The organism is Atopomonas sediminilitoris, assembly GCF_022601735.1.
Taxonomy (GTDB): domain Bacteria; phylum Pseudomonadota; class Gammaproteobacteria; order Pseudomonadales; family Pseudomonadaceae; genus Atopomonas; species Atopomonas sediminilitoris.
The window spans coordinates 251,003-307,312 of sequence record NZ_JAKUMM010000006.1; the positions used below are offsets into that span (position 1 = coordinate 251,003).

The 56,310-nt window shown below is 59.0% G+C and carries 57 protein-coding genes and 3 tRNA genes (2 of these 60 only partly in view); 23 read left to right on the forward strand and 37 right to left on the reverse strand.

Features of this window, described 5'->3' with window-relative positions:
* Both secA and MKI83_RS11250 read right to left on the reverse strand, forming a co-directional pair.
* Positions 1-141, reverse strand: the 5' portion of a protein-coding gene (secA, locus tag MKI83_RS11245; protein WP_241586043.1) for a preprotein translocase subunit SecA. It extends 2,595 nt beyond the left edge of the window; the window shows 141 of its 2,736 coding nt (coding positions 1-141); its start codon is at positions 139-141; the stop codon falls past the left edge of the window.
* 125 nt (positions 142-266) lie between these two features.
* A complete protein-coding gene (locus tag MKI83_RS11250) occupies positions 267-1,199 on the reverse strand; it encodes a M23 family metallopeptidase (protein WP_241586045.1) in 933 nt (310 codons plus the stop codon).
* 87 nt (positions 1,200-1,286) lie between these two features.
* Here MKI83_RS11250 and MKI83_RS11255 point away from each other — a divergent pair, with 87 nt between their 5' ends.
* Positions 1,287-1,757 (forward strand): DciA family protein, encoded by a 471-nt coding sequence (locus MKI83_RS11255; RefSeq protein WP_241586048.1) that lies wholly within the window; start codon positions 1,287-1,289, stop codon positions 1,755-1,757.
* Positions 1,758-1,782: 25 nt separating this feature from the next.
* Here the strand turns inward: MKI83_RS11255 and MKI83_RS11260 are convergent, their stop codons facing one another.
* Genes MKI83_RS11260 through MKI83_RS11270 form a run of 3 tightly spaced genes read right to left on the reverse strand, consistent with a single transcriptional unit; the run spans position 1,783 to position 3,941 of the window.
* Entirely contained in the window at positions 1,783-2,106 is a 324-nt protein-coding gene (locus MKI83_RS11260; protein WP_241586050.1) for an RnfH family protein, read from the reverse strand.
* Positions 2,099-2,530: a type II toxin-antitoxin system RatA family toxin gene (locus tag MKI83_RS11265; protein WP_241586052.1), complete on the reverse strand. Its 432-nt coding sequence runs from the start codon at positions 2,528-2,530 to the stop codon at positions 2,099-2,101. The genes MKI83_RS11260 and MKI83_RS11265 overlap by 8 nt, the downstream gene beginning before the upstream one ends.
* A gap of 10 nt (positions 2,531-2,540) precedes the next feature.
* Entirely contained in the window at positions 2,541-3,941 is a 1,401-nt protein-coding gene (locus tag MKI83_RS11270; RefSeq protein ID WP_241586054.1) for a sodium-dependent transporter, read from the reverse strand.
* Between the two features lie 121 nt (positions 3,942-4,062).
* On the opposite strand from MKI83_RS11270, the gene smpB reads away from it, so the two are divergent.
* Positions 4,063-4,530, forward strand: coding sequence for an SsrA-binding protein SmpB (smpB, locus tag MKI83_RS11275; RefSeq protein WP_241586056.1), 468 nt, complete (start codon positions 4,063-4,065; stop codon positions 4,528-4,530).
* Between the two features lie 93 nt (positions 4,531-4,623).
* Here the strand turns inward: smpB and MKI83_RS11280 are convergent, their stop codons facing one another.
* Positions 4,624-5,367: a UTRA domain-containing protein gene (locus MKI83_RS11280; protein WP_241586058.1), complete on the reverse strand. Its 744-nt coding sequence runs from the start codon at positions 5,365-5,367 to the stop codon at positions 4,624-4,626.
* A 205-nt stretch (positions 5,368-5,572) separates the two neighbouring features.
* Here MKI83_RS11280 and MKI83_RS11285 point away from each other — a divergent pair, with 205 nt between their 5' ends.
* The 10 genes from MKI83_RS11285 to MKI83_RS11330 all read left to right on the forward strand — a co-directional run bounded on the left by MKI83_RS11285 (position 5,573) and on the right by MKI83_RS11330 (position 16,233).
* Positions 5,573-6,640, forward strand: a complete 1,068-nt coding sequence (locus tag MKI83_RS11285; protein ID WP_241586060.1) for an ABC transporter substrate-binding protein — start codon at positions 5,573-5,575, stop codon at positions 6,638-6,640.
* Positions 6,641-6,649: 9 nt separating this feature from the next.
* Entirely contained in the window at positions 6,650-7,504 is an 855-nt protein-coding gene (locus MKI83_RS11290; protein ID WP_241586062.1) for an alkaline phosphatase family protein, read from the forward strand.
* 101 nt (positions 7,505-7,605) lie between these two features.
* A complete protein-coding gene (locus MKI83_RS11295) occupies positions 7,606-8,388 on the forward strand; it encodes an ABC transporter permease (RefSeq protein WP_241586285.1) in 783 nt (260 codons plus the stop codon).
* On the forward strand, positions 8,375-9,193 hold the full coding sequence (locus MKI83_RS11300) for an ABC transporter permease (RefSeq protein ID WP_241586064.1): 819 nt from the start codon (positions 8,375-8,377) through the stop codon (positions 9,191-9,193). The genes MKI83_RS11295 and MKI83_RS11300 overlap by 14 nt, the downstream gene beginning before the upstream one ends.
* Positions 9,193-10,209, forward strand: a complete 1,017-nt coding sequence (locus tag MKI83_RS11305; protein WP_241586066.1) for an ABC transporter ATP-binding protein — start codon at positions 9,193-9,195, stop codon at positions 10,207-10,209. The genes MKI83_RS11300 and MKI83_RS11305 overlap by 1 nt, the downstream gene beginning before the upstream one ends.
* Positions 10,210-10,286: 77 nt before the next feature.
* The gene (locus MKI83_RS11310) at positions 10,287-10,913 is read left to right on the forward strand and encodes a hypothetical protein (RefSeq protein WP_241586068.1); all 627 of its coding nucleotides are present in this window, start codon (positions 10,287-10,289) and stop codon (positions 10,911-10,913) included.
* Between the two features lie 331 nt (positions 10,914-11,244).
* On the forward strand, positions 11,245-12,144 hold the full coding sequence (locus MKI83_RS11315) for a bile acid:sodium symporter family protein (protein ID WP_241586070.1): 900 nt from the start codon (positions 11,245-11,247) through the stop codon (positions 12,142-12,144).
* 114 nt (positions 12,145-12,258) lie between these two features.
* A complete protein-coding gene (locus MKI83_RS11320) occupies positions 12,259-13,209 on the forward strand; it encodes an NAD-dependent epimerase/dehydratase family protein (RefSeq protein ID WP_241586072.1) in 951 nt (316 codons plus the stop codon).
* Positions 13,202-14,992 carry a virginiamycin B lyase family protein gene (locus tag MKI83_RS11325; protein ID WP_241586074.1) on the forward strand — a complete coding sequence of 597 codons (1,791 nt, stop codon included), beginning with the start codon at positions 13,202-13,204 and terminating at the stop codon, positions 14,990-14,992. Before MKI83_RS11320 ends, MKI83_RS11325 begins: the two co-directional genes overlap by 8 nt.
* 5 nt (positions 14,993-14,997) lie before the next feature.
* Positions 14,998-16,233 carry an MFS transporter gene (locus MKI83_RS11330; RefSeq protein WP_241586076.1) on the forward strand — a complete coding sequence of 412 codons (1,236 nt, stop codon included), beginning with the start codon at positions 14,998-15,000 and terminating at the stop codon, positions 16,231-16,233.
* Here MKI83_RS11330 and MKI83_RS11335 read toward each other — a convergent pair.
* Positions 16,201-17,220: an AraC family transcriptional regulator gene (locus MKI83_RS11335; protein ID WP_241586077.1), complete on the reverse strand. Its 1,020-nt coding sequence runs from the start codon at positions 17,218-17,220 to the stop codon at positions 16,201-16,203. The genes MKI83_RS11330 and MKI83_RS11335 overlap by 33 nt on opposite strands.
* Positions 17,221-17,282: 62 nt before the next feature.
* A complete protein-coding gene (locus MKI83_RS11340; protein WP_241586079.1) occupies positions 17,283-18,044 on the reverse strand; it encodes an FCD domain-containing protein in 762 nt (253 codons plus the stop codon).
* A gap of 362 nt (positions 18,045-18,406) precedes the next feature.
* Between MKI83_RS11340 and MKI83_RS11345 the strand changes: the two genes are divergently transcribed.
* Genes MKI83_RS11345 through MKI83_RS11355 form a run of 3 tightly spaced genes read left to right on the forward strand, consistent with a single transcriptional unit; the run spans position 18,407 to position 24,176 of the window.
* Positions 18,407-20,101, forward strand: a complete 1,695-nt coding sequence (locus MKI83_RS11345; RefSeq protein ID WP_241586087.1) for an L-lactate permease — start codon at positions 18,407-18,409, stop codon at positions 20,099-20,101.
* A 60-nt stretch (positions 20,102-20,161) separates the two neighbouring features.
* On the forward strand, positions 20,162-21,304 hold the full coding sequence (gene lldD, locus MKI83_RS11350; protein ID WP_241586096.1) for an FMN-dependent L-lactate dehydrogenase LldD: 1,143 nt from the start codon (positions 20,162-20,164) through the stop codon (positions 21,302-21,304).
* 58 nt (positions 21,305-21,362) lie between these two features.
* Positions 21,363-24,176, forward strand: coding sequence for an FAD-binding and (Fe-S)-binding domain-containing protein (locus MKI83_RS11355; protein WP_241586098.1), 2,814 nt, complete (start codon positions 21,363-21,365; stop codon positions 24,174-24,176).
* A gap of 251 nt (positions 24,177-24,427) precedes the next feature.
* Here MKI83_RS11355 and MKI83_RS11360 read toward each other — a convergent pair.
* The 3 genes from MKI83_RS11360 to MKI83_RS11370 all read right to left on the reverse strand — a co-directional run bounded on the left by MKI83_RS11360 (position 24,428) and on the right by MKI83_RS11370 (position 24,668).
* Positions 24,428-24,503 (reverse strand) — tRNA-Lys (locus tag MKI83_RS11360).
* Between the two features lie 5 nt (positions 24,504-24,508).
* Positions 24,509-24,585 (reverse strand) — tRNA-Pro (locus MKI83_RS11365).
* A gap of 7 nt (positions 24,586-24,592) precedes the next feature.
* Positions 24,593-24,668, reverse strand: a tRNA-Asn gene (locus MKI83_RS11370).
* A 194-nt stretch (positions 24,669-24,862) separates the two neighbouring features.
* Between MKI83_RS11370 and MKI83_RS11375 the strand changes: the two genes are divergently transcribed.
* Positions 24,863-27,313 (forward strand): DUF1631 domain-containing protein, encoded by a 2,451-nt coding sequence (locus MKI83_RS11375; protein WP_241586100.1) that lies wholly within the window; start codon positions 24,863-24,865, stop codon positions 27,311-27,313.
* Between the two features lie 32 nt (positions 27,314-27,345).
* A complete protein-coding gene (locus MKI83_RS11380) occupies positions 27,346-27,672 on the forward strand; it encodes a PilZ domain-containing protein (RefSeq protein ID WP_241586102.1) in 327 nt (108 codons plus the stop codon).
* 63 nt (positions 27,673-27,735) lie between these two features.
* Here the strand turns inward: MKI83_RS11380 and clpB are convergent, their stop codons facing one another.
* The 3 genes from clpB to rluD form a co-directional block, all read right to left on the reverse strand.
* Positions 27,736-30,309, reverse strand: a complete 2,574-nt coding sequence (gene clpB, locus MKI83_RS11385; RefSeq protein ID WP_241586104.1) for an ATP-dependent chaperone ClpB — start codon at positions 30,307-30,309, stop codon at positions 27,736-27,738.
* A gap of 168 nt (positions 30,310-30,477) precedes the next feature.
* On the reverse strand, positions 30,478-31,218 hold the full coding sequence (gene pgeF, locus MKI83_RS11390) for a peptidoglycan editing factor PgeF (protein WP_241586106.1): 741 nt from the start codon (positions 31,216-31,218) through the stop codon (positions 30,478-30,480).
* 3 nt (positions 31,219-31,221) lie between these two features.
* Positions 31,222-32,184 (reverse strand): 23S rRNA pseudouridine(1911/1915/1917) synthase RluD, encoded by a 963-nt coding sequence (gene rluD / locus MKI83_RS11395; RefSeq protein WP_241586108.1) that lies wholly within the window; start codon positions 32,182-32,184, stop codon positions 31,222-31,224.
* Positions 32,185-32,324: 140 nt separating this feature from the next.
* Between rluD and MKI83_RS11400 the strand changes: the two genes are divergently transcribed.
* Positions 32,325-33,311 carry an outer membrane protein assembly factor BamD gene (locus tag MKI83_RS11400; protein ID WP_241586110.1) on the forward strand — a complete coding sequence of 329 codons (987 nt, stop codon included), beginning with the start codon at positions 32,325-32,327 and terminating at the stop codon, positions 33,309-33,311.
* Between the two features lie 95 nt (positions 33,312-33,406).
* Here MKI83_RS11400 and MKI83_RS11405 read toward each other — a convergent pair whose 3' ends face one another.
* Complete coding sequence (locus tag MKI83_RS11405) at positions 33,407-35,038, reverse strand: NAD+ synthase (protein ID WP_241586112.1); 1,632 nt, start codon at positions 35,036-35,038, stop codon at positions 33,407-33,409.
* Between the two features lie 125 nt (positions 35,039-35,163).
* Between MKI83_RS11405 and MKI83_RS11410 the strand changes: the two genes are divergently transcribed.
* From MKI83_RS11410 to MKI83_RS11430, 5 genes are all read left to right on the forward strand, one after another.
* On the forward strand, positions 35,164-35,397 hold the full coding sequence (locus MKI83_RS11410; protein WP_272493053.1) for a PP0621 family protein: 234 nt from the start codon (positions 35,164-35,166) through the stop codon (positions 35,395-35,397).
* The gene (locus tag MKI83_RS11415) at positions 35,387-36,985 is read left to right on the forward strand and encodes a sensor histidine kinase (RefSeq protein WP_241586114.1); all 1,599 of its coding nucleotides are present in this window, start codon (positions 35,387-35,389) and stop codon (positions 36,983-36,985) included. The genes MKI83_RS11410 and MKI83_RS11415 overlap by 11 nt, the downstream gene beginning before the upstream one ends.
* Before the next feature lie 2 nt (positions 36,986-36,987).
* Entirely contained in the window at positions 36,988-38,337 is a 1,350-nt protein-coding gene (locus MKI83_RS11420) for a sigma-54-dependent transcriptional regulator (RefSeq protein WP_241586116.1), read from the forward strand.
* 135 nt (positions 38,338-38,472) lie between these two features.
* Positions 38,473-39,483 (forward strand): hypothetical protein, encoded by a 1,011-nt coding sequence (locus MKI83_RS11425; protein ID WP_241586125.1) that lies wholly within the window; start codon positions 38,473-38,475, stop codon positions 39,481-39,483.
* Positions 39,480-39,911, forward strand: a complete 432-nt coding sequence (locus MKI83_RS11430; protein ID WP_241586127.1) for a hypothetical protein — start codon at positions 39,480-39,482, stop codon at positions 39,909-39,911. Before MKI83_RS11425 ends, MKI83_RS11430 begins: the two co-directional genes overlap by 4 nt.
* Before the next feature lie 931 nt (positions 39,912-40,842).
* On the opposite strand, the gene MKI83_RS11435 is transcribed toward MKI83_RS11430, so the two are convergent.
* The 22 genes from MKI83_RS11435 to rplF form a co-directional block, all read right to left on the reverse strand.
* Positions 40,843-41,097 (reverse strand): hypothetical protein, encoded by a 255-nt coding sequence (locus MKI83_RS11435; RefSeq protein WP_241586128.1) that lies wholly within the window; start codon positions 41,095-41,097, stop codon positions 40,843-40,845.
* Positions 41,098-41,334: 237 nt separating this feature from the next.
* A complete protein-coding gene (locus MKI83_RS11440) occupies positions 41,335-42,450 on the reverse strand; it encodes a dihydrolipoamide acetyltransferase family protein (protein ID WP_241586130.1) in 1,116 nt (371 codons plus the stop codon).
* 10 nt (positions 42,451-42,460) lie between these two features.
* Positions 42,461-43,456 carry an alpha-ketoacid dehydrogenase subunit beta gene (locus MKI83_RS11445; RefSeq protein ID WP_241586132.1) on the reverse strand — a complete coding sequence of 332 codons (996 nt, stop codon included), beginning with the start codon at positions 43,454-43,456 and terminating at the stop codon, positions 42,461-42,463.
* Between the two features lie 2 nt (positions 43,457-43,458).
* Positions 43,459-44,547 (reverse strand): pyruvate dehydrogenase (acetyl-transferring) E1 component subunit alpha, encoded by a 1,089-nt coding sequence (gene pdhA / locus MKI83_RS11450; protein ID WP_241586134.1) that lies wholly within the window; start codon positions 44,545-44,547, stop codon positions 43,459-43,461.
* A 152-nt stretch (positions 44,548-44,699) separates the two neighbouring features.
* On the reverse strand, positions 44,700-45,722 hold the full coding sequence (locus MKI83_RS11455; protein WP_241586143.1) for a Leu/Phe/Val dehydrogenase: 1,023 nt from the start codon (positions 45,720-45,722) through the stop codon (positions 44,700-44,702).
* 125 nt (positions 45,723-45,847) lie between these two features.
* Positions 45,848-46,642 (reverse strand): hypothetical protein, encoded by a 795-nt coding sequence (locus MKI83_RS11460; RefSeq protein ID WP_241586145.1) that lies wholly within the window; start codon positions 46,640-46,642, stop codon positions 45,848-45,850.
* Between the two features lie 92 nt (positions 46,643-46,734).
* Positions 46,735-47,517 carry a crotonase/enoyl-CoA hydratase family protein gene (locus tag MKI83_RS11465; RefSeq protein WP_241586147.1) on the reverse strand — a complete coding sequence of 261 codons (783 nt, stop codon included), beginning with the start codon at positions 47,515-47,517 and terminating at the stop codon, positions 46,735-46,737.
* A 106-nt stretch (positions 47,518-47,623) separates the two neighbouring features.
* Positions 47,624-48,529, reverse strand: coding sequence for an SDR family oxidoreductase (locus MKI83_RS11470; RefSeq protein WP_241586149.1), 906 nt, complete (start codon positions 48,527-48,529; stop codon positions 47,624-47,626).
* Positions 48,530-48,716: 187 nt separating this feature from the next.
* Positions 48,717-49,385 (reverse strand): YiaD family glycine zipper/OmpA-like lipoprotein, encoded by a 669-nt coding sequence (locus tag MKI83_RS11475; RefSeq protein WP_241586151.1) that lies wholly within the window; start codon positions 49,383-49,385, stop codon positions 48,717-48,719.
* A gap of 62 nt (positions 49,386-49,447) precedes the next feature.
* Positions 49,448-50,089 carry an MBL fold metallo-hydrolase gene (locus MKI83_RS11480; protein ID WP_241586161.1) on the reverse strand — a complete coding sequence of 214 codons (642 nt, stop codon included), beginning with the start codon at positions 50,087-50,089 and terminating at the stop codon, positions 49,448-49,450.
* A gap of 129 nt (positions 50,090-50,218) precedes the next feature.
* Positions 50,219-50,608: a 50S ribosomal protein L17 gene (rplQ, locus tag MKI83_RS11485; protein WP_241586163.1), complete on the reverse strand. Its 390-nt coding sequence runs from the start codon at positions 50,606-50,608 to the stop codon at positions 50,219-50,221.
* A gap of 43 nt (positions 50,609-50,651) precedes the next feature.
* The gene (locus MKI83_RS11490) at positions 50,652-51,653 is read right to left on the reverse strand and encodes a DNA-directed RNA polymerase subunit alpha (protein ID WP_241586165.1); all 1,002 of its coding nucleotides are present in this window, start codon (positions 51,651-51,653) and stop codon (positions 50,652-50,654) included.
* A 21-nt stretch (positions 51,654-51,674) separates the two neighbouring features.
* Positions 51,675-52,295 carry a 30S ribosomal protein S4 gene (rpsD, locus tag MKI83_RS11495; RefSeq protein ID WP_241586175.1) on the reverse strand — a complete coding sequence of 207 codons (621 nt, stop codon included), beginning with the start codon at positions 52,293-52,295 and terminating at the stop codon, positions 51,675-51,677.
* Between the two features lie 15 nt (positions 52,296-52,310).
* A complete protein-coding gene (gene rpsK / locus MKI83_RS11500; RefSeq protein WP_241586178.1) occupies positions 52,311-52,700 on the reverse strand; it encodes a 30S ribosomal protein S11 in 390 nt (129 codons plus the stop codon).
* Positions 52,701-52,728: 28 nt separating this feature from the next.
* Positions 52,729-53,085, reverse strand: a complete 357-nt coding sequence (rpsM, locus tag MKI83_RS11505) for a 30S ribosomal protein S13 (RefSeq protein WP_241586180.1) — start codon at positions 53,083-53,085, stop codon at positions 52,729-52,731.
* 129 nt (positions 53,086-53,214) lie between these two features.
* Positions 53,215-53,331: a 50S ribosomal protein L36 gene (gene rpmJ, locus MKI83_RS11510; protein ID WP_071872892.1), complete on the reverse strand. Its 117-nt coding sequence runs from the start codon at positions 53,329-53,331 to the stop codon at positions 53,215-53,217.
* 26 nt (positions 53,332-53,357) lie between these two features.
* Entirely contained in the window at positions 53,358-54,683 is a 1,326-nt protein-coding gene (secY, locus tag MKI83_RS11515; protein WP_241586189.1) for a preprotein translocase subunit SecY, read from the reverse strand.
* Positions 54,684-55,118 (reverse strand): 50S ribosomal protein L15, encoded by a 435-nt coding sequence (rplO, locus tag MKI83_RS11520; RefSeq protein WP_241586199.1) that lies wholly within the window; start codon positions 55,116-55,118, stop codon positions 54,684-54,686. It abuts the gene before it with no gap.
* A gap of 3 nt (positions 55,119-55,121) precedes the next feature.
* A complete protein-coding gene (rpmD, locus tag MKI83_RS11525) occupies positions 55,122-55,304 on the reverse strand; it encodes a 50S ribosomal protein L30 (RefSeq protein WP_241586201.1) in 183 nt (60 codons plus the stop codon).
* A gap of 2 nt (positions 55,305-55,306) precedes the next feature.
* Positions 55,307-55,807, reverse strand: coding sequence for a 30S ribosomal protein S5 (gene rpsE / locus MKI83_RS11530; protein ID WP_241586211.1), 501 nt, complete (start codon positions 55,805-55,807; stop codon positions 55,307-55,309).
* A 10-nt stretch (positions 55,808-55,817) separates the two neighbouring features.
* Complete coding sequence (rplR, locus tag MKI83_RS11535) at positions 55,818-56,165, reverse strand: 50S ribosomal protein L18 (RefSeq protein WP_241586213.1); 348 nt, start codon at positions 56,163-56,165, stop codon at positions 55,818-55,820.
* 11 nt (positions 56,166-56,176) lie between these two features.
* Positions 56,177-56,310: the final stretch of a 50S ribosomal protein L6 gene (gene rplF, locus MKI83_RS11540; RefSeq protein ID WP_241586215.1), read on the reverse strand. Its footprint extends 400 nt past the window's final position; the window shows 134 of its 534 coding nt (coding positions 401-534); its start codon lies beyond the right edge, outside the window; the stop codon is at positions 56,177-56,179.

Genomic DNA, 56,310 nt, shown 5'->3' on the forward strand with positions numbered 1-56,310 from the left:
GCTTTTGGCACGCAGCGCGGCGTCATCCAAGGCAATCAACTGCTCTTCCATCGCGTTGATCACTTTGACTTGGCGCGACATGCGCTTGAGTTCACGGTCGTTTTTAGTACCGAAGACTTTTCTCAGCAGAGGGGCAAACATGACGTATAAGGCTTTCCACAGATTGGAGGGAAAGGGCGCGTCCGCGCGCCCAGCCGAAGCCACAAGGCTTGAATGAGGCAGGCATTCTAACCGGAACCTGCGCGTTCGTCAGGCCGGTTATCGAATCAGGGATTGAGCGAGCTGCGTGCAATGAAACTGGATGGGTTAACCAAGCGGCCATTTTTGAACACTTCAAAATGGACATGATTACCCGTAGAGCGACCGGTGCTGCCGACATGCGCAATCTGCTGACCCGACTGCACCAGATCACCCACTTTGACCGTATTGCTGCGGTTGTGCGCGTAACGCGTCACGTAGCCATCGGCATGGGTTAACTCAACCGTGTTGCCATAAGCCGGACGACGCCCAGACCAGGTAACCACGCCCGCAGCCACTGCCACCACGTCGGTACCGGCACGCGCGGCAAAGTCCACACCTTTATGCATGCTGGAGCGCCCCGTCACCGGATCAACCCGGCGCCCAAACGGCGACGAGATATAACCGGTGCTCACCGGACGACCGGCCAAGGTGCTGGCTTCGGTAATGCTGCGCTCGGCCATCAAGGACTCAAGCAAATCGAGCTGCATTTCGCGTTCGCCGAGGCGGTTTTCCAGCTCGCTCAAGGTTTCCATAAAGCTTGGCGGCGCGTAGGCCGGCAGGTTTTCCAACTCTTCGGCCGGGCCACCTTGGGCTACGTCCAAAGCAAAATCGAATTCTGTGCTGTCCAGCTCGGCAATATCGACCAAGCGCTCACCGAGGGCATCCACACGCATCATGCGCGCTTGCAGGCGCCCCATGTGGACGGCCAAGGCATCCAGCTGACGCTGCGCATCCGCACGCGCTTCACGCACGTTTTCGCGCTGAAATTGCAATGCCATCGCGACATCTAAGCCATCGCCGCCAACGGCTTGGCTGTTTTGCCACTGCGCCAGCAACAAACCGCTGGTTAAACCCAGTGCCAACACTAATTTACTGGCCAGTAAGGCCGATACGCCCAGCCAACGCCCACTGATATGGGTGGAGTTGCTGCCACGACGACTAAGAATGATGACCTGCATGCATTCAACCTCGTTGTGTCTTACGCCGCGCGGCTAGCGTCTTCTGCTAGCATGCCGCGTAAGTACTTCGTCACAAGGCTTCCTGCCATGGGATTCCGTCCGCTGGATGCAAAAGGGCTCAAACACCTGCTAAAACAGGGTGCCCTGCAATCAATGATCAAACAGGCTGCCCAAGTTGAGCATTACCAAGCTCGACTGGAGCAATGCTTGCAGCCAGCAGCGCGCCCGTTTTGCCACGTGGGCAACCTACACAACGGCCGATTGTTGATCGTGGTCGACAACAGCCATTGGGCGACGCGTCTACGCTTTCAGGAACAGCGACTGCTGCGCCAGCTACAAGCGACAAAAGAATTCGCAACCTTAACCAAAATTCTGATCAAGGTACATCCTCGATCCGCTCAGGTGGCACGCGTATCACATTCTGCCCGCCGCACCCCGGCAGCCGCCGAAGCCTTGCATGAGGCCGCCGACGTCATCAGCGATCCCAAGCTAAAGGCGGCGCTAGAGCGCTTGGCCAGCCGTCACGAACCCAGCAAAAACGACAACGCCCCCGACTAAGCGAGGGCGCCGTGCTCGTTGCTGACTAGGCTTTATTTTTCTCGGCGGCCTTTTCTTGCGCCAGTTTGGCCGCACGTTGCTTACGCACCTCTTTGGGATCGGCGATCAGTGGACGATAAATCTCCACCCGTTCGCCCTCTTCCAAGACGCGCTGCTCGGGCTTAGCCACCGCCTTACCAAAGATGCCCATCGGCGCGCTGTCCACATCCAACTGCGGAAAGAACCGCTGCAGGTTTGCCGCCCGTGCGGCATCCAGCATGCTGGCTCCGTGGGCGATTTTCACCTTGACCAATTCTTGGCGCTCGGGCGTGGCGTAGGCCACTTCGACGCTGATTTCGGACTCAGCCATGCAGTTGTTTCGCTCGCTGACAGAAGGCATCCACCATAGTGTTAGCTGCCTGATTAAACAAAGGCCCCAGTGTGGCTTTAGCCAGCGCGCCGGCGTAGTCGAAAGACAAATCCAAGCTGATTTTGCACGCTTGCTCGCCCAGCGCTTTGAAATGCCACACGCCGTTTAAGCGCGAAAAAGGCCCTTCAACCAAGTTCATTTCGATGCGCTCGCCAGCCACCAACACATTGCGGGTGACAAAGCTTTGGCTGACGCCGCCCTTGGCAATGTCTAAGCGCGCGACCATTTGCTCGGCGCTGTTCTCCAGCACTTGGCTGGCCGAGCACCACGGCAAAAACTCGGGGTAACGCGCAACATCATTCACCAAGTCGTATAACACCTGCGCCGGCAACGGCAGCAGGGCGGAACGCTGAATGCACATCATGGGTTAACCCTCATTTCAGCAACTCAGTGACAAACACCACCAAGATGCCCGCCGGCGCAACCACGCGCAGCAACAGCAGCAGGCCATTTAAGAGTAGCGGATGCTGCACTTCTAGCTCTTCACGCAGCACCGCGCGGCCCAATATCCAACCGGCAAACAACACGAAGATCAAGCCACCCAGCGGCAACATGATGCGACTGGTGAGGTAGTCGACCAGATCAAAAAAGGTCTTACCGCCTTCAACACCCCACGCCCACAGCGCAAAGCCATCGCTGCCGCTGACAAAAAACTTAAGCTCAGCCCACTGGTTAAACGACAGCACGGTGCCGATCCCCAGCACCCAACACACCAGCGCCAGCAGCCAGGTAAAACGCACACGCCCACCGGCATGACGATCGCTGAAGTACGCCACGGCAGGTTCTAGCATTGAGATCGACGAGCTCCAGGCGGCCACGGCCACCAGCACAAAGAACACCACACCCATCACTTGGCCAAAGGCAATATTGCCGAAGGCCACCGGCAAGGTGACAAACATCAGCCCCGGCCCTGCGCCCGGCTCAAGCCCAGCGGCGAACACGATAGGGAATAGCGCCAAGCCGGCGCCCAACGCCACCACCGTATCCAACAAACCAACCGTCAGAATGGTGGCCCCAACGGGCGCACGACGCGGCATGTAAGCACCGAAAGCCATGATCGAGCCGACGCCCACACTCAAGGTGAAAAACGCATGGCCTAACGCGGGCAATAAGCCTTCGCTGACTTTGGCTGGATCAAAATGGAACAGGAACTCCACCCCCTGCATAAAGTGCCCGGTGGTCAGGCTATAGCCGAGCAAAATCAGCAGCAGCAAGAACAACACCGGCATCATCCAGCGCAGCGCCCGCTCAAGGCCGGCCACCACGCCGCGGGTGATAACCCACGCCGTCATCAGCATGAATACGGTATGAAAGAGAATCAGCTTGACTGGGTCGGCGGTCAGCGCGCCAAACGCTGCACCGGCTTGTTCGCCGGAGATGCCGCTAAACGTGCCCTTGCCCATATCGATGATGTAGCTCAGCGACCAACCGGCCACCACGCTGTAAAACGACAAAATCAGCAGACCGCAGACCAAGCCCATCACCGCGCCATAGGCCCAGCGCGAACTGGCGCCTTGCTCGGCGGCCAAATGTTGCAAGCTGACCACAGGACTATGACGACCCCGGCGACCGATAATGGTTTCGGCCAGCATCACCGGCATACCGACCAACGCGATACACAGCAAATACATCAGCACGAACGCGCCGCCGCCGTAAACGCCAGTCATGTAGGGGAATTTCCAGATATTGCCCAAGCCCACGGCCGAGCCAGTCGCCGCCAAAATAAACACCCAACGGCTGGCCCACACTTGCGCCACTGCCTTGTCACCCGCCATGTCATTCTCCAGTCGGAGCAAGAAAACCGCGCATTGTCCAGAAAATGACCATGGCCGACAAGCAAAGCAGGCCGTCATCCGACTAGGCGCAAGCGCATCGCCTGCCTATAATGCGCGCCCTATGGCTAAACAAAAGAAACACCCTACGGGGACCATCGCCCTTAATAAGAAGGCGAAACACGATTACTTCATCGAGCAGACCTTTGAGGCCGGCATCGCCTTGTCTGGCTGGGAAGTCAAAAGCCTGCGCGCCGGCAAAGCACAGCTGGTCGACAGCTATGTCTTGCTGAAAGATGGCGAAGCATGGCTGATGGGGGCGCACTTCACCCCACTGCCGCAAGCCAGCACCCATGTGATTGCCGACCCCATCCGCACGCGCAAGCTGCTGCTGAAAAAGAACGAGCTAGACAAGCTGTTTGGCGCCGTGCAGCAAAAAGGCTACGCCTGCGTGTGCACAGCGCTGTACTGGAAGCAGCACTTGGTGAAGTGCGAAATCGCGCTGGCCAAAGGTAAAAAAGAGTACGACAAGCGCGCGGTCGAAAAAGACCGCGACTGGGCGCGCGAAAAACAGCGCGCCATGCACAAATAAGTCCCCCTCGTGGCTGTGCCCCAAAAAGCGCCCTGTGCTGATCGCAGCAGTGGCGCTTTTTTAGTTTTAGCACGCAGGTTTTAGGTGCCGGTTTTAAGCCTCGATGCACACCTTGATCGCGTCTTGCCGCCAATACTCCAGATCGCAATCAATCCAGCGCCCGTGTTGGTCGGCATTCACCCTTTGCACATACAACGCGGGACTGCCGGCGGCGACTTTCAGCACGCGCGCGGGTAATTCTGGCAGTGCCGCAGGGGTGATTTCAAAGCGCACGCGACCGTACTCAATGTCGTAATAACGCCGGTACAGCTCGGTCAATGAGCGACTTAAGGCCTTATCACCAAAGCGCTCAAAGTGCGGAAAACAAGCCGAGTTTAAGTAGTGCTCAACAAACAACACGCGGCGGCCATCAATGCTGCGCGCGCGGCGAATCATGTACACCGGCGCCAGCGGCTCGATGTCTAACAGAGCAGCAATCGTTGGCGTAGCCGCCATGCTTTCGACGTGCAGCAACCGTGTATGCGGGATGCGCGACTGCTCACGCACCATGCGCTCAAAGTAGCCGCGGGCGGTTGGGTCATAGTGCAGCCGTGGCGGCGCCACAAACCAACCGCGCCGCTCTTCGCGGTACAGCACGCCATCGGCTTCTAACTGCAGCAAGGCTTCACGCAAGGTGATGCGTGTGGTGGCGAACTGCTCACTCAACTGGCGCTCCGCCGGCAAACGGCCATCCTCAGGCAAGCCTTGAGCAATCTGCGCCAACAAGGCTCGACGAATCGACGCCACTTGCGATACCGCCTGTCTCGGCGCAGCGATTCGGTTTTGCACAGCAGTCATGAGCTCTCCCAGCCTTAGCGGCACAACATTAGGATCGGGTGGGGTGTTGCGGCGGCCTGTTATGCCGCAGCGGCATGACAAGCAGATGACAACAAGCCCCTGCAGCACGCGTTACACAACTGCCATCTGGGCGTCACGCCAGTGTCATGGTGGCTTTCTAAGGTGAGCTCACTGTCCTGACCTAGACCAGACACGGAGTCCACCCATGCAACGCGCCAAACGATCGCTATTTAGCTTATCCCTGCTCGGCTTGAGCCTGAGCGCCAACCTCGCCCTAGCCAACACCACCGACCTCAGCGCACTGGAGCAAGCCGCGCGGGCTGAAGGCCAAGTGTCGAGCGTGGGCATGCCTGACTCATGGGCCAACTGGAAAGACACCTGGCAAGACTTAGCCAAGCACTACGGCCTTGAGCACATGGACACCGACATGAGCTCGGCGCAAGAAGTGGCCAAGTTTGCCGCCGAAAAAGAGCAAGCCACGGCGGATATCGGTGATGTTGGCGAAGCCTTCGGCCCGATTGCCGTGCAACAAGGGGTGACCCAGCCTTACAAACCCAGCACCTGGGCCGATATCCCCGCGTGGGCCAAAGACCAAGACGGCCACTGGGCGCTGGCTTACACCGGCACCATTGCCTTTATCGTCAACAAAAAACTGGTCAAGCAGGCGCCAACCTCATGGGCTGACTTGCGCAGCGGCAGCTACAAAGTCAGCGTCGGTGAAGTGGGCGTTGCCTCGCAAGCCAATAACGCGATCTTGGCCGCCGCCTTTGCCACCGGCGGTAACGAAAAAGACCTCAGCCCAGCACTGGATTTGTTCGCCGACTTGGCCAAGCAAAAACGCCTGTCGCTGAACAACCCTGTGGTGGCCAATCTGGAGAAGGGCGAAGTCGAAGTCGGTATTCTGTGGGACTTCAACGCCTTGGGCTATCGCGACCAAATCGATCGCGAGCGCTTTGCCGTGGTGATCCCCAGTGACGGCTCGGTCACCTCGGGCTACACCACCATCATCAACAAGTTCGCCAAGAACCCCAATGCGGCCAAGTTAGCGCGCGAGTACATCTTCAGCGATGCCGGGCAGATCAACTTAGCCCGTGGCTACGCCCGTCCGATTCGCGCCGACAAACTGACCCTGCCCGAGGATGTGGCCGCCAAGCTGCTGCCCAACGCGCAGTACGCCAAAGCCCGTCCGATTCGCGACACGCAAGCGTGGGAGCAAAGCGCCAAGCGCCTGCCGCGTCAATGGCAAGAACACGTCGTTATTCATTTGCAGTAAGGCCTACCCATGCAGCCTGCCCCACACCGGGTGATCTTGATCATCCTTGATGGGCTGGCATGGCCGGTGGCGCAACAAACCTTGGGCTATGTCCAAGGTTTGTGCGCTGCGGGACTAGCCAGCAGCCACCGTCTGCAATGCGAACTCCCTTCGCTGTCGCGGCCGTTGTACGAATGTATCCTCACCGGCAGCACGCCGATCCAAAGCGGCGTCACCCACAACCGCGTGCAACGCCTGTCCAACCAAACCAGCTTGTTTCATTTAGCCCAGAGCGCAGGCTTACGCACCGCCGCGGCGGCCTATCACTGGATCAGCGAGCTGTATAACCGCGCGCCGTTTGAAGCCAAGCGCGACCGCCTGACCATCGATAATCAATTACCGATTCAGTACGGCCTGTTTTATCAGCGCGATGACTACCCCGACGACCACGTGTTTCTGGATGCCGAACAACTGGTGCGCCGTTATCAGCCCGACTTGCTGGTAGTGCACCCGATGAACATCGACGACGCGGGCCATCAGCACGGCCTCAACAGCGCCGCGTATCGCAATTCGGCGCGCCAAGCCGACAGCCTGCTGGCCGATTTTGTGCCGGACTGGCTCGCCGCCGGTTACCAAATTGTGCTGACCAGCGACCACGGCATGAATGACGACGGCAGCCACGGCGGCACACTGACTGAAGAACGCGACGTGCCGCTGTACCTGATTGGTTCGGCCTTCAACCACGCCAGCCAAAGCACCCCACAACAGACCGAACTGTGCGGTTTATGTGCGGACTTGTTAGCCATTAGCCACGACAAACCGCGTTGCCCTGAGCTGCTCGCCGGCACAGTGGCTGAAGCTGGGACTGAGGCGACCGCATGCTAAGCCAACCCATCGCGCTCAACACCGCCTTACGCCGCCAGCCGCGACTCCGGCTTGCGCGCGGCAGCCTCGGCGCCTTGCTCGCCGTGCTGCCGTTCTTCCTCATGTTTGGCTTGTTTCAACTGGCACCGCTGGCGTGGGTCGCGGTCAACAGCCTGCTGGTGGATGGGCAGTGGTCGCTGGGGCACTTCCGTGAGGCCCTAGGCTCGCCCTTTATGCGCCAAGCACTGGGCAACTCGTTATGGGTCTCGGCCCTCTCCAGCGTGCTCGGTTTAATCATCGCAGCCCTCAGCAGCTATGCGCTGTATCGCAGCAGCAGCCGGCTGCGTGAACTCGTACTGGCCTTTGCCAGCATGACCAGCAACTTCTCCGGCGTGCCGCTGGCGTTTGCCTTCATTATTTTGCTGGGGTTCAACGGCAGCTTGAGCTTGCTGCTGCGCCAGTGGGGGCTGGGGGATGATTTCAACCTGTACTCCACCCAAGGGCTGCTGCTGATTTACACCTACTTCCAAATTCCGCTGGGCGTCTTGCTGCTCTACCCCGCCTTCGACGCCTTGCGGGATGACTGGCAAGAGGCGGCCGCGCTACTGGGCGCTTCACCTTGGGTGTTTTGGCGCGACATCGGTTTGCCGGTGCTGTGGCCGGCCATCGCCGGCACTTTATTGATTTTGCTGGCCAACGCCATGGGTGCTTACGCCACCGCGTATGCACTCACCAGCGGCAACCTCAACCTGCTGACCATTCGCATTGCCAGTTTGGTCGCCGGCGATATCTACCTTGAGCCACAACTGGCCAGCGCCTTGGCCATGCTGTTGGTCGGCATGCTGGTGCTTACCGCGGTGGTCAACCAATGCCTGTTGCAGCGGAGCCGCTATGCGCCAGACTAACCAACGTCGTCATCACAGCCATCAGCCGTCCCCACAACACCGCCACTACACCCTGATCGTCTGGGCGTTGGTCGGGCTCTTGGCGCTGCCGCTGTTGGCCACCTTGCTGTACTCCTTAGCCAGCCGCTGGGGCGCCACCATGCTGCCGGACGGTTTAACCCTGCGCTGGTATCTCGAGCTCTGGGGCGAGCCACGGTTTCTCGCCGCCTTTGCTCGCTCCCTGCTGCTGTGCTTTGCCGCGCTGGCGCTGAGCCTAGCGCTGATTTTACCGCTGGCCTTGGTTGCCCACACCCGCTGGCCGTGGCTAGACAAGCTCATGAAGCTGCTGATGTTGCTGCCCTTCGCCGTGCCGCCCGTGGTCGGCTCGGTGGGCTTACTGCAACTGTACGCCGGCGGCCCGCTGCCCTTGGTGGGTACGCCGTGGATCCTCATCGCCTGTTTTTTCACCCTCACGGTACCGTTTATGTACCAAGCCATGGCCACCAGCTTAAAGGCGATTCCGTTGCGGGACTTGCTCGACGCCGCCCATCTGCTCGGCGCCAGCACGCCGCAAGCGTTTATCCAAGTGATCCTGCCTAACCTGCGCAACGGCGTGCTGGTGGCGTTGTTCTTGTCGTTCTCGTTTTTATTTGGCGAGTTCGTGTTCGCCAACTTATTGGTCGGCACCCGCTACGAAACCTTGCAGGTGTATCTGAACAACATGCGCAACCACAGCGGCCACTTCACCAGCGCCTTGGTGATCAGTTATTTCTTCGCCATCTTGCTCCTGACGTGGATGGCCAACCGTTTTAGCCGGAGCGCCTAATGGCCTTTCTCAATATTCAATGCCTGCACAAACGCTACGCCGACCAAACCCTGTTTGCCGGGCTGAATCTCAGCGTTGAACGTGGCCAGCTGGTCAGCCTGCTCGGCCCCAGCGGCTGTGGCAAATCGACCTTGCTGCGCACCATTGCCGGCCTCACCGATATCGACCAAGGCCGCATCGAGCTGGACGGCCACGACATCAGTCGCCTTGCCCCGCAGCAGCGCGGGATTGGCATGGTGTTTCAAAACTACGCGTTATTTCCCAACCTCAGCGTGTTCGCTAACGTCGCCTTTGGCCTAAAGCAACAAAAGCTCGACAAGGCGCTGATCGCGACGCGGGTCAATACCATGCTCGAGCGGGTTGAACTCAGCGCCTTTGCCAAACGCCTGCCGCACCAGCTATCGGGCGGACAACGCCAGCGCGTCGCCTTGGCGCGGGCGTTAGTCATTCAGCCGCGCTTATTGTTATTGGATGAACCGCTGTCGGCGCTGGATGCCCCCATCCGCCGCAGCTTGCGTCAGCAAATCCGCAGCTTGCAGCAAGAGTTGGCGCTGACCACCGTTTTCGTCACCCATGATCAGGAAGAAGCGCTCACCCTGTCTGATCGCGTGGTGCTGATGCACAGCGGCGAAATCATCCAACAAGGCAGCGCCGAGAACGTCTACAGCGCACCGGTGTCGCCGTTTGCCGCCGGTTTTATCGGCCATTACAACCTGCTTGCAGGCGCCGCCGCTGCCAGCGTGCTGGGCAGAAGCACGCTCAGCGCTATCGCCATTCGCCCCGAAGCGATTGAGCTGCTCGATACCCCGCAGGCCGACCCGCGCTGGGGCACACCCTTGGCAGGCCGCATACTGAGCCGCCAACTGCTGGGCAACATCGTGCGCTACCAGGTGCAGTGCGCCGAGGTAACGCTTATCTGCGATTGCTTAAATCGTAGCGCCGCTGACTTACGCGCCTCCGGCAGCGCCGTCTGGCTGGGCGTTCTGCAGGCAGAAGTGCGCACCCTGGCGGCATAATCTTGTACGCTATAGCGCCGCGCGGCGTGCCTGTACCGCCACGCGTGGTACCTCACCTTTTAGCAAGGACATTGCTTATGAACTCACGCCGCACCCTACAAGCAGTCGCCCTGACCGCCAGCGTTAGCCTGCTCAGCGCCTGTGCAACCTCAAGCGTCGATAACACTGCGCCAGAAGGCATCGTCAGCAACACCACTCAAGCCTACGTCAGCGGCGTGCCCGGCGGCGTGACCACCCAGCGCGCGGTGATGCTGGCCAGCGTAGAACAGGTCGACTACCAAGCCCGCACCCTGACCCTGCGCGGCCCAAGCGGTAATGTGCAGACCTTGAAAGTCAGCGAGGCCGCGGAGAATTTCAGCACCATCGTTAAGGGTGATCAGGTCAAAGTCGCCTTCATCGAAGAGCTGGTGGTGCATGTGCGCGACAAGCACAGCGGCGACAGCGACAGCGCCGTGGTGATGCTGGGCAAAGCCGCCACCGGCACCCCCAACGTGATGGCTGCGGTACAGACCCAGCACATTGCCGAAGTGCGCGCCATCGACGAGGCGAACCACACCGCGATTTTGCAGTTTGCCGACGGTAGCCTGCGCAAAGTCGACGTACGCCCCGATGTACCGTTGAGCGACGCCAGCCTAGGCAAAGAAGTGGTGCTGCAAATCACCGAAGCCATGGCCATCTCGGTCGAACACGCCAACCCGCAGTAAGCGCCAGCGATAGCGAGCGTGTCGGCCTGACACGCTCGTGTTCTGTTTCATCCAAATCCGCCTTCGCGCTCATGCTCTTTGCTGCACTCTCTTTGTCGCACTCTCTTTGTTGCGCTCTCTTCGCCGCGCTTTCTGCGCTGCCCTCCCTTTACAGCGCTCTGCGCACAACCCTCTCGCCGCAGCCAGTCTCTTTTCTGATCTCACCTGAGCGGACAAGCGCGACGCAGCTTCGTGTTGGCAGCTTTGGTCATAGTGCTTGTCCGTCTCTGTCATAGCGCAGCGCGGGCCACTGACCTAGTGTGGTGACATGACCCCTCACGCTGACTGAGCCATGCATTACGACACTGATCAACAACTGTGGTTAGGCCTATTACTGGCCGCACTGATGCTCGGCGTAGCCTTAGAGCTGCGCGTGGCGCACTTTCGTTATGTGCTGCGCCGCCCGCTGCCGGTGTTGGCGGGCTTGCTGGCGCAATGTTTGATTCTGCCGTGGGCGACGTGGCTGGCCACCCTCGCGCTGCAGTTGCCGCCCGGCATTGAGCTGGGCTTGCTGCTCGTGGCGTGCTGCCCGGGCGGTAATTTATCCAACGTGATCACCCACTTGGCGCGCGGCAACACGGCGCTGTCGGTGAGTGTCACCAGCCTCTCGAGCTTGGGCGCGATGCTCAGCCTGCCGCTGAACTTTGCCCTGACCAGCGGCATGAACCCCGACACCGCGGCGTTCTTGCAAGGTCAACTCAGCAGCCTGCAGGTCAGCAATGGCGACTTACTCAGCGGCTTGTTGCTGATGCTGGTCTTGCCGCTGCTCTTAGGCATGGCGCTAGGGCATATCGCCCCGCAGTTCACCGCGCGCATTTTGCCCGCCTTTAAGCGCTTCACCTTGCTGGCGTTTGTGCTGTTTTTGCTGCTGGCGATGATCGGCAACCGCCAACTGTTGCTCGCCAGTCTCAGCGGTTTGTTGCTGGTGGTGATTGTGCATAACGCCAGCGCTTTGTTGTTGGGTGCGGCCAGCGCTTGGGCTTTTGGCCTGCCTGCGTATGACCGCCGCGCGCTAACGATTGAGGTCGGCATGCAGAACTCTGGCCTCGCCTTGGGGCTGATCTTCACCCAGTTTGGCGGCCAAGCTGACATGGCGCTGATCGCCGCTCTGTGGGGCACCTGGCACATTGTGTCGGGCTTGTTATTGGTTCTTTGGTGGCGTCGCAGTGCGCCAAAACAGGCGCTGAGTTAATCGCCGCACTGCTCAAAGCTCAACCCAAGCTCAACCCAAGCACCGCACCACAGCGTGCTTGGGCCGTATCCACCTTAACGCAGTGTCGCCACAAGCAGTCTACGGAACATACCCATGCGCATCTTAATCACCGGCGCCGCCGGTTTTATCGGCCGTCAACTGGTCAACGCCATCGCCACTGAGCAACCCGACTGGCACGTCTTAGCCGCCGACTTAACCGCGCCCAAGAGCCAGCATCGCGTGCAAGGCATCGCGCTGGATGTCAGCCAAGCCGAGGCGGTGCACGGCGCCGTGAAAGCCTATGCCCCCGATGCCATTGTGCATTTGGCCTCGGTGGTTACCCCGCCGCCGGGCATGAGCGAAGCCCGTCTGCACGCGATTGATGTGGGGGGCACCCAGCACCTACTCGACGCCGCCGTGGCGCATCACGTTAAGCAGTTCATCGTCACCAGTTCAGGTGCAGCCTACGGCTACAGCGCCGACAATGCCGAATGGTTGGACGAGCACGCACCACTGCGCGGGCATGCGCAATTTGCCTATGCCAAACACAAGCGTGAAGTCGAAGACTTACTCGCCGATTACCGCGCCCAACACCCCGCGCTTAAGCAGCTGATCTTGCGCCCCGGCACCGTGCTGGGGCGCCACGTGAATAACCAGATCACCGACCTGTTTAAGAAGCCGGTGGTGATGGGCATTCACGGCAGCGACAGCCGCTTTGTGTTTATCTGGGATGAGGACGTGGTCAACATCCTGCTGCAAGGGCTGCGCGAGCAAAGCAGCGGCATCTTTAATCTGGCTGGTGACGGTGCCTTGAGCCTACGCGACATCGCCCAATTGCTGCGTAAGCCCTACTTGCCGGTGCCGGCCATACTGGTGCAAGGCTTGCTCGCCCTGCTTAAGCCGCTGCGCCTAAGCCAATACGGCCCCGAGCAGGTGGACTTTCTGCGCTACCGTCCGGTGCTGGCTAATCAGCAATTGAAGCAAGCTTTTGCCTACACCCCACGTTACAGCAGCCGTGAAGCCTTTCTCGCCTTTCTCGACGCGCAAGGAGTAGCCCATGCGTAAACATCTTCTGCTCAGTCTTTGCTCCGCCCTACCCTGGTCTTTAGCCCTGCCGGCTAGCGCGCTGGAGGTGCACGTCAGCGACGCCCAAGGCCAGCCCGTTGCCCAAGCCATGCTGACCCTCAAAGCCGAGCGCCCGCTGCGCGCCGCCGGCGATGACAACGGCTACCCGCGCGCCGGCAGCCGACAGCAAATCAGCCCAGAAATCACCGGCTTTACCGGGGCAGACGGCCGCTTGCAGATCGCCTACCCCGAGGCGCTACCGCTCAACCTGCGCCTGCGCCGCCCAGGCTTTCAAGATCAGCAGCTCAGCGGCGTAGCCAGCGATGCCCAGCTGACACTTACCCTGATCAACGAAACCGACCCCGCCGCCCTTGCCGCGCAGCAACCGGCCCACGCCTGGTTTGCCGCACTGGACTTTGGCGGTGACGAGCAACTTAAACAAACGGCACTGGAGCAGTGTGGCTTTTGCCATCAGCAAGGCAGCTTTTTCATGCGCCGCGAGCGCAGCGAAGAAGAGTGGCAGCAAGTGCTGGAACGCATGATCGGCTATGGCGCCCGCCCAGCCAGCGACCAGCAACAACGCCTGATCGAAGTGTTCGCCCAAGGCTACAAGACCCTGCGTGAGCAGCCAGAAAAAGTCCTGCGCGCCGCCGCGTGGGAGCCGCACTTAAGCCAAGCGCAGGTGCGCGAATGGCCGATTGGCGATGCCTTCTCGCAAATGCACGACTTGCTGTTGCACTCCAGCGGCAAGATTTATGTCGGCGACAACCTGCAAGATCGCCTGTGGGAAATCGACCCCGTCAGCGGTCAAACCGTGGTCTACAAAACCCCGGTCGACGCCGATGACGAGATCGGCGGTCTGTTCAGCGGACGGCTAAAAACCTACCCCAAGCTGGAAACCACCGCCGGCATTCACTCTTTTGCCGAATCGCGCAAAGACGGGCATATCTTCATCACCCCGTCGCTGCAGCAACGTTTGTTCGAGTTCGACCCGGTCAGCAAAACCTTCACCACGCATTATTTTGACGACGGCCTATACCCGCACACCGTGCGCATTGATGACGCCGACAACGTCTGGTTTACCCTCGCGCTGTCGAACCAAGTGGGCCGCTTTGACCGCACCAGCAAAACCTTCACCACCTATGAGCTACCGGCGCGCAGCAATAAAGAGGCCATTGGCTTGTCGCTCAACGGCATTGTGCGCCGCCTGATGAACTGGGGCCTGCCCATGCACTGGCTGCCGGTGGATGAACGCGTCAGCGGCATGCCCTTGCCCTATGGCATCGACATCGCGCCCGATGGCAAGGTGTGGTTTGCCCGTCTGCACGCGGACTCCATCGGCGTGATCGACCCTAAAACCGGCAGCGTGAGCATGATCGATACGCCCTTCCGTGGCCCGCGCCGCTTGCGGGTGGATGCCGTGGGCGATGTGTGGATTGCCGCCTTCCCAGAGGCCAAAATCGTGCGCTATCACCCCGCCGATGGGAGCTTCAGCGATTACCCGTTGCCCAGCGCGCTCAATCAGGTGGAAACCCCCTACTCGTTGAACGTCGACCGCGCCCGCCAGCAGGTTTGGGTCACCGGCACGGCCTCAGACACCTTGCTGCGGCTGGATATCGCCAGCCAGCGCTGGCAAACTTTCCCGCTGCCGCGACGCGTGAGCTTTACCCGCGACGTCGAGATTGCTGACGATGGCCGCGTGTACACCAGCAACGGCGCCTTCCCCAGTTGGCAGATTGAAGACGGCCAACCCACCCTGATCGAACTGACCCCCGGCGACTAAACACCATGCACGCGTACAGCCGTTGGGATTTGCAGCGTTTTTTCATTGCGTGTTTGGCCGGCTTTTTGGCCGGCCACCTGACCAATTACGCGGTGATTCTGTACGCGCAAGACGTGTGGCACAGCGATGCACTGGCCGGCCTTGGCTTTGCCCTGTGCTTTGGTGTGCCACTGCTGCTCGGCTGGCCGGCCGGTGCGTGGTGTGATCAGCACTCGCCGCAACGCGTAGCCCAGTGCGCGCACGCGGCGTTTATCGGTGCGCTATCGCTGTTGGCCGTGGCGCATTACGCGCCACCGGCGTGGGCCAAACTCATCTTCCTGAGCGGCGCCGCGTTAACCGGTGTCGGCTGGGCGCTACTCGCCCCTGCGCGCATGGCGTTGCTCGGCCGCTTGGCCGGCGAGCGCCAAGCCTCGCTGGCGGTGTTATTTAACGCTCTGGTGATGCTCGGCTTCGGCTTAGCGCCATTGCTACTGGCCTTGATGCGCATCGCCGGTGGCTGGCCCTTGGTGCATGCCAGTGGTTTGCTGCTGTTCGCCACGGCGGTGTGTTTACTGCTGGGGCTGAAGGTAAGCCCGCTCGGCGGGCACGGCTCGGTGCTGTCACGCATTCGCGAAGGCCTGCGCTATGCCCGCAGCACGCCCCTGCTGGCGCAGGCGCTACTGAGTGCCATGTTGGTGTACGCGGCGATGGGGCCGCTGCAAGTCATGCTGCCGCGCTTTGCCCAGCAAGTGCTGCAATTAAGCGAACTGCAACGTGGGCTGTTTCTGGCCAGCTTGGCCTTAGCCCTGCTGCTCGGTGGCGCCTTGGCCTTACCGTTGGCGCGTCGTTTTGGTCACGGCCGCAGCTTATTTGCCGCCGGCTTAATCAGCGCCGTGGCGCTGGGGCTATTAAGCCAACAACTGTCTTTGGCTAGCGCGCTGGCGTGTCTGTTTCTCAACGGCATGGGCGCGGGCCTGATGGTCAGCCTGATCGTTGCCCTGTTGCAGCACGAAGGAAGCCCAGCATTGCGCGGGCGCTTACTCAGCATCTACACCATCACCAGCCAAGTAGTACCGGCGGCCGGTGGCTTACTGGCAGGCATGGCGCTAGAAGTTTGGCCGGTGAGCCACGGCTTGGGCGTGTGTGCGCTGTTGTTGCTGGGTGGTTTGTTGCTGGCCTGCTGGCGACAGCCGGCGCTGCGTCGTTATCGTGGCGATGGTGAAAAAGCCTCAGTGGCGCCGGCGGTACTCGCCCGGCGTTAAGCCCGTCCACTGACGAAACGCGCGAAAAAACACACTCGGCTCGGCGTAGCCCAACAGCAAGGCAATCTCACTGGCCGATAACGCCGGCTGTTGTAAATAGCCTAGCGCCAGCTCTCGTCGAGTGTCGGTCAAGAGCTGCTGATAACTGCTGCCGGCTTCGGCCAAACGACGCTGCAAGGTGCGCTCACTCATGCCCAGCGACTGCGCCAACTCACGCCGATCCGGCTCGCCTTGGGTTAATTGACTACTGAGCCACGCCACCACGCGCGCTTGCACACTTTCGCCCGGCAACTGCGCGAGCAAAGCATCGGCATGCTGCCGCAGCACCTGCGCCAACGCGTGATTAGCCTGCGGCAACGGCTGGCGCAGTACCGCATTGCTGAACACCAAAGCATCTTGCGCGGCGGCAAAGCTGACGCCGCCGCTAAACACCGCCTGATAGGCCGCCAACGGCTGACACAGCGGCTCGGCAAACTGCGCCGCCACCGCCACCGGCGCGCCTAGCGCTTGGGTTAGCAACTGCACGATGGCGCAAAACAGCGCCTGCACCCGCGTGCGCGTCGCCATGCTCTGCGGCTGCAACGGCTGATAGGCCAAGCGCCATTGATTGGGCTCTTGCAACAACAGCAAGGTACCGCCCTCACCGGCGAGGCGCTGATAACGCAGCGCCGCCTGCACCGCGCACGCCACCGTATTGCTGCTGAGCAGCAAATAACCCAAACCGCTGAATGGTCCAGGTCCCAAATTTTGCCCAATCGCCAACCCCGGCGTGGCGCTTGGCACGGCCTCGGCCACCACTTGCCAGAGGCGCTGTTGCTGGGCAAAAGGAATACGCCCGTCGGGGTCTTGCAGTGCCTCGGCACTCAGTTCGCACTGGGCTTGCAGATCCGCCGCGCACAAGCCCAAACGCTCAGCGGCGTGCAATACCGCACGCGCCAGCGCAGCACTGACGGACATCTGGTTAAGATCAATCACGGAGGCGGTCATAAGCAAACACTGGCTAACAAGGCCCTCATTAGACCAGCGCCCACTAAGGGCGACAACCCGCCTCAGGGTTTACTGAAGGCATCGCGGCGCGCCGCGCGCTGATGGCGTTTGTGCTGCTCGCTGGCTTGCCCCAACACCGCTTCCACAAAGTGGATATGTTGCTCGGCGCTGGCCTTAGCGGCGTCGGCATCACCGGCCAAAATCGCCGCCAGAATCGCCGCATGTTGCGCGCGCAATTGCTCGCGGGTGTCCGGATCGCGCTGATACAGGCCGCCGATATTGGTCACCACGTTACGTTTGAGCAGATCAAACAGCCCCTTCATGGTGTGCAGGTAGATCAGGTTATGACTGGCCTCGGCGATGGCCAGATGAAAGTGCGCATCGGCGCCGCCCTCTTGCTGACGCGAGTTATTGGCGTAGCTGGCCTCCAGCGCTTGGTGCGCCGCTTGCAACCGTGCGTGATCGTGCTCGGTGGCGCGCCGCGCCGCTTGGTAAGCGCAGGCGCCTTCCAGCACCCAGCGAAACTCCAGCAAATCACGATGCGCCGATGGCTGGCTTTCCAGCAGCGCCAGCAGCGGATCGGTAATGCCTTTGCCCAGAGCGTCCGTGACGTAGTTGCCACCGCCTTGGCGGCTAATCAATAAGCCCCGCGCGACCAGCTTTTGCAGTGCCTCGCGCAAGCTCGGGCGCGACACGCCAAATTGCTCGGCCAAGACCCGCTCCGCAGGCAAACGTTCGCCGGCTTTGAAGGTGCCCTCGGCAATTAAGGTTTCCAGCTGTTCAACGATGTCATCCGACAAACGGCGCGGTTGCAGCGCAGCCATAACCAGTCCCCCAAAGAATCTCGCGATGTGCGGCCCAAAACCCCAAGCCAGCACGCTTTAGCGCGAGCCTAACCAGCCGCCCGGCACAACTCAAGGTCAATAGGTATGACCTGTCATACGACTTAAGTCGAACCGACACGAATTGACACAATTCTTACACAGCCATAAGCTGATCCGGCCCAAAGGTAATTGGTATTACCAATTTACCAAAACAACAAATCTAATCAACGAAGGCGCGCTGCCGCATCAACTGACGCGCCGTAATGGGAGCCGTGTATGAACTTAAGTGCCTTGTTGCTGGTCGCCCTCCTGTGCGCCTGCACCTCAGCCTTCAAGACCCCAGCCCGGCCGGAGGACTCGCAATGACACCCGCAATCGCCGCTTTGCTGGCATTTACCCCGATTCTACTCGCCGGCATTTTGCTGATTGGCCTGCGTTGGCCAGCCAAGCACGCCATGCCCGCCGTCTTCCTTGTCACCGCCGCAATCGCAGCATTGGCGTGGGACATGAGCGTCACCCGTATTCTGGCCTCGAGCCTGCAAGGCCTAGTGATTACCCTCGGCGTGCTGTGGATCATCTTCGGCGCCATCTTGCTGCTCAACACCCTTAAACACTCCGGTGCCATCAGCACCATTCGCGGCGCGTTCGCCAATATCAGCCCCGACCGGCGGATTCAGGCCATCATCATCGCGTGGCTGTTTGGCTGCTTTATTGAAGGCGCCTCAGGCTTTGGCACACCGGCAGCGATTGCTGCGCCGTTGTTGGTGGCGTTGGGTTTCCCCGCGATGGCGGCGGTCATGCTGGGCATGATGGTGCAAAGCACGCCAGTATCCTTCGGCGCGGTGGGCACGCCGATTGTGATTGGCGTCAACACCGGTCTGGATACCGCTGCACTGGGCGCACAACTGACCGAACAAGGCTCAAGCTGGGCCGCCTTCTTGCAACTGATCACCAGCGAAGTGGCGATTATTCATGCCATGGTCGGCAGCATCATGCCGATCCTGATGGTGCTGATGCTGACGCGTTTCTTTGGCAAGGAAAAAAACTGGAAAGCCGGAGTCGCGGCGATTCCCTTTGCTTTGTTTGCCGGTCTCGCCTTCACCCTGCCCTACATGGTCACCGGCGTATTGCTCGGGCCTGAATTCCCCTCGCTGGCTGGCGGTTTGATTGGCTTGGCGATTGTCACCTTGGCCGCCAAGGCTGGCTTTTTAGTGCCCAAGCAAAGCTGGGACTTTGCTGACAGCAAAGACTGGCCGACTGAATGGTTGGGCAGTATCGAGATGAAGCTGGATGACTTAAGCCAAGCGCCAATGAGCACTCTGCGCGCGTGGGCGCCGTATGTGCTGGTGGCGATCTTCTTGGTGATTAGTCGTGTGTTCCCAGAAGTCTCAACGGCACTCAAAGGCGTGGCGCTGAACTTCACCGACCTGCTCGGCGAAACCGGCATCGGCGCGGGTATTCAGCCGCTGTACTTACCCGGCGGCATCTTGGTCGCGGTGGTGTTGATCACCTTCTTCTTGCACGGCATGCGCGTACAACAGTTGGTCAAAGCCGTGGCCGAGTCGAGCCAAGTGCTGCTTGGCGCAGGCTTTGTGCTGCTGTTTACCGTGCCGATGGTGCGCATCATGATCAACTCCGGGGTGAACGCCGCTGACTTACCCAGCATGCCGATCGCCATGGCGCAGTATGTCGCCGATAGCGTTGGCAGCATTTATCCGCTGCTGGCCCCGAGTGTCGGCGCACTGGGCGCCTTCTTGGCCGGCTCCAACACGGTCAGCAACATGATGCTGAGCCAATTCCAGTACGGCGTGGCGCAATCGCTGGGGCTCTCCGGTGCGCTGATCGTGGCGGTACAAGCCATTGGCGCGGCGGCAGGCAACATGGTCGCCATCCATAACGTGGTCGCCGCCTCCGCCACCGTCGGCCTGTTGGGCCGCGAAGGCAGCACGCTGCGCAAAACGGTATGGCCTACTTTGTATTACGTCACCGCCACGGGTGTGATTGCCCTGCTGGCCTTGTATGTTTTTGGTGTCAGTGACCCACTCGTCGGCCACTAATGCCCCAGACGGTGCGCCCTTAGCGGGGCGCGCCCAAGTGAATCGATTGGAAGCCGCGTGATGATTATTTCTGCCTCAACCGACTACCGCGCCGCCGCCCAGCGCAAGCTGCCGCCCTTCTTGTTTCATTACATCGACGGTGGCGCTTACGCCGAACACACGCTCAAGCGCAACGTCAGCGATCTGGCCGACATTGCCCTGCGCCAGCGCGTGCTCAACAACATGGCGCAGCTGAGCTTAGAAACCCAGTTATTCAACGAAACCCTGAGCATGCCGGTGGCCCTGTCGCCGGTCGGCCTGACCGGCATGTACGCGCGCCGTGGCGAAGTACAAGCCGCACGCGCCGCAGCCAGCAAAGGCGTGCCGTTTACCTTATCCACCGTGTCGGTATGCCCGATTGAAGAAGTCGCCCCAGCGATCAGCCGCCCGATGTGGTTTCAGCTGTACGTGCTCAAAGACCGTGGCTTTATGCGCAATGTGCTGGAGCGCGCCAAAGCCGCCGGCGTGACCACCCTGGTGTTCACCGTCGACATGCCGACCCCCGGCGCCCGCTACCGTGACGCGCACTCAGGCATGAGCGGCCCGTACGCGCCGCTGCGCCGTATGCTGCAAGCCATGACCCATCCGCAGTGGGCACTGGATGTCGGCGTACTGGGCAAGCCGCACGACTTGGGCAATATCTCCACCTACCGCGGCTATCCCACGGGGCTGGGGGATTACATCGGCTGGCTGACCGACAACTTCGACCCCTCCATCTCATGGCAAGACCTGCAGTGGATCCGTGACTTCTGGGACGGCCCCATGGTGATCAAGGGCATTCTCGACCCCGACGATGCGCGCGATGCGGTGACCTTTGGCGCCGACGGCATCGTGGTCTCGAACCACGGCGGTCGTCAGCTCGACGGCGTGCTGTCCAGCGCCCGCGCCCTGCCGCCGATTGCCGAGGCAGTCAAAGGCGAGCTGAAAATCCTGGTCGACTCAGGCATCCGCACCGGCTTAGACGTAGTGCGCATGCTCGCCCTCGGCGCCGATTGCTGCATGCTTGGCCGCGCCTTTGTCTATGCCCTCGCCGCAGACGGCGAAGCCGGCGTATGCAATCTGCTGGACCTGATCGAGAAAGAGCTGCGCGTGGCCATGGTGCTCACCGGCGCCAAATCGATCAGCGAGATCAATGCCGACTTGCTGGTGCGCAGCGGCGTTTAATGTTCCCCTCGCGCGCGAGGACTTGAGAGCGGGCTAAAGCCCCACAGCGTGAATTCTGATGAGCCTACCCAGTGTTTTTCTCGATGCCGTCCAACAACTGATCCCGCCCGCGCGGCGTTTTGCTGATCCGCTGTCGACGCTGGCCTTCGGTACCGACGCCAGCTTCTACCGGCTCATCCCGCAGCTGGTGTTGCGCGTTGAAAGCGAATGGGAAGTGCAGGAAATCCTGCGCCATGCACACGCGCAGCAAGTGCCCGTCACCTTTCGCGCCGCCGGCACCAGCTTGTCTGGGCAGGCGATTACCGATTCGGTCTTGATCGTACTGGGCGAACACTGGCAAGGCCGCGAAATCCGCGCCGACGGCGCGCAAATTCGCTTGCAACCGGGCGTGATCGGCGCGCAAGCCAACGCCGCCTTGGCGCCATTTGGACGCAAAATCGGCCCTGATCCCGCCTCAATCAATGCCTGCAAAATCGGCGGCATTGCCGCCAACAATGCCAGCGGCATGTGCTGCGGCACCGCGCAAAACAGCTACCACACCTTAGCCGGCATGCGCTTGCTGCTGGCCGATGGCAGCGTGCTCGATAGCGAAGATGCGCAAAGCGTCAGCCGCTTTCGCCAACAGCACGCCGAGCTATTGGCGCAGCTGGATGCCTTGGCCAAGCAAACCCGCGCCGACAGCGCACTGGCCGAGAAGATCCGCCACAAATATCGCCTCAAAAACACCACCGGCTTGTCGCTCAACGCGCTGATCGACTTCCACGACCCGCTGGATATTTTGCAGCACCTGATGATTGGCTCCGAAGGCACGCTCGGCTTTATCAGCGCCATCACCTACAACACCGTGGCCGAGCATGCGCACAAGGCCTCGACCTTGGTGGTGTTTGCCGACGCCAACCTCTGCTGTCAGGCCGTCACTGCACTGAAAAGCACGCCGGTGGCCGCCGTCGAGCTGATCGACCGTCGCGGCCTGCGCTCGGTCGAGCACAAAGCGGGACTACCGGCCTTTGTTAAAACCCTGCCTGAAGCCGCCTGCACCTTGCTGATCGAAAGCCGCGCCGCCAGCGCCGAGCAGCTCGACACGCAACTGCAACAAGTCGAGGTCGTGCTGGGCGAATTTGCCCAACTAGAACGCGTGCCGTTCACCCGCGACCCCGATGAATTCGGCAAGCTGTGGGCGATTCGCAAAGGCCTGTTCCCAGCCGTGGGTGCCGTGCGTGAAACCGGCACCACGGTGATCATCGAAGACGTCACCTTCCCCATCGAACAACTGGCCGCTGGCGTGCTGCGTTTGCAGGCGCTGTTTGATCAGCACGGTTACGACGAGGCGCTGATCTTCGGCCATGCGCTGGAAGGCAACCTGCACTTTGTCTTCACCCAAGCCTTCGACACCCCCGCGCAAGTCGCCCGCTACCGTGCCTTTATGGACGACGTGGCGCAGCTGGTGGCGGTGGAATTTGGCGGCGCACTCAAGGCCGAGCACGGCACCGGCCGCAACATGGCTCCGTTTGTCGAGCTGGAATGGGGCAGCGATGCCTATCAGCTGATGTGGCAGCTCAAGCGCCTGCTCGACCCGCACAACATTCTTAACCCGGGGGTGATTCTTTCCGACAACCCCGACCTACACGTGCAAAACCTCAAGCCCATGCCGGCTGCCGATCCCATCGTGGATAAGTGCATCGAATGCGGCTTCTGCGAGCCGGTATGCCCCTCCAACGGCCTAAGCCTGACGCCGCGCCAGCGCATCGTGTTGTGGCGCGACATTCAAGCCAAACGCCGCGCCGGTGAAAACACCCAAGCTCTTGAACAGGCCTATCAATACCAAGGCATCGACAGCTGCGCCGCTACCGGCCTGTGCGCGCAACGTTGCCCGGTTGGCATCAACACCGGCGACCTGATTCGCCAGCTGCGCGGCGCAAACGCCGGCGCGCCTAAGGCGGCGCATTGGCTGGGCGAGCATTTTGCCGGCGCACTCCACAGCAGCCGCTGGGTGCTGCACGCCGCTGACGGTGCACGACGCTTACTGGGCGCACCGCGCCTGGCCAAGCTCTCCCAGAGCGCCAGCCAACTCAGCGGTGAGCGTCTACCGCGCTGGCACGCCGCCATGCCGCAACCGGCCCACTTCACCCTCCCCAGCCAAGCGACAAGCGACAAACCGCGCGTGGTGTACCTGCCGGCGTGCGTCTCACGCGCCATGGGCCCTGCCGCCGGCGATCGCGAACAGGTCAGTCTGCTGGATAAAACCAGCGCTCTGCTGCGCAAAGGCGGTTACGACGTGGTCATCCCCGAGGGACTGGACAACTTGTGCTGCGGGCAACCGTTCACCTCTAAAGGCTATGCCGAAGAAGGCTTACGCAAACTGAATGAACTGCGCGATGCGCTGCTTAAAGCCAGTCGCGGCGGGCTTGACCCCATCTATTGCGACACCAGCCCGTGCACTTTGCGCCTGCTTAAAGAGTCGCCCGACAGCCGCTTGGACATCTACGAGCCGGTGCGCTTTATCCGCCAGCACCTTGCGCCACGCCTGCGCTTTACCCCACAAGCGGCGCCCGTGGCCGTGCACGTCACCTGCAGCACGCAACACCTAGGCGAAGCCGAGCACCTGATTGAGCTGGCCAAGCTGTGCAGTCAAAACGTGGTCATCCCCGAAGGGATTCATTGCTGTGGCTTTGCTGGCGACAAAGGCTTCACCACCCCAGAGCTGAACCAGCACGCGCTCAAACGCTTAAAGAACGCCGTACAAGAATGCAGTGAAGGCATATCCACCAGTCGCACATGCGAAATTGGTCTAAGCCTGCACGGCGGCATCGATTATCACGGTCTAGTCTATTTAGTAGACCGTGTGACCCAACCGCTCATTGTGAATAGCTAAAAGCGCAGCTAGCGCTCAACAGGGTCACACGGCCGCCGACTCTCTGGCTTGGCAGCCAAAATAGCCAGCCCGTAGTGCTGATGAATTGTTGAAGGTGTGTTCGACATGATCTGCCCCGCGTTTAGCGGGGCTTTTTTTTTGCATGGCACTTTTGCGCGGTACTTTTGCGCAGCTCTTTTGCACGGTCTTCGCTCACGGCTTTTTTACCGGCAAAGAAAAAGGCCAGTCCGTGTGGACTGGCCTTTTCTATATGGTGGGTCGTGTAGGATTCGAACCTACGACCAATTGGTTAAAAGCCAACTGCTCTACCAACTGAGCTAACGACCCAAAAGTGGTCGGGGTAGGGGGATTCGAACTCCCGACATCCTGCTCCCAAAGCAGGCGCGCTACCAGACTGCGCTATACCCCGACTGAGTTGGCTCCGCGACCTGGACTCGAACCAGGGACCCAATGATTAACAGTCATTTGCTCTACCGACTGAGCTATCGCGGAACATTGTCACTCAAACCTCAACATTTGCAGCGTTACATCTGCGCTGTTGAGGCGCGCCATTTTACGGAGCGACAGCCGCATGTCAACCCCCTATAATCGAAGAAAAAGCAATTGGCTGTTTTTCAGCTATCTTGCTATATCAAAGACTTACAAGTTGCCGGATGCATGACGGTCGATTGGCCGAGGGAACACGCATGACCACCCGCAGTACACCCAACGACCAAGACAAGCCTACCCAAGGCGCCGCGATCAGCAACGAGTCTTTTCGCCAGTTACTGGCCGGCTCGCGCCAACTGCTTGTCAGCACACTGTCCGAACGCATCAGCGAGCTATTCGGCCAGGTCGATCAGACCTTGTTTGAAGCGGCTGACCAAGCCGAAAGCAACCAAGTACAAACCTTATTCTTTGACAGCATGCGCGAAATCCGCAGCCGTCGTGGCGAGATCGAGCGTCATTACCTGCGCTTAATCGCGCAAAAATTCAGCGATTTTCTCGAAGGCAAAATACCGCCGCCGCGCGAAATGGAAAACCTAGAGGCGGATAGCCTGTCGCTGGTACAAAACGAAGAATATGAAGAAAGCCTGATCATCACCAACATGGTGCGCCAAGTGAATGGCCGCTGCGTGCAACAACTGTTCACCTTAGAACAGCGTTTAGCGGTGATTAATAACGGCCGCAAGCCCAGCGAAGAAGCCAATCCCTACGGCGCACGCAACATCGCGCAAGCCTTTCGTGAAGCCCTCAGCGAGCACACCTTCAACCCACGCATCAAACAAATGCTCTACGTGTTGTTTGAGCAAACCGTGATGAGCTGCCTGGACGAGCTGTACAGCACGCTGAACAAACGCCTGATCGAAGCGGGCATTCTGCCCAACCTGAAATACAGCGCGCGCCGCACACCCAACGCTGCCGCGCCCTCGCCACAAGCGCCTGCGCCCCATAACGCGGAGCAACCTGCCCCTGCCGATGCGCTGAACTCAGCCCCCAACGGTCAAGCTCAAACCGTGGCCCCAGCCGCCAACGGCACCACGGGCATGCCGGCCGGCCCTGCTGGGCTCAACGGCACCGCTGCGCAAGGCCAAGCACCCGCCGGCACCCCTGGCATGGCGCCGGGAGCCACCGCTGAAAGCGCCACCCTGCAAGCCGCCGCGCAAGCCGCCGCCCAAAGCTTGCAGCTGCTGAGCAACCTAACCAGCCTGATTCAAACCCAACGTCAGCAGGCACCGCAGGCACCTATCTACGGGCAAACCCGCAGCATCAGCGCCTACAGCCCCAGTGACGCGCAAGAAAGCTTTAGTTTGGGCGAGCTGTTTGGCGCCCTCGATCGCATGCAGCAAGAAAACGCGCGCGAGTTACCGCAAAATATCCTGACGCCACAGAAAGTCGCGCCCTTAAAAGAAAGCCTGCATCAAGACCTGCAAAAGCACAGTGCCAAACCCGGCAAGGTCAAAGTATCGGATGATGAGGCTGACGTGATCGACTTGGTCGGCATGCTGTTCGACTTCATTCTCGACGACAACAACCTGCCCGACACGTTTAAAACGCTGCTATCGCACCTGCACACGCCGTACCTAAAAATCGCCCTGCACGACAAAGCTTTGTTCAGCGACCCGCAGCACCCCGCGCGCAGCTTGCTTAACAACCTCGCGCAAGCCGGTGTGCTGTACGGTGACAGCGACGATAACCAACCCCTGCAATCCAAAATTCAGTGGATGGTGGAAAAAGTCATTCACGAGTTTAATGGCGATCTTGATCTGCTAGCCAAACTCAGCGGCGAGCTGGACGACTTCCTCACCAGCCAGTCACGCCAAGCTGAACTGGTAGAGCGCCGCGCCGTCGAGGCGGCACGCGGCCGCGAGAAGCTACTGCAAGCCCGTCAGGATGCGGAAGCACAGATTCTGCAGCTCTTAGACAGCAAAGAACCGCCGTTGCTGATCCGTAATTTCCTTGAGCTGACCTGGGTCGACGTACTGGTGTTTATTCAACTGCGCCAAGGCGTTGCCAGTACCGATTGGAAAAATGCCCTGCAAGTAGCCAGCGAGCTGGTTCGCGGCGGCACTCCGCTAGAAGCCGTCGAACTAGCCAGTTTTAAATCCAAGCAAGCCCAACTGCTGGAGCAGGTTCGCCAAGGCTTGGAGCAAGTCGGCGGCTACCAGGAAGACGGCATTCGCCGCCTGCTCACCGACTTGTCGACCTGTTTCCATGCCATACAAGCCAAGGCGCCGCAAATCGCCGACAAGATCAAACACGAGCTGCCACCCTCTCACCTCGGCAGCCTACTGGGTGACGACTTACCTGTCCCGCCCAGCCAGCACAAAGGCAAGCCACTGAGCCCCGAAGCACAAGCGCACCTGCGTGAGCTTGAAAACATTGAGTTCGGCACCTGGTTTGAAATCGTACACAACAACCGCCGGCAACCGTTGAAGCTTTCGTGGTTCAGCCCCACCACGCGCAAGTACATGTTTGTCGACCAAGCCGGCCATCGCTCCTTGGTGATGAGCATTGAGGACTTAGCCCAAGCGCTGAGCACTGACCAAGCCAGCATTATTGAGCCTGAGCGCAAGCCACTGGTCGATCGCGCCCTAGGCACTATCTACAAAGTACTGAAGCGCTTGACCGGCCGCCAGACCGCGCCTGCCGTCTAAGCCTCACCACCCATAACTATAAGAGACTCCCAATGGACGAACGCCGTTACCAACCCCGAGTCGCCCCGCAGCAGCCCTTGGAGCTACTCGACAGCATCACCGGCAAACGCATGGGCCGCGTGGTCGACATCTCCGAGGAAGGCTTGCTGATCTTCAGCGAAACCATGATCGAGGCCGAGTCTATCTGGCAGTGCGTCTTGGTATGCAGCGAGGACACCGAAGTACCTCTAGGGGTTGAGTGCCTGTGGAGCCGCGCCGGCGGCGACGGCCAGCATTGCTGGGCTGGGTTTCACATCATCGACATCACCGATGAACACAGCGCGCAAGTACAAGCGTGGGTGCTTGCCGGGCTGGTCTAATCGCCCCATAGCAAACGACACAGGGCAGCCGAAGCTGCCCTGTGTCGTTTTCGGTAACTGCGATCAACCAGCCACCGAGAACACCAGCTCGTCACCCTGCACTTGCGCCATGATGCGGCTGCCGGGCACAAAGCGACCAGCCAAGATGGCTTGCGCCAGCGGGTTTTCAACCCAGCGCTGGATCGCACGCTTTAATGGTCGCGCGCCGTACACAGGGTCAAACCCAACCGCGACCAGCTTATTCAACGCCTCATCCGACAACTCAAGGCTCAACTCACGCTCGGCCAGCCGGCCTTGCAAGCGAGCCAGCTGGATTGTGGCAATGCCGGCAATTTGTTCACGCGCTAACGGCTCGAACACCACTACCTCGTCGATCCGGTTGATGAACTCGGGACGGAAGTGCATGCCCACCGCCTCCATCACCGCCGCGCGTTGCGCCTCGGCGTCGCCTGCCAGCTCTTGGATTTGCGCCGAGCCCAAGTTGGATGTCATCACCACCACGCTGTTTTTAAAGTCCACCGTGCGGCCTTGACTATCGGTTAGGCGGCCATCTTCGAGCACTTGCAGCAACACGTTGAACACATCCGGATGCGCCTTCTCAACTTCATCGAGCAGAATCACCGAATACGGCTTACGGCGTACCGCCTCGGTGAGGTAGCCACCCTCCTCGTAACCCACGTAGCCGGGCGGCGCACCAATCAAGCGGGCGACCGAGTGCTTCTCCATAAACTCCGACATATCGATGCGCACCAGCGCTTCTTCGGTGTCGAACAAAAACTCAGCCAACGCCTTGCACAGCTCGGTTTTACCCACGCCGGTGGGGCCTAAGAACAAGAACGAGCCACTGGGGCGATTAGGATCAGCCAGGCCGGCGCGTGAGCGGCGCACGGCGTTCGCCACGGCGACCACCGCTTCGTGCTGACCAATCACGCGCTGGTGCAGGGCGTCTTCCATGCGCAGTAACTTATCGCGCTCACCTTCGAGCATTTTGGCCACCGGAATGCCCGTCCATTTGGACACCACTTCGGCGATTTCTTCATCGGTGACTTTATTACGCAGCAGTTGGTTATCCGCCTTACCGTGCTGATCCACCATCTGTAGGCTGCGCTCAAGATCAGGGATGATGCCGTACTGCAACTCAGCCATGCGGTTGAGGTCGCCCTTACGCCGCGCCAGCTCCAGATCTTGCTTGGCTTGTTCAAGCTGTTGTTGCAGCTGCGCTGAGCCTTGAACTTCGGCCTTCTCCGACTTCCACACTTCTTCAAGGTCGGCGTACTCCTTCTCCAGCTTGGCGATGTCCTCTTCGAGCTTGGCGAGGCGCTTACGCGCGGCTTCATCCTCTTCTTTCTTCAGCGCTTGGCGTTCGACCTTGAGCTGAATCAAGCGCCGCTCAAGGCGATCCAATGCCTCAGGCTTGGAGTCAATTTCCATGCGAATGCGGCTGGCCGCTTCGTCGATCAAGTCGATCGCTTTATCCGGCAACTGACGATCGGTGATGTAACGGTGGCTGAGTTTGGCGGCGGCGATGATGGCCCCGTCGCTGATGGTGACCTTGTGGTGCACCTCGTAGCGCTCTTTCAGGCCACGCAGAATGGCGATGGTGTCCTCTTCGCTCGGCTCATCCACCAGCACCTTCTGGAAGCGCCGCTCCAGCGCCGCGTCTTTTTCGATGTACTGACGGTACTCATCCAGCGTGGTCGCACCGACACAATGCAGCTCGCCGCGCGCCAAGGCGGGCTTGAGCATGTTGCCAGCATCCATCGCGCCTTCGGCCTTACCCGCGCCGACCATGGTGTGCAGCTCATCGATAAACAGAATGATGCGCCCTTCTTGCTTGCCCAACTCGTTGAGCACGGCTTTGAGGCGCTCCTCAAATTCGCCACGGAATTTGGCCCCCGCAATCAACGAGCCCATATCCAGCGACAGCAAACGCTTGTCTTTGAGACCATCGGGCACTTCGCCGTTGATGATGCGCTGCGCCAAACCCTCGACGATGGCGGTCTTACCCACCCCCGGCTCGCCGATCAGTACCGGATTGTTCTTGGTGCGACGCTGCAGCACTTGAATGGTGCGACGGATTTCGTCGTCACGACCGATCACCGGATCCAGCTTGCCCTCTTCGGCACGCTTGGTCAGGTCGATGGTGTACTTATCCAACGCTTGGCGTGACTCTTCGGCATTGGGGTCATTCACCGACTCACCGCCGCGCAGATTCTCCACCGCGTTAATCAGCGCCTTCTTGCTCACCCCTTGCGCCAGCAGCAGCTTGCCCAAGCGGGTGTTGTCATCCAGCGCCGCCAGCAGCACTAACTCACTGGAAATAAACTGATCGCCCTTTTGCTGCGCCAGCTTGTCGGCCATGTTGAGCAGGCGCGCCATGTCTTGCGACAGTGTGATGTCGCCGGTGGGGTTTTGAATCTTCGGCAGATCATTCAGCGCGCTGTCTAGCTCGCCAGTGAGCTGTTTGATGTTGAAGCCGACCTGCGACAGCAACGGCTTCAGTGAGCCGCCTTGCTGCTCAAGCATCGCCAGCATCAGGTGCAAAGGCTCAATCGCCGGGTGATCACGTCCCACCGCCAACGACTGAGCATCAGAAAGAGCCAGCTGTAACTTGCTGGTTAAACGATCAATACGCATACCTAGTCCTCGTGTTAAACGCTGCTGCGGAGTGGGCGATCACTTGCCCGTCACTACCGAATAACACTCCAAAGCAGCAATACAGTTAATCGTCGTTACTGTTTAGATAAGGACACTTTGCGCGCTTTCAAGGTCGCGACCTTGATTTATCGCAAGAAGAACGTGGGATTAGCGTGGCGTAGACAGCCAAATCAAGCTGGCTTGACGGCCCGTTTGCGCGGCGCGACGGTAAGAAAAAAAGCGTTGGCTATCGCTGAAGGTGCACTCACCGCCACCGGCGATCTGCCGTACGCCGCACGCGGCCAAGCGCTGACAGGCGAGCAAGTACAAGTCCGCCAAATAATGCCCCGCACGCGCCGAGGGCTTAAACGCGCTGGCGGCCGCTACATCCACGGCCAGAAAAGCCTCGCGCACCTCTGCCCCCACCTCAAAGGCTTGCGGACCAATCGCCGGCCCCAGCCAAACGCTGACCTGCTCAGCCGGTGTAGCCATCGCTTTAAGGGTGTTTTCCAACACGCCAGCGAGCAGGCCGCGCCAGCCGGCATGTGCCGCCGCGACCACGTCTGCATGTTGGCTGGCGAACAATACCGGCAGGCAGTCGGCGGTCATTACCACACACGCTTGCCCGAGGGTGCGACTGACCACCGCATCAGCACAGGCGCCCGACGCCGCGGTTGCCGCATCGACCACCTCAATGCCATGCACTTGGCTTAGCCAGCAGGGCTCGATTTGCCACGCCCGCGCCAGCTTGCTGCGGTTCGCCGCAACGGCATGCGGGTTGTCCCCCACATGATCACCCAAATTGAAACTGTCATACGGCGCGCCACTGGCGCCGTCTAAGCGGGTGGTCTGCAGCGCTTGCACGCCCGCCGGCAAGGACCACTCGGGGAGATACCAACTTGTACTCATCGCTTAACCCAAATAGGTTTCTGCATCCTGTTTGAGCAAGGTTAGCAGCCAGCGGAAGTCTTCAGGCAAGGGCGACTCCCAGCCCATTTTTTTACCCGTGGCTGGGTGCTCCAACTCAAGAAAGCGGGCGTGCAGTGCCTGACGCGGAAATTCACGCAGCTCTTGAATCAAGGTAGGACTGGCGCCCGGGGCAATTTGCGCGCGACCGCCGTACTGCGGATCACCGACCAAGGGGAAGCCCAAATAGCTCATGTGCACGCGGATTTGATGGGTGCGCCCGGTTTCAAGCTTGACGCGCACATGGGTATGACCCCGAAAACGCGTGAGCACACGGTAATGGCTGACCGCCGGTTTACCACCGGCCACCACCGCCATTTTCTGCCGCTGTTGTGGATGGCGGCCAATCGGCTGATCCACCTTACCGCCAGCCACCACCACACCTAGCACCACGGCCTCGTACAAACGGCTGACGCTACGCGCTTGCAGCTGACGCACCAGCTTGTTTTGCGCCTCGATGGTTTTCGCCACCACCATCAAACCGGTGGTGTCTTTGTCCAAACGATGAACAATGCCGGCGCGCGGCACGTGCTCTAAATCCGGCACGTGATGCAGCAATGCATTCAGCAAGGTGCCATCGGCATGCCCTGCCGCAGGGTGCACCACTAAGCCGGCGGGCTTATCGATGACTAAGATGTGCTCATCTTCATAAACGATGTTCAGCGCAATATCTTGCGCCACCCATTCGCCTTGCACGTCGACCTTAGCGGTCAGCGCCAGCACGCTGCCAGCATGCACGGTATCGCGCGGGCGCAGGGTTTTGCCGTCCACGGTGAGCGCGCCGTCTTTGATCCAACCGGCCAGCCGCGAGCGCGAATATTCGTCGAATAATTGCGCAGCAATCTGGTCCAGACGCTGGCCACCAAGCGCCACGGTGACCGTGGCAGATTTTTCAATGAGTTCAGACATGATCATCAGAGGTGGCAAGGCTTTTGGTTTCGCCTGCGCGCTGTGGTTAAATACGGCGTTCTTCAACCCCGTTATGCGGGCGCTCACTATAACAGGACGGCCTGCACGCGTCAGCCGCCGTCTCAGGGATGCACGACACCATGCCAGTGAACAAGTTGTTGTTGATTGCCGCTTTGGCCCTTATCGCGGCCTGCTCTTCCAAGACGGTCATCGACGAAAACCTCACCGAAAACGAGCTGTACAGCCAAGCTCAGGAAGACTTGGAAAGCAGCCGCTACAGCACTGCTATCGAAAAGCTCAAAGCGCTGGAATCGCGCTACCCGTTCGGCCGTTATGCCGAACAAGCGCAGCTAGAGCTGATCTACGCCTACTTCAAAAGCGTTGAGCCTGAAGCCGCGCGCGCCGCCGCCGACCGCTTTGTGCGTCTGCACCCGCAGCACCCCAGCGTTGATTACGCTTACTACATCAAGGGCCTGGCCTCGTTCGAGCAAGACCGCGGCCTGATTTCGCGTTTTGTCCCGCTGGACATGACCAAGCGCGATCCTGGCGCCGCCCGCGACTCGTTCAACGAGTTTGCGCAGCTCACCAGCCGCTATCCCAACAGCCGCTACGCGCCAGACGCCAAAGCGCGGATGATTTATCTGCGCAACCTGTTGGCCGCCTATGAAGTGCACGCCGGTGACTATTACCTCAAGCGTAAAGCCTATGTCGCCGCCGCCAACCGTGGCCGCTACATCGTCGAGAACTTCCAAGGCACCCCCGCTGTGGGTGACGGCTTGGCGATCATGACCGAGGCGTATCATCACCTTGGCATGCAAGACCTGAAAGAAACCTCGCTGGCGACCCTGAAGCTGAACTACCCCGAGCACCCCAGCCTCAAAGATGGCGAGTTCAAGGTCACTTACAAGCAAAAAGAAGAGCGCAGCTGGCTGTACCGTTACACCGTTGGCCTCTTCGATAAAGAAGCCCCGCTACCGCCGGGCCAAACTCGCGCCAGCCAAGACGTTATTCAGCAGTATGAGGACGCCGAAGAAGCCATCCCCAGCGAGCTGAAAGAAGGCCTACCCGCCGAAGAAGAAAAAAGCCGCAGCTGGTTCAGCTATCTGACCTTTGGTCTGTTTGACTAAACCTTGCGCCAATAAAAAAGGAGGCCACCGGCCTCCTTTTTTATTACCTAACTTCATTACCTAACTTTATTGCCTAGCGCTTAAGTCCGCACCGCTTAATCACCAATCTTCCAGCCAGAGGTGATCGGATAACGGCGATCACGGCCAAAGCCGCGCTGGGTCACGCGTGGGCCGACCGCGGCTTGGCGGCGCTTGTATTCATTGAGATCAACCAAGCGCACCACTTTACGCACCACGTCCTCGTCAAAGCCTTCGGCAATGATGGCATCGGCCGAGAGGTCGTATTCGATATACAACTTCAGCAGCTCATCCAAGATCGGGTACGGCGGTAATGAGTCTTCGTCTTTTTGATCCGGCGACAGCTCGGCTGACGGTGGACGATCAATCACCCGCTGCGGAATCACATAACCCAGCTGATTGCGGTATTCCGACAAACGAAACACCAGGGTTTTGGGCACGTCTTTGAGTACGTCAAAGCCACCGGCCATGTCGCCATACAGCGTGGCGTAGCCAACCGCCATCTCGCTCTTGTTGCCGGTGGTCAGCACCAAGTAACCCTTCTTGTTGGACATGGCCATCAACAAGGTGCCGCGGCAGCGCGCTTGCAGATTTTCTTCGGTGGTGTCGCGCCCTAGGCCTGCGAACACCGGCGCCAGCGTTTCTTGAAAGGCTTCAACCATCGCCGCAATCGGCAGCACGCGGTAGGTCACCCCCAGCAAACGGGCCTCTTCTTCGGCATCGTCCAAACTCATTTGTGCGGTGTAGTGATAGGGCATCATCACCGCCTCCACGCGCTCAGCACCGAGGGCGTCCACCGCCACCGCCAAACTCAAAGCCGAGTCGATGCCGCCTGACAAGCCCAGCAGCACACCCTTAAAGCCGTTTTTGCGCACGTAATCGCGCACGCCGACCACCAACGCTTGATAAACCGCAGCCTCCAGCGTGGGTAGCTCGGCCAGCTGGCTAGATTTAGCTTGCACACCCACATCAGTCACGCTGAAATCCAGCGGGTACAAGCCTTCACTGAACGCAGGGCTACGCTGCAAGACTTGCCCCTCGGCGCTGACCAGCACCGAGCCGCCGTCGAACACCAGTTCATCCTGCCCACCCACCTGATTGACGTAGACAATCGGCATGCTGCCCTCGCGGGCACGCTGCGCCAGCATGGCCTCGCGCTCGGCTTGTTTGTCTAGATGGAACGGCGAAGCATTAAGGCTCAGCATCAACTGCGCGCCAGCCGCTTGCGCTTGTGCCATCGGCTCACTGAACCAGATATCCTCACAAATGGTCAGTGCCACCGGCACACCTTTGATCTCCAGCACACACGGCTCAGTGCCGGCGCTGAAATAGCGCTTCTCATCAAAGACTTGGTAATTGGGCAGCTTTTGCTTGTAGTAGCTGGCCAGAATTTGTCCATCGGCGAGCACGGCAGCGGCGTTATAGCGCAACTCACCCTCACACCAGGGGTAACCCACCACTAGATAGATACCACTGACAGCGGTGGCCAGCTCATTCAAGGCACGCTCAACGCGGCGCTGCATACTTGAGCGCAGCAACAAGTCTTCTGGCGGGTAGCCCGACAACGCCAACTCCGGAAACACAATGACGTCAGCGTGCTGTTCATCGCGCGCTTGTCGAGCCGCGTCAATCAAGCGCGCCACGTTGCCGTGCACGTCACCGACGTGCAAATTCAACTGAGCCATGACGATGCGCAAGGTGTCAGACATACAAACTCTCCCAAAATCAGGCGCGTATTGTCACGCATGCCATGCTCACGAACAACGCCGATTCGGGCTGCCGTGGGCTGAGTCACTGGGCTACACTGGGCAGCCGTTCGTTGGCTGAGGTGATCATGGGTTTGATTCGTTTATTGCTGCTGGGCGCGCTGATCGCCGCTGCGATTGTGCTTTGGCGACGTTTTAAACAACCCGCCGCCAAAGCCGACAGCCAGCAAAACACCGCAGAAGCGCCGCCAATGGTGCGTTGCGCCCATTGCCACGTGCATGTGCCGCGCGCACAAGCGTTAAACACCCCGCAAGGCTGGTTCTGCAGCCAAGCCCATTTTGAAGCCCACCATGCCGATTAAACGCCTCGGCCTGCATCTGCAAGGCACGGCGGCGCTGCGCATCTTGCGGCTGTACAACCTGTACCGCGTGGTGCTGGGGTTGGTCTTGGTTTTGGTGGTGTCAGGCAATGTGCACCATGACCTCCTGAAGCTCAGCCATGACGATTTATTCAGCGGCTTAAGTTGGGGCTATTTGATCAGCAACGTACTGATCAGCGTGACCTTGCTGCGCCCGCCCGGTGTCGCGCTCAACTTTGCCCTTGGCGTGTTCGACATCGCCCTGCTTGGCGCGCTGTATTACAGCGCCGGCGGCGCCCCCAGCGGCACCGGCAACCTGATGATCATTGCCGTCGCCATCGCCAATATCTTAGTGCCGGGGCGCACCGGTTTGCTCTTGGCCGCCCTCGCCACCTTAGTGGTGATGAGCGTGACGGTGCACATGACCTTCACCGACAGCAACGCCAGCTCGCAGTTTTTGCAGGCCGGCACCTTAGGCGGCTTGTTCTTTGCCGCCGCGCTGTTTATTCAGGGCGTTACCCGCCGCGCCCAACAAAGCGAAACCATTGCCGAGCAGCGCGCCGCCGACGTTGCCGGCCTGCAAGAAATGAACACCCTCATTCTGCAGCGCATGCGTACCGGCATTTTAGTGGTCGACGCCAGCCATCAAGTGTTGCTGGCCAACCCCGGCGCGCAAAGCCTGCTGGGCCAACAAAACCTCACCGGCCAATACTTAGACCCCCTCACGCCTGAGCTGGTCAAACGGCTGCAGCAGTGGCTGCACAACCCAACGCTGCGCCCGCAAAGCTTTCGCGGTCACCCTAACGGGCCCGAATTACTGCCCAGTTTTGTACCGCTCAAACGCGGTGAGCACGCCAACTACTTGGTGTTTATCGAAGACCTCTCGCAAATCGCGCAACAAGCGCAGCAACTCAAACTGGCCTCGCTGGGACGACTGACCGCCGGCATCTCGCATGAAATCCGCAACCCCCTCGGCGCGATCAGCCACGCCGCACAACTGCTGCAAGAATCAGAAGCACTGGACAAACCTGATCGCCGCTTAGCGCAAATCATTCAAGATCATTCGCGGCGGATGAATCTGGTGATCGAAAACGTGCTGCAACTGTCACGCCGCGGCGCCTCTGAGCCACAACTGTTGGATTTAAAGTATTGGCTGCACCGTTTTGCCAGCGAGTTCCGCAGCACGCATCCACAAGCCGGTACACTGCACCTCGACGCCTGCCAAGGCTCTGTGCAAACCCGCATGGACCCCAACCAACTGACCCAAGTGCTCAACAACCTTGTGCAGAACGGCCTACGCTACAGCCAACAAAAAAATGGCCAAGCGCAGCTATGGTTAAAGCTGTTCAAGGACGCTAACAGCGAGCTTCCCGTACTGGAAGTACTCGACGACGGCCCGGGTGTTGCGCCCGAGCGCCGCGAACAATTGTTTGAACCCTTTTACACCACAGAAAGCAAAGGCACGGGCCTCGGTTTGTATATTTCCCGTGAGCTATGCGAAAGCAACCAAGCGCGTTTGGACTACCAGCCGCGCGCCGAAGGCGGCAGTTGTTTCCGCATCACCTTTGCTCACCCGCGCAAGATGAGTTGAATATGAGCAGCCGCAAAACCGCCCTGATTGTCGATGACGAACCCGATATCCGCGAATTGCTGGAGATCACCCTAGGGCGCATGAAGCTCGACACCCGCAGCGCACGCAATGTGAAAGAAGCGCGCGAAATGCTCGCCCGCGAACACTTTGACTTGTGCCTGACCGACATGCGCCTGCCCGATGGCACCGGCCTCGACTTGGTGCAACACATCCAAAAGCAACACCCGCAAACCCCCGTGGCCATGATCACCGCCTACGGTAGCCTCGACACCGCCATCGCAGCCCTCAAAGCCGGCGCGTTTGATTACGTTACCAAACCGGTCGAGCTGCCGCGCCTGCGCGAGCTGGTCAACAGCGCCCTCAGCCTGCCTGCTCCCGGCGCCCCTGCAGCCGCGGCGGTTGAGGCCGGCCAGCAACTGATCGGCGAATCCGCACCGATGAAGGTGCTGCGCAAACAAATCGTCAAACTGGCGCGCAGCCAAGCGCCGGTGTACATCAGCGGCGAATCCGGCAGCGGCAAAGAACGCGTTGCCCGCCTAATGCACGCCCAAGGCCCCCGCGCCGAGCGCCCCTTCGTGCCGGTCAACTGCGGCGCTATCCCCAGCGAGCTGATGGAAAGCGAATTCTTCGGCCACAAAAAAGGCAGCTTCACCGGCGCCAGCGAAGACAAACTCGGTCTATTTCAAGCCGCTAGCGGTGGCACCTTGTTTCTCGATGAAGTCGCCGACTTGCCCTTATCGATGCAGGTCAAATTGCTGCGCGCCATTCAAGAAAAAGCCGTGCGTCCGGTCGGTGGCCAGCAAGAAATCGCCGTCGATGTGCGCATCTTGAGCGCCACCCACAAAGACTTGGCCGCCGAAGTCTCCGCCAACCACTTCCGCCAAGACCTCTACTACCGCCTCAACGTGATCGAACTCAAAGTGCCGCCGCTGCGCGAGCGCCGCGAAGACGTGCCCATGCTGGCCGAACACATCCTCAACCGCCTCGGACAAGACCTCGACCTGCCACTGGTATCGCTGAGCAAAGAAGCCCAAGACAAGCTGCAAAACTACCGCTTCCCCGGCAACGTACGCGAGCTGGAAAACCTCTTGGAGCGCGCCTTCACCCTGTGTGAAGACGACATTATCGAAGCCCGCGACCTGCACTTTGCCGACGCCCCCGGCGCCATCAGCGAAGGCATGGAAAACTTAGGCCAAGTGGATAACCTTGAGGACTACCTCGAAGACATCGAGCGCCGCGCCATCATGCAAGCGTTGGAAGAAACCCGCTGGAACCGTACCGCTGCGGCGCAGCGCCTTGGCCTGACCTTCCGTTCGATGCGCTATCGCTTGAAGAAATTGGGCATTGATTGATCGCCGCCTAACCCGCGCTAACCGTAGGCCGGGTTAGCCCGCGGCATAACTCGGCAAGCAGGCCGCAAGGCCTGCTGAGCCCAGCCCACGACCAACGGCCAGACTGCCCTCAACACCATCAAGGAGTGATCTGTTGTGCCTGACTTATTAAAGAATTTTGATACCAGCTACTGGCAACCCAAAGACCCAGCTTGGCTGGCCGCACGGGAAGCGCAGTGGCCTGAAATAGAAATACTTTTGTTTGAGCTGAACAAAAGCAAGAAGGCTGTTGGTGTTATTAAACGCTATTTTTTTAAAGGCACCTTGCCCGATTGGGATAAGCTCAGTGGCTGGGATAACTATGAGCGGCATTTAGACTTAATGCTGTTTCTCTATTTGCACCCCAGCCAAGACCCGGCGGTATTAGCCCCCTTGCGCGATGCCTATATTCGCTTGCGGCATGTGCAGCCACGCGACATTGAAACGGGCTTTCAACAGCTCATCAGCATAGGGATGATTCAGGCGGCCGGCGGGGGGGGGCATAGGTTTCGTTATGAAACGGTGGCGAAGGCTTTGCCGCATTTGCTGGCTAATTTTTCCGTAGGCGATGACGGTTATATTACAATTGAGGCGCATATTAAGGGGCATAGTGAGCGGCTATTTCGCTTATTGTTTACCGACCCGCAGCAGCAAGTCATTGACTTGCCAAAGCGCTTGCCGGCGCAGATACCGCAACACGGCTTTCGCCATGTCTGGGTGTGGTCGAAATGGCTGACCCTTGAGTTGCCCTTAGGGCCGTGCGCCAGCGATATGCTCTACCAATACGATTACCCTCTGGAATTTTGGTATGCCCAGTGTGGTCGCGATTTACCACGTTTTGATCAAGCTGCTCGCCCACCTGGAGTTGTTGAGTTATTCATCATGGCATTTTATCGCTTTCAGCACTTTTTCGATGTGCACGCCGCAGACGACCCGCGCGCGCCCTTTGTGCGCAAAGTTGTGCAAATGTTCGACACACGTGATTTTGTGCCGCCGGTTAAGTTGCTGTGGAATGAGGTAAAAGCCGGTGAGGTGGTGGTGACTGACCCTTGGAGCCCCGACTGCAAGCTGAAAAAGTCTGCCTTATGGAGCGCCTTTAAAATTAAACCCGAGTGGCCGAGTGCATGAGTGCTGCCCTGCGTTCGAGCCTGCGCATTCACCGCCGCCAACTGGCGGCCGTGTTGCAGGCGCTGGATTACCAGCCCGATGAAGACTTTAGCTTGGCGCACAACGTGTGCGACTGCCTAAGCGACTACCATTGGTACGCCGCAGCCCCGCAGGATGAATGGCTGAGCTTTGAGTTTGCGTCAGACGATGACGAGCAAATGGACTGGGAAGTCTTACTGACCCTCACCCCCTTTCTTGAAGAAGGCAGCTATTACGAAGAGCGCGCCGGTGATTACGTGCTCGATGCCCAAGGCCAGCAACGCACCGGGCTGATCCGCGCCTGGGTAGAGCAAGGTCAGCTCAAGGGCATGATCTATGCGCTAGTGCCAGACCCAACCGGGTCGGCAGTGCGTGAGCCCGTCGCACCGCTTGACCCACGGATGATTTAACCCGCTCACCGCGCTCTGCCAATCCCGTAGGCCGGTAGGCCGGGTTAGCCCACGGCGTAACCCGGCAAGCAGGCTGCAAGGCCTGCCGGAGGCCCCTCAAACCAAGCCACCCTCGCGCTGACCGAAACGAGCCTTGAGCTACAGAGATAACTTTCGGAGTTAGCCGAAGCCTCTCATTGCGCCTTCCCGGCGCGTCACTTGACTCGCTACGCTCGCCCTTCGGGCCAGCCTGCGGCTGTTACTCCGCTTCGCTACGTTCATCTTGCGTGCCCAAGAAGAAAGTAACCAAAGAAGAAGGGCACCCTGTGTCCGGGTTTGGCCTGCGACCAAACTCCCTTCGCGCCGGGCCTGCTCCACGGGTCGCGGCGAAGGGCCATCCTGGCCCATCGCCACTCGCTCGACATCCCTGTCTCGCGCCCCGCTGCGCAAACCCTCTGCTCAGCCGAACACCAAGGGGTTGTCGCCTTCGCACGACATGCGTTTTCCAAATTTTAAAAATAGAAGTACGCCAGCTAACAGCTAACAGCTAACAGCTAACAGCTAACAGCTAACAGCTAACACATTGAAACCGCCAAACCATCGACCAGCACCAACGCCCCCTTCAGCAGGCCGAGTGGAAGGTTTCTGAAAGAGGTTAAGCGGCAGGGATGCCGCGCAAAGCCCGATGGGCCATGGATGGCCCTTCGGGCTGGGCCTCTGGAAGAAGCCTGTAGCGAGGGTACTCGGCGCAGCCGAGCCAATGGCGGGGGCATGTTTCTTTTGCCTTCTTTTCTTTGCGCCAAAGAAAAGAAGGTCGCCGGGAGGCGAAATCATGTGCGTTACGTCAACGCCGATAACCAGCGCAGCCAGAAAGCAGCGCTACCCTGCCTCGGCCATACCTAACAACAAACGCCAGCAATTAACCTAAACGAGCGAAGAAAAGCTCAACACATCACTGCGTAGCATTCGCCGTATCCGGCGCCGCACCGGGCGCCACCTGCCCTTGGCTGGCGGCCAAAAAGGCCATCATCTGCATTAGCAACAAGCCCGGATCAGCACGCTTAGCATCGTGCTTTTTAGCCACAGCGGCGGCTGCCGTCTTGGCCTCGGGCAGTTTTACCCGCGACAGTTGCAGCGATTGGTCGCTGGCCAATACCACAGGGCTGGCGAGAGCGAGTGAAAGAGCAGCAGCAAGAAGGGTACGCATTAGGAAGACTCCGCAAACAAAAGTGACTGCGCGGCAACCATGGTGCGCGTGGGTCTGCTTTTGGATACAAGAGCCGCGCCAAAGTTCCGTGCACGCCTCTAACCTAGGCAATCTGCGCTTTGACGACTTAGCAATGCGGCGCTGTTTAGCCACCTGCGGTAACAACAGTGCGCAAAAACTGCACAGTGCGGCAAGCGAATGCCACCGCACTGTGCAGTCTTTTGAGAGCGCTGGGTATTACGCCTCCGGCGCTTGCAGGGCAAGAATCAGTGCCTTAAGAAAGCGCGCCGCCTCGCCGCCGGTAACGGCGCGGTGATCGAAGGTTAGCGACAGCGGCAGAATCGGGTGCACCTCAACCTTGCCATCCACCGCCACCGGTTCTTGCCGAATACCGCCCGCGCCGATGATGCACACCTGCGGCGGCACCACGATGGGGTTGGCGTAGCGGCCAAATAAAGTGCCGTAGTTAGACAAGGTAATGGTGGCCCCTTGCAGCTCGTGCGGGGGAATCGAGCGCGCCTTCACGGCCGCGCGCAAGTTCGCCAAACCCTCGCGCAGGTCATCCGCTGAGCGCGCGGTGATATTGCGCAGCACCGGCACAAACAAGCCGTCGGGCGTGTCGACCGCAATCCCTAAGTCAACCTGTTCGTGCGCCTTTAACGAGGGGCCTTTGCCGTCAAACCAGCTATTGAGCAGCGGCTCGGCTTGGCAAGCCACGCCAATGGCTTGAGCCAGGCGAATCATCGGATCGCGCGCCACTGGCCACTGATGTAAATCCGCGTCTTCAACGATCACCACGGGGACCACTTCGGCGTGGGCACGCGCCATGTTTTTCGCCATGGTGCGGCGCACGCCACGTAGCCGTTCGCCGCCAAACTTAGCGCTGCTTTGTTCGGCGGCGGCCTCGACATCTTGGCGGGTGATTAACCCCTCCAGCCCGCTACCGCTAAGCGCGGCCAAGTCCACCTCGAGCCGCCGCGCCAACTGACGCACTGCCGGTGAGGCTTTAGGCGCTTGGTGTTCCAAGGTCGATGGCGCCGCCCCGACAAAAAAACTATCGCTGCTGGCCAGCGCGCCGCCGTCATCCAGTTTGCCGACCACCGTACCGGCGTCTTCGGCGCCGCCTTCAAAGGTGACCAAGGTTTCGCCAACGTGGAGGATGTCGCCTTCGCCACCGTGGCATTTGCTGATGACGCCATCACACGGCGAAGGGATTTCGACGATGGCTTTGGCGGTTTCTACCGAGACAATCAGTTGATCCGCTTTGACTGTTTCGCCGGCTTGCACGTGCCATTCAACGATTTCCGCTTCTTGTAGACCTTCGCCCAAGTCGGGCAGTTTGAAATATTTCATCCGCAATTCCTCAGGCGTAATTCAGGGCGTCGTCGCAGGCTTGCACGATGTCGGCAACCTGCGGCAAGTAGTGCTGCTCCATGCGGAACAACGGCGGCGGAATATCCGGCGCGGTGACGCGCTGAATCGGCGCCAGCAACTCGAGCCACACACGCTCATAGAGGCTGGACGCGATTTCCGCGCCGACCGCGCACGAGCGTGGTGCCTCATGCACGATCACGCAGCGCCCGGTTTTACGCACCGAGGCTTCGAGGGTCGCAAGATCCAACGGCTTGACGCAGGCAACATCAATCACCTCCACACTGACGCCTTGCTCGGCCAACTGCGCGGCCGCTTGTAGGCTCTCGTGCACGGAGGCGCCCCAGCTGATCAAGGTCAGGTCACTGCCCTCGCGCAGGGTGAAGCAGGTATCCAAGGGCAAACGTTGGCCGGTGTCTTCCAGCACTTGCGGGTTCATGCGGTACAGCCGCGTGGGTTCGAGGAAAATCACCGGATCGGGGTCATCAATCGCGGCCAATAGCAGGCCGTAAGCGCGCGCGGGGGACGACGGAATCACCACCCGCAGCCCCGGAATATGAGCAAACATGGCCTCGACGGATTCACAGTGATGCTCCGGCGCACGAATGCCCGCGCCCATTGGCGAGCGGATCACCAGCGGGCAACTGAGACGCCCGCGAGTGCGGTTGCGCAGGCGTGCCGCGTGCGACACCACGTGCTCCATAGCGGCATAGATAAAGCCCAAGAACTGAATCTCGGCCACCGGCTTCAGCCCTTGCGCCGCCATACCCACGCTGAGGCCGCCAATCATGGTTTCCGCCAGTGGGGTGTCGAGCACGCGCTTAAATCCAAACTCATCACGCAGGCCCAAGGTGGCGCGAAAAACGCCGCCGTTCGTGCCGACGTCTTCGCCCAGCACCACCACGGAAGGGTCGTCACGCATGGCGCGGCGCAAGGCCATGTTCACCGCCTCGACCAGGGTGACTTTATTGACGTGTTGCTCGCTCATGTTCAGCCCTCCTGTGTGCGGGTGTGGCTGACGCGCTCTAACCACTGCGCGCGCTGCTCGGCCAAGGCACTGGGCCATTGGGCGTAGACATAATCCAACGGGTCAGCCGGGGCTTGCGCGGCCGTCGCCTCATAGGCTGTCACGGCGGCTTGGATGCGTGTTTGAGCTTCGCTGAGCCACGCTTGCTCGTGGCTTTCATCCCACAACCGATGTTGGACGAGAAAGCTTTGCAGGCGCTTAAGCGGCTCTTCAGCCCATGCTTGTTTCAGTTCGGCTTCACTGCGGTAACGGCTGGCGTCATCGGCGGTGGTGTGGTCGCTGAGGCGATAGCTTAAGCACTCAATCAGCGTTGGCCCTTTGCCACGGCGAGCGCGCTCTAACGCGGCCTGTACGCGGTCATACACGGCAAACATGTCGTTACCGTCGACTTGCTCGCCGGCAATCCCGGCACCGGCGGCTTTCTGCGCCAGAGTCGGTGCCGCGCATTGCATGGCCCGCGGTACGGATATCGCCCATTGATTGTTGTTGACCACAAACACCACCGGCAGATGCCACGCACCCGCCACGTTGAGCGCCTCGAGAAAGTCGCCCTTACTGGTCGCCCCATCGCCACAGGTAGTGACCGCAACGCGGTGTTCGCCACGAATTTTGAACGCACTGGCCACCCCACAGGCATGCAGCGCTTGCGTGGCAATCGGTACGCAGGGCGGGAAGTCTTCCTGCACCGCAGGGTCGGCATAAGCGCAGCCGCGCTCATCGCCCCCCCAATACAAGAGGATTTCTTCCATCCGCACACCACGGCGCAGTTGCGCGGCCGTGTCACGGTAATACGGCACGAGCACGTCGTCGGCCTGCATCAACTCACCAATGGCCACGCCGATGGCCTCTTGGCCAAGGGTCGAGGCGTAAGTACCAATACGGCCAGTACGCTGCAGCGCGATGGCTTTTTGGTCGAACAAGCGCGTCAGGCGCATCTGCTTGTATAAGCGACAGAGCAATGCGGGATCATCGGCCCATGCCGGCAAGCTGCCTTGCAGCGTGCCATCAGGGGCTAAATAACGGGTATAGGGGACCTTTATTGTTAACGGCATAGTGGCTCCTCCAGCGCCGGTTGGCGCGGTGACTGTTTGCCCTTTGCTTGTGGCAAAGGCGTTGGCAGGCGTGGTGCGGGTTACGCACGGACCTGCTAGCCGCAGCGCCGGTACAGCGGCTGCGGGTACAGCATGCCAAGCAACCGGTTAGGTTAGTCGGCAAAAACCAAGCGTTCAGCAAGGCTATCGGCCACACGCGCAGGGGAGCGCTTGTGGGCTTGGGCCTCGGCATAGATTTCGCTCAGGCGCTGGCTGATGTGGCTCAGCTGCGCCGTGATGTCATGACTATTGCGCCCCTGATGCGTGAGCGCCACATAGATCAGACCACCGGCGTTGATCACATAATCCGGCGCATACAGAATGCCGCGCGCGTCTAACTCATCGCCCATGGCCGGTGTCGCCAATTGATTATTCGCCGCCCCTGCTACCGCGCCACAACGCAGCTTGGCCACGACGGGGTGGTCGAGCACGCCGCCCAAACCACACGGGGCTAGCACGTCGCAAGGGGTGCACAACAGCGCTTCTGGCGCCACCGCACGAGCGCCTAACTCTTCGACAGCAAGCTCGACGCGGCCTTGGTCGATATCGCTGACAATCAACTCCGCGCCGGAGGCATGCAGATGCTGTGCAAGGGCGTAGCCGACGTGACCAAGGCCCTGAATCGCGACGCGCAGGCCGGTTAAATCATCATTACCAAAACGCGCGGCCACGGTGGCGCGCAGGCCAGCAAAGACGCCCAGCGCCGTGTGCGGCGACGGGTCGCCGGCTTGCGTGGTGGAGGTAACATGCTGGGTGTACTGCGCGATGCAGTCCATGTCCATTGAGCTGGTGCCACTGTCCATCGCGGTGATGTAGCGGCCATTGAGGCTTTCAATCACGCGACCGAACGCTTCAAACAACGCGGCTCGGTCTTCGACGTGCGGCGGGCGCAAAATCACCGACTTACCGCCGCCCAGCTCTAAACCCGCCAACTCGGCCTTGTAGCTCATGCCTTGGGCAAGGCGGATGGCATCGTGAATGGCGGCTTGTTCGTTGGGATAACTCAGAAAACGGCAGCCGCCCAGTGCGGGGCCGCGACGGGTGCTGTGCAGCGCGATAATGGCGCGCAAACCGGTCTTGTGATCCTGCGCGATGTGCAGGCTTTCAACCCGGTTGGTTTCCATTAGGTTAAACATAGTGTCCCCTGCTGCCAGCGTGGTTGTTCGACCAACTTAACAGCAGTATAGGCAAGGCTCTTGAGCCAACACGGCGTTTGCTGACAGGAAGGCGTCATGCCGGCACGACATGACGCCCCACGGCCTTAGCGGGCGAGCAGCCCGACAATGCGCTCGTTATAGCGATTGACCAGCAGCGGCACGGCTTTTTCGCGGTAGTTCATCAGTGGCTTTTCAATAAAGCGCCAGGTCACTTCGACACTATCCAGACGCTGACTGACTTCCGCCGACGTAGCGTATTGATTGTCTAATTTGGCGAGGTCTTGCGAAAACGCCGAGGCCAGCTGATCAACGGCTTTTTCCAAATCTTGGGCTGAGTCGTAAATCGATGAGCCACCATCAACCGCCGCTGAGGTTCGCACATACTCGGCCGTAATGCGCTGCATCAGTACCGCTTGCTCAACCAAGGGATCAAGGATTGGGCCCTGCTCAATCTGTGGATCAAGGGTGGCGCCAGCCTGCCCTACTTGACTGATTTGTAAAGACTCAAGGTGAGTAATCAACTCATGGCCACTTTGCGCCAAATCGTTGATGGTATGGAAATCGAGGTAGCCGTCTTCGGCAATACGATTGGATTCAGCCAGCTGCTGAAACCGTAGGGCAATCTGTTGCAACTGACTCGCCCAGTCTTTTTGGCCCTGCGCTTCGGCCTGAGCCAGTAGCGTGGCGGTCTGCTGGGTAAAGGTCTCCGATGCTTTGCGCATGGTGTCGCGCGAGGCCGGCGAGCCTTCTTCGATGGTCATGCGGTGGAACTGGGTCATCAAGCGATACGCCGCCAAGCGCTCACGCTGGATGGCATCCAGCAAGGCCTGATCGGCAATCGCGTGCGGGGTCGCCATCAGCATGGCACCGGCTAAGGTTATCAATCGCACAAAGCGCATGAGCAGAGCTCCTTTCTTGTTGTTTTATTCACAATGACAGCCGCGTATGACAATAACAACCGTCCCTTGGTTTTGTGAGCTACGCCACAGTACTACGCCTTATCGCCAAAGCGCCCGTGACGACCTGACCCTTGGGTAAAACGCTGGGCGCCGGCACGGCTTTCGCCGCTGTTGATCACCGCCAAGCCGCCCTTAAACTCAGCCTCCAGCGCGGCCTGCAACGGCAGTTCCCATTGTTGGTAAACACTGGCGCGATCCGCGAGCAGACACGCTTGCGGGAAGTCCGCTAGCTGCTGCGCCAACGCGAGCGCGGCAGTCAACGCTTCGCCTTGCGGCACCACGCGATTAACCAAGCCCATGTGCAAGGCTTCGCCAGCCAACACTGGGCGACCGGTTAAGATCAGATCCAACGCTCGGCTCTGGCCGATCAAACGCGGCAAGCGCACACTGCCGCCATCAATCAGCGGCACACCAAAGCGGCGGCAAAACACACCGAGCACAGCGTCGTCTGCAGCCACACGCATATCTGCCAGCAAGGCGAGCTCCAAGCCGCCGGCGACCGCATGGCCTTCTATCGAGGCAATCAATGGTTTGCTCAGCAGCAACCGACTGGGCCCTAACGGCGCCTCACCGGGCCATTGCAGGGCGTTGCGCCGCTCACCGTCTTGTGCAACCGCGGCCAGATCCGCGCCGGCACAAAAGCTTCCAGCGCTGCCGGTGAGCACTGCCACGCGCAAGCTATCGTCAGCCTCGAAAGCCTCAAGAGCAGCCAACAGCGCTTGCGCCGTGGGGCGGTCAATCGCATTGCGCACCTGCGGCCGGTTGATCGTGATCACGCAGACCTTACCTGCAACCTCACGGCTAATTGTGCTCATGTCTTCACCATAAAAAACGCCACCGGATGGCTCACGGTGGAGTGTGTTAGGCGATCAAGCAAGCGCCAGACGCATGGCTGTCTGAGACCGCCGCATGTCTGGCGACTCAGCCTTGTTTTTGCAGATGAGCAACCAACTTGCCGATAGCTTCCATATTGTCTTTAGGATGCGTGGCGCCGGTGAAGTCATTAATGGCCTGCCACTGCGCAGCCACATCATCGACATCAAAACCCGCCTGCGGGTCGAAACAAGCACCTTGGCTTTGCTCCCAGCGCGTGCGACCAATCCAGCCACCGCCGACTTCGAACAAGCCTGCACTGTCTTGGCAAGCCGGGCTACCGAGGTACACCACTAGCGGGCTAATTAACTCAGGGCGCAGCGCATCGAACAACTGCTGCGGAATCAGGCCTTCGGTCATACGCGTGCCGCCGGTGGGGGCAATAGCGTTGACCTTGATGTCATGCTTAGCCCCTTCAATCGCCAAGGTACGGGTGAGACCGTACAAACCGAGCTTGGCCATGCCGTAGTTGCTCTGACCAAAGTTGCCGTAAATACCCGACGTGGAGGCGGTGAAAATAACTCGGCCAAAGCCTTGTTCCCGCATCAAAGGCCATGCAGCGCGCGTTACCTTATAGGCACCCTCAACGTGTACCTTGTAAACCAAGTCCCAGTCCGCATCGCTCATTTTGTGGAAGGTGGTGTCACGCAAAATACCGGCGTTATTAACCACCACATCGACGCGGCCAAAAGCATCAACGGCTGTCTTAACAATCGCTTCGCCTTGGGTGACCGAATCGTGGTTAGCCACCGCAGTACCACCGAGTGCCTTGATCTCATCCACCACCTTATCCGCCGCAGAGCTATTGGCACCTTCACCTTGTGCGCTGCCACCCAAGTCATTCACCACAACACGAGCGCCGTGCTTAGCGAAGAGCAGCGCATGGGCACGCCCTAAGCCGCCACCAGCGCCGGTGACAATAACAACACGGTCTTTAAGATCAGTCTGACTCATAGCAGCCTCGGTTGATGTTGGAATGGCCCTAGTCTCGAAAGTCAGGCCGTGCAGCGCAAGCATTGCCGCGTCGCTGAATGCAGCTCGATAGATACCACCAATTCTAAAGATACATGCCGATCACCACGGGCAATTGAGCAGGCACAAAAAAGGCACCACACAGGTGCCTTAATTAACGTGCAATCAATCAGTACTGCGTATTAGGCAGCGGTGCTAACTTGATTTCAACGCGGCGGTTTTGCGCCCGCCCGGCATCGCTGGTGTTATCCGCAATCGGTTGGCTGGGGCCCATGCCGCGCGCGGTTAAACGGTTATAAGCCACACCCTGCCCGGCCAAATAATTCAGCACGCTTTGGGCGCGGCGCTGCGACAGTTGCAGGTTGTAGTCATAACTACCCACGCTATCGGTATGCCCGATCACATCAACAAGGCTCTTATCGTACTGCTGCAATGACTTAGCCACGGTATTGAGCGTGCTATAGAAGCCGCTAGTGATCTCGGATGAGTTCGTAGCAAAGGTAATGTTGCCTGGCATCACCAGGCTAAGTTGGTCGCCCTGACGCTGCACATCAACGCCGGTGCCCTGCATGGACTGACGAAGCTGCGCCTCTTGTTTATCGACGTAATAGCCATAACCCGCACCAGCAGCACCACCGACGGCCGCACCGATCAAAGCACCTTTACCGCGGTCGTCCTTGCTGGCCAACGCGCCTACTGCAGCACCGGCTAACGCACCTAAACCACCATAAGTAGCCGTTTTACCTGCTTCACGCTCGCCAGTTTGCGGGTTTGTGGCACACCCCACCGTGAAAACCGCAGTGCAAGCCAAAACAGAGATCGTACGAAGTGCAGCCATGATCATTCCTTACTAGTGAGTACAACAGTGCTACTTAGAGAATGGCGTTGAAAATAAGTTCATCACGCCTTAACGAATGGGTTTTCCCGCATTTCATCACCTAAGCGAGTATCGGGGCCGTGGCCTGTGACGACTGTGGCGTCCTCATCCAAGGTATACAAGCGCTGCTTGATGGAGCGCTCGATGGTAGGAAAATCGCCACCCCATAAATCGGTACGACCAACACTGCGACGAAACAAGGTGTCACCCGCGATTAACAACTTGGCTTCAGGAAACCAAAAACTCATCGACCCTGGGGTGTGACCGGGTGTGTGCAGCGCCACACCGCAGCCACAGTCCAGCGCTTGGTCATCGCTAAGCCACTGATCGGGCGCCGGCACCGGCGTATAAGGCACACCAAACATACTGCACTGCGTCTCCAGCGCATCCCACAAAAACTGGTCTTCTTTGTGCAAGTGCAACGTCGCACCCGTTTTTTCCTTCATCTGCCCTGAAGCCAGAAAGTGATCCAAATGGGCATGCGTGTGAATAATGCTGACGACCTTCAGACCATGCGCCTCCAGCTTGGCCATGATCAGGTCTGGATTACCACCGGGATCAACCACGATGGCTTTTTTACTGACAGGGTCGCCAATGATGGTGCAGTTGCACTGCAAAGGCCCAACGGGGAAGGTTTCGCGGATTAAGGCAGTGGTTGTTGTCATAACGTCCTCACAACTCATTCATGGCCACTAGGGTAACTAACCGCAAGAAAAAAGAAACACGAAGCCCAGAAACAACAAACCCCAGCACAAGGCTGGGGTTTGTTGTAGACGTAAGCTTACGCGTTACGCTTATTCGGCAGCAGCTTCTACCTGGCCAGAGACCGCACGGTCTACCAGCTCAACGTATGCCATCGGTGCCTTGTCGCCAGGACGGAAACCGCACTTCAGGATACGTACGTAGCCACCTGGGCGACCGGCATAACGCTTACCCAGATCGTTAAACAGCTTACCAACCGCTTCCTTAGAACGGGTACGGTCGAAAGCCAAACGACGGTTAGCTACCGAGTCAACCTTAGCCAAAGTAATCAGCGGCTCGGCAACGCGACGCAGTTCTTTAGCTTTAGGCAGGGTGGTTTTGATCAGCTCATGCTCGAACAGCGACACGGCCATGTTTTGAAACATGGCTTTGCGGTGCGCGCTGGTACGGCTCAGATGACGACCACTTTTACGATGACGCATGGTTCATTTCCTCACCAAACTCTCGTTTGGTTATAAAGGACGATCAGGCCGTAGCCTTATCGTCTTTTTTCAGACTAGACGGCGGCCAGTTGTCCAAACGCATGCCGAGTGACAGACCACGCGAGGCCAGGACATCCTTGATCTCAGTAAGAGACTTCTTGCCCAGGTTCGGAGTCTTAAGCAGCTCGACTTCAGTACGCTGAATCAGATCGCCAATGTAGTAGATGTTTTCCGCCTTCAAGCAGTTGGCCGAACGAACGGTCAGCTCTAGGTCGTCAACAGGACGCAACAGGATCGGGTCGATCTCGTCTTCGGCTTCCTCTTCTACCGGCGCAATGTCACCCTTCAGATCAACGAAGGCTGCCAGCTGCTGCTGCAGAATGGTCGCGGCGCGACGGATGGCCTCTTCTGGGTCCAGAGTACCGTTGGTCTCCAGATCCAGCACCAGTTTGTCCAGGTTGGTGCGCTGTTCAACACGGGCGCTTTCAACCACATACGCCACACGGCGGACGGGGCTGAAGGAAGCATCCAGTTGCAGGCGACCAATGCTGCGGCTTTCATCTTCGTCGCTTTGACGAGAATCAGCCGGCTCATAGCCACGGCCACGAGCAACAGTCAATTTAAGGTTCAGCGAGCCATTGGCTGCCAGATTGGCAATGACGTGATCGGGGTTAACGATCTCAACATCGTGATCCAACTGGATGTCGGCTGCGGTGACTGGGCCTGCGCCTTTTTTGGACAGACTCAAAGTCACTTCATCGCGACCATGTAGCTTAATGGCCAGACCTTTGAGGTTCAGCAGGATCTCGATGACATCCTCCTGTACACCCTCAAGGGTGCTGTACTCGTGCAGCACGCCATCGATCTCTGCTTCTACAACGGCACAGCCGGGCATAGAAGACAGAAGAATGCGGCGCAGTGCGTTACCCAGGGTGTGGCCAAAACCACGCTCGAGGGGCTCGAGGGTGATTTTAGCGCGGGTTGCACTGACCTCTTGCACGTCAATATGACGGGGGGTCAGGAACTCGTTTACCGAACTCTGCATGAAGGCACCTTTGGTTAGCTCTTACTTAGAGTAGAGCTCGACGATCAGGTTTTCGTTGATGTCAGCGGACAGGTCGCTGCGAACCGGAACACTTTTGAAAGTGCCGGACTTCTTATCAGCATCGACTTCAACCCACTCGACGCGACCACGTTGAGCACACAGCTCAAGCGCTTGCACGATGCGAAGTTGGTTCTTCGACTTTTCGCGAACAGACACAACGTCACCGGCCTTAACCTGGTACGAAGGAACGTTCACAGTCTTACCGTTAACCTGGATAGCTTTGTGCGATACCAGCTGACGTGATTCGGAGCGAGTAGCGCCGAAGCCCATGCGGTAAACCACGTTATCCAGACGGCACTCCAACAGCTGCAGCAGATTTTCGCCGGTGGCGCCTTTCTGACGAGCAGCATCTTTGTAGTAGTTAGAGAACTGACGCTCCAGCACACCGTAGATACGACGCACTTTCTGCTTTTCACGCAGCTGGGTGCCGTATTCTGACTGGCGGCCGCGACGCAGACCATGCTGGCCTGGAGCGGTTTCGATGTTGCACTTTGACTCCAGCGCGCGCGCACCACTCTTCAGAAAGAGATCGGTGCCTTCACGACGAGACAGTTTGCACTTGGGACCAATATAACGAGCCATTTAACTGTCTCCTGCTTACACGCGGCGCTTCTTCGAAGGACGGCATCCGTTATGCGGGATGGGCGTCACATCGGTGATGCTGGAAATCTTGTAACCACAAGAGTTAAGAGCACGCACAGCGGACTCACGGCCTGGACCAGGACCTTTGACGTTAACGTCAAGATTCTTCAGACCATACTCCAGAGCAGCCTGACCGGCACGCTCAGCAGCTACCTGGGCAGCAAACGGAGTACTCTTACGCGAACCGCGGAAACCTGAACCACCAGAGGTAGCCCAAGACAGGGCGTTACCCTGACGGTCGGTAATGGTTACGATAGTGTTGTTAAACGATGCGTGGATATGGGCGATGCCATCCACTACCGTCTTTTTAATTTTCTTACGAGGACGAGCTGCGGGCTTTGCCATCTCAGTATTCCTGTTTCAGCAAATGCAATTACTTGCGGATCGGCTTACGCGGGCCCTTACGGGTGCGAGCGTTGGTCTTAGTACGTTGACCACGCACCGGAAGGCCGCGACGATGACGCAGACCGCGGTAGCAGCCCAGATCCATCAGACGCTTAATGTTCATGTTGGTTTCACGACGCAGGTCACCTTCGGTAACCAGCTTTGCCACTTCACCACGCAGAATGTCAATCTGCTCTTCTGTGAGATCTTTGATCTTAGCAACCGGATCAATACCAGTTGCGGCACAGATGTTGTAGGCAGTCGGACGACCAACACCAAAGATGTAGGTCAACGAGATAACAGTATGTTTGTTATCTGGAATGTTGACGCCAGCAATACGGGCCATTCAGTTAACTCCAATTGACAGCAGTCCCAAGCCCCACGAGCCAAGGAAAAGGGCGCAGGATTTTAACGCTGTAAAAACAATAATTCAACCCGGCAGCACACTAGCTGCCGGGCTATTCAACGCGAACAATCAGCCTTGGCGCTGTTTGTGACGCGGTTCAGTGCTGCAAATAACGCGCACAGTGCCGTTACGACGGATCACTTTGCAGTTACGGCACATCTTCTTGACCGAAGCACGAACTTTCACGATCAACTCCTCAACCTGAAAAGTTATCAGCGCATGCCTGCGCCGTAACCCTTGAGGTTAGTTTTCTTTAAAATGGATTCGTACTGGTGCGAAACGAGGTGCGATTGTACTTGAGACATAAAGTCCATCACAACAACGACCACGATCAGCAATGAAGTACCACCCAGATAAAAAGGCACATTGGACGCCACCACCAAGAACTCTGGCAGCAAGCAAACGCCCGTCATATACAACGCACCCACTAAGGTCAATCGGGTCAGGACGCCATCGATGTACTTGGCAGACTGCTCACCCGGACGAATACCCGGAATGAACGCACCAGACTTCTTCAGGTTTTCAGCCACTTCCTTAGGATTGAACATCAATGCTGTATAGAAGAAGCAGAAGAAGATAATCCCTGCGCTAAACAGCAAAATATTCAATGGCTGCCCAGGCGCGATCGCCTGAGAAATATCCTGCAACCAACCCATGCCTTCTGCTTGACCGAACCACTGCCCCAGCGAAGCCGGGAACAACAGCAAGCTACTTGCGAAAATCGCTGGAATAACGCCAGCCATATTCACTTTCAACGGCAGATGACTCGTTTGCGCTGCAAACACCTTGCGACCCTGTTGGCGCTTGGCGTAATTCACTGTGATACGACGCTGACCGCGCTCGATAAACACAACGAATGCGACGATCGCAATCGCCAGCAAACCAACCAACAACAGAGCGAAGATATTGATGTCACCTTGACGCGCAGACTCAATCGACTGCCCAAGGGCAGACGGCAGACCTGCAACGATGCCGGCAAAAATCAGCATCGAAATGCCGTTGCCCACACCGCGCTCGGTGATTTGCTCGCCCAGCCACATCATAAACATTGCGCCGGTCACAAAAGTTGTGATCGCCACAAAGTAAAAGCTGAAGCCAGTAGAGAAAGCCACACCCTGACTCGCCAGACCAACGGACATACCGAAAGCCTGAACCAAAGCCAAAGCCAAAGTGCCATAACGGGTGTACTGGCTTATCTTGCGACGACCAGACTCACCTTCTTTCTTCAACGCCTCCAGCTGCGGGCTAACCGCGGTAAGCAACTGCATGATGATCGATGCCGAAATGTACGGCATGATCCCCAATGCAAAGATACTCATCCGCTCTAGCGCGCCGCCAGAGAACATGTTGAACAGACTAAGGATGGTACCCTCGTTCTGACGAAATAAAGCAGCCAACTGATCTGGATTGATGCCCGGCACCGGGATATGAGCCCCGACACGGTAGACAACAATTGCCAGAAGCAGGAAGCGCAGACGAGCAAACAGCTCACCCATGCCACCACCACTCATCGCCGAGAGAGCGCCTTGCTTAGCCATTTATTCCTCGATTTTTCCGCCAGCTGCTTCGATAGCCGCGCGAGCACCCTTGGTGACACGCAAGCCCTTCACAGTTACTGCCTTAGAAACATCGCCCGACAGGACGATCTTGGCGCGCTGGATCTTGTTGCCGAGGACGTTAGCCTCTTTCAACGCTTCCAGAGTCACCACATCAGCAGTCACTTTAGCCAGTTCAGAGGTACGCACTTCTGCAGTCACAAGTGCCTGCAAAGACACGAAACCAAACTTAGGCAGACGACGGTGCAACGGCTGTTGACCACCCTCGAAGCCCGGAGCAATCGTGCCACCAGAGCGTGAGGTTTGACCCTTGTGACCACGGCCACCAGTCTTACCCAAACCGCTACCGATACCACGACCTGGACGGTGCTTTTCGCGACGCGCGCCAGGAGCGGAACGTAGATCGTTCAATTTCATCGATTAACCCTCCACACGGACCATGTAGGAGACCTTATTGATCATCCCACGAGTGGCCGGAGTGTCTTCTACTTCAACGGTGTGACCGATGCGACGCAGGCCCAAACCTTTGACACAAGCTTGGTGCGACTTGATGCGGCCAATGACACTCTTGAACAGAGTGACTTGGATTTTTGCATTAGCCATGATTAGACGATCTCCTTCACGCTCTTGCCGCGCTTAGCTGCGATCGCGTCTGGCGAGCGCATGTCACGCAGACCATTAAAGGTCGCACGAACAACGTTCACCGGATTAGTCGAGCCATAGCACTTAGCCAGTACGTTATGTACGCCTGCCACTTCCAGCACAGCACGCATCGCGCCGCCAGCAATGACACCAGTACCTTCCGAAGCCGGCTGCATGTACACCTTAGAGGCGCCATGAGCAGAGCGTATGGGGTACTGCAGCGTGGTACCGTTCAGGTCAACCTGAATCATGTTGCGGCGTGCAGCTTCCATCGCTTTCTGGATAGCGGCAGGCACTTCACGCGCCTTGCCCCGACCGAAGCCGATACGACCCTTACCATCACCAACAACAGTCAGTGCTGTGAAAGCGAAGATGCGACCACCTTTAACGGTCTTAGCTACACGATTAACTTCGATCAGCTTCTCGATGTAGCCTTCGTCGCGCTTTTGTTCGTTATTAGCCATAACCTACCCCTTAGAACTCCAGGCCATTTTCACGAGCAGCGTCAGCCAAAGCCTTAACGCGACCGTGGTACTTGAAGCCCGAGCGATCGAAGGAGACGCTAGTGATGCCAGCGGCTTTAGCGCGCTCAGCGATCAGTGCACCAACCTTCTGGGCGGCTTCGATATTGCCGGTGGCACCCTGGCGCAGCTCTTTGTCGAGGGTAGAAGCGCTAGCAAGCACCTTACCGCCGTCAGCCGAGATAACCTGGGCATAGATATGTTGTGAAGAACGGTTAACGCACAGGCGCACCGCTCCAAGTTCACGCAGCTTAAGGCGAACCTTAACCGCGCGACGCAGACGGGATACTTTCTTGTCCATGTGCTTAGACCTTACTTCTTCTTAGCTTCTTTACGACGGACAACCTCATCCGAGTAACGCACGCCCTTACCCTTATAAGGCTCTGGACGACGGAAATCGCGGATTTCGGCAGCCACCTGACCCACTAGCTGCTTATCAATACCCT

Coding starts and splice junctions, on each gene's coding strand:
- MKI83_RS11250 (WP_241586045.1), bottom strand. CDS start 1,199: ATGCAGGTCATCATTCTTAGTCGTCGTGGCAGCAACTCCACCCATATC.
- MKI83_RS11255 (WP_241586048.1), top strand. CDS start 1,287: ATGGGATTCCGTCCGCTGGATGCAAAAGGGCTCAAACACCTGCTAAAA.
- MKI83_RS11260 (WP_241586050.1), bottom strand. CDS start 2,106: ATGGCTGAGTCCGAAATCAGCGTCGAAGTGGCCTACGCCACGCCCGAG.
- MKI83_RS11265 (WP_241586052.1), bottom strand. CDS start 2,530: ATGATGTGCATTCAGCGTTCCGCCCTGCTGCCGTTGCCGGCGCAGGTG.
- MKI83_RS11270 (WP_241586054.1), bottom strand. CDS start 3,941: ATGGCGGGTGACAAGGCAGTGGCGCAAGTGTGGGCCAGCCGTTGGGTG.
- smpB (WP_241586056.1), top strand. CDS start 4,063: ATGGCTAAACAAAAGAAACACCCTACGGGGACCATCGCCCTTAATAAG.
- MKI83_RS11280 (WP_241586058.1), bottom strand. CDS start 5,367: ATGACTGCTGTGCAAAACCGAATCGCTGCGCCGAGACAGGCGGTATCG.
- MKI83_RS11285 (WP_241586060.1), top strand. CDS start 5,573: ATGCAACGCGCCAAACGATCGCTATTTAGCTTATCCCTGCTCGGCTTG.
- MKI83_RS11290 (WP_241586062.1), top strand. CDS start 6,650: ATGCAGCCTGCCCCACACCGGGTGATCTTGATCATCCTTGATGGGCTG.
- MKI83_RS11295 (WP_241586285.1), top strand. CDS start 7,606: ATGTTTGGCTTGTTTCAACTGGCACCGCTGGCGTGGGTCGCGGTCAAC.
- MKI83_RS11300 (WP_241586064.1), top strand. CDS start 8,375: ATGCGCCAGACTAACCAACGTCGTCATCACAGCCATCAGCCGTCCCCA.
- MKI83_RS11305 (WP_241586066.1), top strand. CDS start 9,193: ATGGCCTTTCTCAATATTCAATGCCTGCACAAACGCTACGCCGACCAA.
- MKI83_RS11310 (WP_241586068.1), top strand. CDS start 10,287: ATGAACTCACGCCGCACCCTACAAGCAGTCGCCCTGACCGCCAGCGTT.
- MKI83_RS11315 (WP_241586070.1), top strand. CDS start 11,245: ATGCATTACGACACTGATCAACAACTGTGGTTAGGCCTATTACTGGCC.
- MKI83_RS11320 (WP_241586072.1), top strand. CDS start 12,259: ATGCGCATCTTAATCACCGGCGCCGCCGGTTTTATCGGCCGTCAACTG.
- MKI83_RS11325 (WP_241586074.1), top strand. CDS start 13,202: ATGCGTAAACATCTTCTGCTCAGTCTTTGCTCCGCCCTACCCTGGTCT.
- MKI83_RS11330 (WP_241586076.1), top strand. CDS start 14,998: ATGCACGCGTACAGCCGTTGGGATTTGCAGCGTTTTTTCATTGCGTGT.
- MKI83_RS11335 (WP_241586077.1), bottom strand. CDS start 17,220: ATGACCGCCTCCGTGATTGATCTTAACCAGATGTCCGTCAGTGCTGCG.
- MKI83_RS11340 (WP_241586079.1), bottom strand. CDS start 18,044: ATGGCTGCGCTGCAACCGCGCCGTTTGTCGGATGACATCGTTGAACAG.
- MKI83_RS11345 (WP_241586087.1), top strand. CDS start 18,407: ATGACACCCGCAATCGCCGCTTTGCTGGCATTTACCCCGATTCTACTC.
- lldD (WP_241586096.1), top strand. CDS start 20,162: ATGATTATTTCTGCCTCAACCGACTACCGCGCCGCCGCCCAGCGCAAG.
- MKI83_RS11355 (WP_241586098.1), top strand. CDS start 21,363: ATGAGCCTACCCAGTGTTTTTCTCGATGCCGTCCAACAACTGATCCCG.
- MKI83_RS11375 (WP_241586100.1), top strand. CDS start 24,863: ATGACCACCCGCAGTACACCCAACGACCAAGACAAGCCTACCCAAGGC.
- MKI83_RS11380 (WP_241586102.1), top strand. CDS start 27,346: ATGGACGAACGCCGTTACCAACCCCGAGTCGCCCCGCAGCAGCCCTTG.
- clpB (WP_241586104.1), bottom strand. CDS start 30,309: ATGCGTATTGATCGTTTAACCAGCAAGTTACAGCTGGCTCTTTCTGAT.
- pgeF (WP_241586106.1), bottom strand. CDS start 31,218: ATGAGTACAAGTTGGTATCTCCCCGAGTGGTCCTTGCCGGCGGGCGTG.
- rluD (WP_241586108.1), bottom strand. CDS start 32,184: ATGTCTGAACTCATTGAAAAATCTGCCACGGTCACCGTGGCGCTTGGT.
- MKI83_RS11400 (WP_241586110.1), top strand. CDS start 32,325: ATGCCAGTGAACAAGTTGTTGTTGATTGCCGCTTTGGCCCTTATCGCG.
- MKI83_RS11405 (WP_241586112.1), bottom strand. CDS start 35,038: ATGTCTGACACCTTGCGCATCGTCATGGCTCAGTTGAATTTGCACGTC.
- MKI83_RS11410 (WP_272493053.1), top strand. CDS start 35,164: ATGGGTTTGATTCGTTTATTGCTGCTGGGCGCGCTGATCGCCGCTGCG.
- MKI83_RS11415 (WP_241586114.1), top strand. CDS start 35,387: ATGCCGATTAAACGCCTCGGCCTGCATCTGCAAGGCACGGCGGCGCTG.
- MKI83_RS11420 (WP_241586116.1), top strand. CDS start 36,988: ATGAGCAGCCGCAAAACCGCCCTGATTGTCGATGACGAACCCGATATC.
- MKI83_RS11430 (WP_241586127.1), top strand. CDS start 39,480: ATGAGTGCTGCCCTGCGTTCGAGCCTGCGCATTCACCGCCGCCAACTG.
- MKI83_RS11435 (WP_241586128.1), bottom strand. CDS start 41,097: ATGCGTACCCTTCTTGCTGCTGCTCTTTCACTCGCTCTCGCCAGCCCT.
- MKI83_RS11440 (WP_241586130.1), bottom strand. CDS start 42,450: ATGAAATATTTCAAACTGCCCGACTTGGGCGAAGGTCTACAAGAAGCG.
- MKI83_RS11445 (WP_241586132.1), bottom strand. CDS start 43,456: ATGAGCGAGCAACACGTCAATAAAGTCACCCTGGTCGAGGCGGTGAAC.
- pdhA (WP_241586134.1), bottom strand. CDS start 44,547: ATGCCGTTAACAATAAAGGTCCCCTATACCCGTTATTTAGCCCCTGAT.
- MKI83_RS11455 (WP_241586143.1), bottom strand. CDS start 45,722: ATGTTTAACCTAATGGAAACCAACCGGGTTGAAAGCCTGCACATCGCG.
- MKI83_RS11460 (WP_241586145.1), bottom strand. CDS start 46,642: ATGCGCTTTGTGCGATTGATAACCTTAGCCGGTGCCATGCTGATGGCG.
- MKI83_RS11465 (WP_241586147.1), bottom strand. CDS start 47,517: ATGAGCACAATTAGCCGTGAGGTTGCAGGTAAGGTCTGCGTGATCACG.
- MKI83_RS11470 (WP_241586149.1), bottom strand. CDS start 48,529: ATGAGTCAGACTGATCTTAAAGACCGTGTTGTTATTGTCACCGGCGCT.
- MKI83_RS11475 (WP_241586151.1), bottom strand. CDS start 49,385: ATGGCTGCACTTCGTACGATCTCTGTTTTGGCTTGCACTGCGGTTTTC.
- MKI83_RS11480 (WP_241586161.1), bottom strand. CDS start 50,089: ATGACAACAACCACTGCCTTAATCCGCGAAACCTTCCCCGTTGGGCCT.
- rplQ (WP_241586163.1), bottom strand. CDS start 50,608: ATGCGTCATCGTAAAAGTGGTCGTCATCTGAGCCGTACCAGCGCGCAC.
- MKI83_RS11490 (WP_241586165.1), bottom strand. CDS start 51,653: ATGCAGAGTTCGGTAAACGAGTTCCTGACCCCCCGTCATATTGACGTG.
- rpsD (WP_241586175.1), bottom strand. CDS start 52,295: ATGGCTCGTTATATTGGTCCCAAGTGCAAACTGTCTCGTCGTGAAGGC.
- rpsK (WP_241586178.1), bottom strand. CDS start 52,700: ATGGCAAAGCCCGCAGCTCGTCCTCGTAAGAAAATTAAAAAGACGGTA.
- rpsM (WP_241586180.1), bottom strand. CDS start 53,085: ATGGCCCGTATTGCTGGCGTCAACATTCCAGATAACAAACATACTGTT.
- secY (WP_241586189.1), bottom strand. CDS start 54,683: ATGGCTAAGCAAGGCGCTCTCTCGGCGATGAGTGGTGGTGGCATGGGT.
- rplO (WP_241586199.1), bottom strand. CDS start 55,118: ATGAAATTGAACGATCTACGTTCCGCTCCTGGCGCGCGTCGCGAAAAG.
- rpmD (WP_241586201.1), bottom strand. CDS start 55,304: ATGGCTAATGCAAAAATCCAAGTCACTCTGTTCAAGAGTGTCATTGGC.
- rpsE (WP_241586211.1), bottom strand. CDS start 55,807: ATGGCTAATAACGAACAAAAGCGCGACGAAGGCTACATCGAGAAGCTG.
- rplR (WP_241586213.1), bottom strand. CDS start 56,165: ATGGACAAGAAAGTATCCCGTCTGCGTCGCGCGGTTAAGGTTCGCCTT.